The sequence below is a fragment of the Pseudoalteromonas sp. MMG005 genome, from assembly GCF_018101015.1.
GTDB lineage: Bacteria > Pseudomonadota > Gammaproteobacteria > Enterobacterales > Alteromonadaceae > Pseudoalteromonas > Pseudoalteromonas aurantia.
On the sequence record NZ_JAGJEK010000031.1, the window covers coordinates 1 to 57,671 of the forward strand.

General features: G+C 40.9%; 56 protein-coding genes (1 of these 56 running past the window's edge). 17 read left to right on the top strand and 39 right to left on the bottom strand.

The annotated features are described in order from the left end of the window. Positions 1–301: 301 nt before the first annotated feature. The 3 genes from trpS to rpe are packed head-to-tail and all read right to left on the bottom strand — an operon-like array spanning position 302 to position 2,677. Positions 302–1,306: a tryptophan--tRNA ligase gene (trpS, locus tag J8M01_RS21175; protein ID WP_211059248.1), complete on the bottom strand. Its 1,005-nt coding sequence runs from the start codon at positions 1,304–1,306 to the stop codon at positions 302–304. Positions 1,307–1,328: 22 nt separating this feature from the next. Beyond that, on the bottom strand, positions 1,329–1,997 hold the full coding sequence (locus J8M01_RS21180) for an HAD-IA family hydrolase (protein WP_211059249.1): 669 nt from the start codon (positions 1,995–1,997) through the stop codon (positions 1,329–1,331). Then, the gene (gene rpe, locus J8M01_RS21185) at positions 1,994–2,677 is read right to left on the bottom strand and encodes a ribulose-phosphate 3-epimerase (protein ID WP_211059250.1); all 684 of its coding nucleotides are present in this window, start codon (positions 2,675–2,677) and stop codon (positions 1,994–1,996) included. Before rpe ends, J8M01_RS21180 begins: the two co-directional genes overlap by 4 nt. Before the next feature lie 186 nt (positions 2,678–2,863). Here rpe and J8M01_RS21190 point away from each other — a divergent pair, with 186 nt between their 5' ends. Then, the gene (locus tag J8M01_RS21190) at positions 2,864–3,169 is read left to right on the top strand and encodes a hypothetical protein (protein ID WP_211059251.1); all 306 of its coding nucleotides are present in this window, start codon (positions 2,864–2,866) and stop codon (positions 3,167–3,169) included. 17 nt (positions 3,170–3,186) lie between these two features. Further along, a complete protein-coding gene (locus tag J8M01_RS21195) occupies positions 3,187–3,366 on the top strand; it encodes a DUF2970 domain-containing protein (protein ID WP_211059252.1) in 180 nt (59 codons plus the stop codon). Between the two features lie 21 nt (positions 3,367–3,387). Here the strand turns inward: J8M01_RS21195 and J8M01_RS21200 are convergent, their stop codons facing one another. The 9 genes from J8M01_RS21200 to J8M01_RS21240 all read right to left on the bottom strand — a co-directional run bounded on the left by J8M01_RS21200 (position 3,388) and on the right by J8M01_RS21240 (position 12,325). After that, positions 3,388–4,221, bottom strand: coding sequence for a Dam family site-specific DNA-(adenine-N6)-methyltransferase (locus J8M01_RS21200; RefSeq protein ID WP_192506088.1), 834 nt, complete (start codon positions 4,219–4,221; stop codon positions 3,388–3,390). Between the two features lie 51 nt (positions 4,222–4,272). Then, entirely contained in the window at positions 4,273–5,676 is a 1,404-nt protein-coding gene (locus tag J8M01_RS21205; protein ID WP_211059253.1) for an AAA family ATPase, read from the bottom strand. Next, positions 5,676–6,746, bottom strand: a complete 1,071-nt coding sequence (aroB, locus tag J8M01_RS21210; RefSeq protein WP_211059254.1) for a 3-dehydroquinate synthase — start codon at positions 6,744–6,746, stop codon at positions 5,676–5,678. Before aroB ends, J8M01_RS21205 begins: the two co-directional genes overlap by 1 nt. A 26-nt stretch (positions 6,747–6,772) precedes the next feature. After that, a complete protein-coding gene (gene aroK, locus J8M01_RS21215; protein ID WP_192506091.1) occupies positions 6,773–7,291 on the bottom strand; it encodes a shikimate kinase AroK in 519 nt (172 codons plus the stop codon). Between the two features lie 162 nt (positions 7,292–7,453). After that, entirely contained in the window at positions 7,454–9,499 is a 2,046-nt protein-coding gene (locus J8M01_RS21220; protein WP_211059282.1) for a type IV pilus secretin PilQ family protein, read from the bottom strand. A 19-nt stretch (positions 9,500–9,518) separates the two neighbouring features. After that, entirely contained in the window at positions 9,519–10,058 is a 540-nt protein-coding gene (locus J8M01_RS21225; RefSeq protein WP_192506092.1) for a pilus assembly protein PilP, read from the bottom strand. After that, positions 10,058–10,663: a type 4a pilus biogenesis protein PilO gene (locus J8M01_RS21230; protein WP_192506093.1), complete on the bottom strand. Its 606-nt coding sequence runs from the start codon at positions 10,661–10,663 to the stop codon at positions 10,058–10,060. Before J8M01_RS21230 ends, J8M01_RS21225 begins: the two co-directional genes overlap by 1 nt. A gap of 22 nt (positions 10,664–10,685) precedes the next feature. Then, positions 10,686–11,258, bottom strand: coding sequence for a PilN domain-containing protein (locus J8M01_RS21235; RefSeq protein ID WP_192506094.1), 573 nt, complete (start codon positions 11,256–11,258; stop codon positions 10,686–10,688). Next, positions 11,246–12,325 carry a pilus assembly protein PilM gene (locus tag J8M01_RS21240; RefSeq protein ID WP_210997792.1) on the bottom strand — a complete coding sequence of 360 codons (1,080 nt, stop codon included), beginning with the start codon at positions 12,323–12,325 and terminating at the stop codon, positions 11,246–11,248. Before J8M01_RS21240 ends, J8M01_RS21235 begins: the two co-directional genes overlap by 13 nt. Positions 12,326–12,458: 133 nt before the next feature. On the opposite strand from J8M01_RS21240, the gene J8M01_RS21245 reads away from it, so the two are divergent. Continuing rightward, complete coding sequence (locus J8M01_RS21245) at positions 12,459–14,909, top strand: PBP1A family penicillin-binding protein (protein WP_211059255.1); 2,451 nt, start codon at positions 12,459–12,461, stop codon at positions 14,907–14,909. 85 nt (positions 14,910–14,994) lie between these two features. Here J8M01_RS21245 and J8M01_RS21250 read toward each other — a convergent pair whose 3' ends face one another. Further along, positions 14,995–16,248: a malic enzyme-like NAD(P)-binding protein gene (locus J8M01_RS21250; protein WP_192506097.1), complete on the bottom strand. Its 1,254-nt coding sequence runs from the start codon at positions 16,246–16,248 to the stop codon at positions 14,995–14,997. Positions 16,249–16,808: 560 nt separating this feature from the next. Further along, positions 16,809–17,021 carry a 50S ribosomal protein L31 gene (gene rpmE, locus J8M01_RS21255; protein ID WP_010366427.1) on the bottom strand — a complete coding sequence of 71 codons (213 nt, stop codon included), beginning with the start codon at positions 17,019–17,021 and terminating at the stop codon, positions 16,809–16,811. A gap of 227 nt (positions 17,022–17,248) precedes the next feature. Between rpmE and priA the strand changes: the two genes are divergently transcribed. The 5 genes from priA (at position 17,249) to J8M01_RS21280 (ending at position 22,349) form a co-directional block, all read left to right on the top strand. Then, positions 17,249–19,420 (top strand): primosomal protein N', encoded by a 2,172-nt coding sequence (gene priA, locus J8M01_RS21260; protein WP_211059256.1) that lies wholly within the window; start codon positions 17,249–17,251, stop codon positions 19,418–19,420. A gap of 6 nt (positions 19,421–19,426) precedes the next feature. Beyond that, on the top strand, positions 19,427–19,978 hold the full coding sequence (locus J8M01_RS21265) for an SPOR domain-containing protein (RefSeq protein ID WP_210997789.1): 552 nt from the start codon (positions 19,427–19,429) through the stop codon (positions 19,976–19,978). A gap of 78 nt (positions 19,979–20,056) precedes the next feature. After that, complete coding sequence (gene hslV / locus J8M01_RS21270; RefSeq protein WP_119861768.1) at positions 20,057–20,575, top strand: ATP-dependent protease subunit HslV; 519 nt, start codon at positions 20,057–20,059, stop codon at positions 20,573–20,575. An 11-nt stretch (positions 20,576–20,586) separates the two neighbouring features. Further along, positions 20,587–21,915, top strand: coding sequence for an HslU--HslV peptidase ATPase subunit (hslU, locus tag J8M01_RS21275; RefSeq protein WP_211059257.1), 1,329 nt, complete (start codon positions 20,587–20,589; stop codon positions 21,913–21,915). Between the two features lie 59 nt (positions 21,916–21,974). Continuing rightward, a complete protein-coding gene (locus tag J8M01_RS21280) occupies positions 21,975–22,349 on the top strand; it encodes a gamma-butyrobetaine hydroxylase-like domain-containing protein (RefSeq protein ID WP_192506101.1) in 375 nt (124 codons plus the stop codon). A gap of 81 nt (positions 22,350–22,430) precedes the next feature. On the opposite strand, the gene J8M01_RS21285 is transcribed toward J8M01_RS21280, so the two are convergent. The 3 genes from J8M01_RS21285 to J8M01_RS21295 all read right to left on the bottom strand — a co-directional run bounded on the left by J8M01_RS21285 (position 22,431) and on the right by J8M01_RS21295 (position 26,013). Beyond that, positions 22,431–24,311, bottom strand: coding sequence for a methyl-accepting chemotaxis protein (locus J8M01_RS21285; RefSeq protein WP_211059258.1), 1,881 nt, complete (start codon positions 24,309–24,311; stop codon positions 22,431–22,433). Between the two features lie 131 nt (positions 24,312–24,442). Beyond that, the gene (locus J8M01_RS21290) at positions 24,443–25,495 is read right to left on the bottom strand and encodes an MJ1255/VC2487 family glycosyltransferase (protein ID WP_192506103.1); all 1,053 of its coding nucleotides are present in this window, start codon (positions 25,493–25,495) and stop codon (positions 24,443–24,445) included. Next, a complete protein-coding gene (locus tag J8M01_RS21295) occupies positions 25,492–26,013 on the bottom strand; it encodes a phosphatase PAP2 family protein (protein WP_192506104.1) in 522 nt (173 codons plus the stop codon). Before J8M01_RS21295 ends, J8M01_RS21290 begins: the two co-directional genes overlap by 4 nt. 167 nt (positions 26,014–26,180) lie before the next feature. Here J8M01_RS21295 and rraA point away from each other — a divergent pair, with 167 nt between their 5' ends. Both rraA and J8M01_RS21305 read left to right on the top strand, forming a co-directional pair. Further along, positions 26,181–26,684 (top strand): ribonuclease E activity regulator RraA, encoded by a 504-nt coding sequence (rraA, locus tag J8M01_RS21300; protein WP_192506105.1) that lies wholly within the window; start codon positions 26,181–26,183, stop codon positions 26,682–26,684. A 6-nt stretch (positions 26,685–26,690) separates the two neighbouring features. After that, positions 26,691–27,749 (top strand): formimidoylglutamase, encoded by a 1,059-nt coding sequence (locus tag J8M01_RS21305; protein WP_211059259.1) that lies wholly within the window; start codon positions 26,691–26,693, stop codon positions 27,747–27,749. A 15-nt stretch (positions 27,750–27,764) separates the two neighbouring features. On the opposite strand, the gene J8M01_RS21310 is transcribed toward J8M01_RS21305, so the two are convergent. Both J8M01_RS21310 and hutI read right to left on the bottom strand, forming a co-directional pair. Then, entirely contained in the window at positions 27,765–29,423 is a 1,659-nt protein-coding gene (locus J8M01_RS21310) for a GGDEF domain-containing phosphodiesterase (protein ID WP_211059283.1), read from the bottom strand. A gap of 128 nt (positions 29,424–29,551) precedes the next feature. Beyond that, positions 29,552–30,778 carry an imidazolonepropionase gene (hutI, locus tag J8M01_RS21315; protein ID WP_211059284.1) on the bottom strand — a complete coding sequence of 409 codons (1,227 nt, stop codon included), beginning with the start codon at positions 30,776–30,778 and terminating at the stop codon, positions 29,552–29,554. Positions 30,779–30,889: 111 nt separating this feature from the next. On the opposite strand from hutI, the gene hutC reads away from it, so the two are divergent. Next, a complete protein-coding gene (gene hutC, locus J8M01_RS21320; protein WP_210997783.1) occupies positions 30,890–31,609 on the top strand; it encodes a histidine utilization repressor in 720 nt (239 codons plus the stop codon). Between the two features lie 17 nt (positions 31,610–31,626). On the opposite strand, the gene J8M01_RS21325 is transcribed toward hutC, so the two are convergent. From J8M01_RS21325 to ompR, 3 genes are read right to left on the bottom strand one after another with little or no spacing between them, the layout of a single operon-like run. Then, positions 31,627–32,385: an NADP-binding protein gene (locus tag J8M01_RS21325; protein ID WP_211059260.1), complete on the bottom strand. Its 759-nt coding sequence runs from the start codon at positions 32,383–32,385 to the stop codon at positions 31,627–31,629. A gap of 14 nt (positions 32,386–32,399) precedes the next feature. Further along, positions 32,400–33,719, bottom strand: coding sequence for a two-component system sensor histidine kinase EnvZ (gene envZ / locus J8M01_RS21330; protein ID WP_211059261.1), 1,320 nt, complete (start codon positions 33,717–33,719; stop codon positions 32,400–32,402). 8 nt (positions 33,720–33,727) lie between these two features. Further along, entirely contained in the window at positions 33,728–34,447 is a 720-nt protein-coding gene (gene ompR, locus J8M01_RS21335) for a two-component system response regulator OmpR (protein ID WP_192506111.1), read from the bottom strand. A gap of 194 nt (positions 34,448–34,641) precedes the next feature. Between ompR and greB the strand changes: the two genes are divergently transcribed. Both greB and J8M01_RS21345 read left to right on the top strand, forming a co-directional pair. After that, positions 34,642–35,118: a transcription elongation factor GreB gene (gene greB / locus J8M01_RS21340; protein ID WP_211059262.1), complete on the top strand. Its 477-nt coding sequence runs from the start codon at positions 34,642–34,644 to the stop codon at positions 35,116–35,118. A gap of 90 nt (positions 35,119–35,208) precedes the next feature. Next, positions 35,209–37,530, top strand: coding sequence for a Tex family protein (locus J8M01_RS21345; RefSeq protein WP_211059263.1), 2,322 nt, complete (start codon positions 35,209–35,211; stop codon positions 37,528–37,530). A 104-nt stretch (positions 37,531–37,634) separates the two neighbouring features. Here J8M01_RS21345 and J8M01_RS21350 read toward each other — a convergent pair whose 3' ends face one another. The 3 genes from J8M01_RS21350 to bioH form a co-directional block, all read right to left on the bottom strand. Beyond that, a complete protein-coding gene (locus J8M01_RS21350) occupies positions 37,635–38,603 on the bottom strand; it encodes a putative metalloprotease CJM1_0395 family protein (RefSeq protein WP_211059264.1) in 969 nt (322 codons plus the stop codon). Positions 38,604–38,620: 17 nt separating this feature from the next. Continuing rightward, positions 38,621–38,929 carry a hypothetical protein gene (locus J8M01_RS21355; RefSeq protein WP_192506115.1) on the bottom strand — a complete coding sequence of 103 codons (309 nt, stop codon included), beginning with the start codon at positions 38,927–38,929 and terminating at the stop codon, positions 38,621–38,623. A gap of 101 nt (positions 38,930–39,030) precedes the next feature. Then, on the bottom strand, positions 39,031–39,768 hold the full coding sequence (bioH, locus tag J8M01_RS21360; RefSeq protein ID WP_211059265.1) for a pimeloyl-ACP methyl ester esterase BioH: 738 nt from the start codon (positions 39,766–39,768) through the stop codon (positions 39,031–39,033). Between the two features lie 60 nt (positions 39,769–39,828). Here bioH and J8M01_RS21365 point away from each other — a divergent pair, with 60 nt between their 5' ends. Next, the gene (locus J8M01_RS21365) at positions 39,829–40,512 is read left to right on the top strand and encodes a ComF family protein (protein ID WP_211059266.1); all 684 of its coding nucleotides are present in this window, start codon (positions 39,829–39,831) and stop codon (positions 40,510–40,512) included. Here the strand turns inward: J8M01_RS21365 and J8M01_RS21370 are convergent. After that, on the bottom strand, positions 40,492–43,044 hold the full coding sequence (locus tag J8M01_RS21370) for a M14 metallopeptidase family protein (RefSeq protein WP_211059267.1): 2,553 nt from the start codon (positions 43,042–43,044) through the stop codon (positions 40,492–40,494). The genes J8M01_RS21365 and J8M01_RS21370 overlap by 21 nt on opposite strands. Before the next feature lie 146 nt (positions 43,045–43,190). Here J8M01_RS21370 and nfuA point away from each other — a divergent pair, with 146 nt between their 5' ends. Continuing rightward, a complete protein-coding gene (gene nfuA / locus J8M01_RS21375; RefSeq protein ID WP_192506118.1) occupies positions 43,191–43,766 on the top strand; it encodes a Fe-S biogenesis protein NfuA in 576 nt (191 codons plus the stop codon). 6 nt (positions 43,767–43,772) lie between these two features. Then, complete coding sequence (locus tag J8M01_RS24035) at positions 43,773–44,048, top strand: hypothetical protein (RefSeq protein ID WP_225738258.1); 276 nt, start codon at positions 43,773–43,775, stop codon at positions 44,046–44,048. On the opposite strand, the gene dinF is transcribed toward J8M01_RS24035, so the two are convergent. Then, the gene (gene dinF / locus J8M01_RS21380) at positions 43,993–45,324 is read right to left on the bottom strand and encodes an MATE family efflux transporter DinF (RefSeq protein ID WP_211059268.1); all 1,332 of its coding nucleotides are present in this window, start codon (positions 45,322–45,324) and stop codon (positions 43,993–43,995) included. The two genes, J8M01_RS24035 and dinF, sit on opposite strands and share 56 nt — an antisense overlap. On the opposite strand from dinF, the gene J8M01_RS21385 reads away from it, so the two are divergent. Continuing rightward, the gene (locus J8M01_RS21385; RefSeq protein WP_211059269.1) at positions 45,301–46,347 is read left to right on the top strand and encodes a polysaccharide deacetylase family protein; all 1,047 of its coding nucleotides are present in this window, start codon (positions 45,301–45,303) and stop codon (positions 46,345–46,347) included. The two genes, dinF and J8M01_RS21385, sit on opposite strands and share 24 nt — an antisense overlap. Before the next feature lie 17 nt (positions 46,348–46,364). Here J8M01_RS21385 and J8M01_RS21390 read toward each other — a convergent pair whose 3' ends face one another. From J8M01_RS21390 to J8M01_RS21445, 12 genes are all read right to left on the bottom strand, one after another. Further along, a complete protein-coding gene (locus tag J8M01_RS21390; protein ID WP_211059270.1) occupies positions 46,365–47,393 on the bottom strand; it encodes a chemotaxis response regulator protein-glutamate methylesterase in 1,029 nt (342 codons plus the stop codon). 8 nt (positions 47,394–47,401) lie between these two features. Further along, positions 47,402–48,019 carry a chemoreceptor glutamine deamidase CheD gene (gene cheD / locus J8M01_RS21395; protein ID WP_192506122.1) on the bottom strand — a complete coding sequence of 206 codons (618 nt, stop codon included), beginning with the start codon at positions 48,017–48,019 and terminating at the stop codon, positions 47,402–47,404. Next, positions 48,012–48,833 (bottom strand): protein-glutamate O-methyltransferase, encoded by an 822-nt coding sequence (locus tag J8M01_RS21400; protein ID WP_211059271.1) that lies wholly within the window; start codon positions 48,831–48,833, stop codon positions 48,012–48,014. The genes cheD and J8M01_RS21400 overlap by 8 nt, the downstream gene beginning before the upstream one ends. 45 nt (positions 48,834–48,878) lie before the next feature. Then, positions 48,879–51,587 carry a methyl-accepting chemotaxis protein gene (locus tag J8M01_RS21405; protein WP_211059272.1) on the bottom strand — a complete coding sequence of 903 codons (2,709 nt, stop codon included), beginning with the start codon at positions 51,585–51,587 and terminating at the stop codon, positions 48,879–48,881. 12 nt (positions 51,588–51,599) lie between these two features. After that, a complete protein-coding gene (locus tag J8M01_RS21410) occupies positions 51,600–52,109 on the bottom strand; it encodes a chemotaxis protein CheW (protein ID WP_192506125.1) in 510 nt (169 codons plus the stop codon). Continuing rightward, positions 52,106–54,199 (bottom strand): chemotaxis protein CheA, encoded by a 2,094-nt coding sequence (locus J8M01_RS21415; RefSeq protein WP_211059273.1) that lies wholly within the window; start codon positions 54,197–54,199, stop codon positions 52,106–52,108. Before J8M01_RS21415 ends, J8M01_RS21410 begins: the two co-directional genes overlap by 4 nt. A 14-nt stretch (positions 54,200–54,213) precedes the next feature. After that, entirely contained in the window at positions 54,214–54,576 is a 363-nt protein-coding gene (locus J8M01_RS21420; protein WP_192506127.1) for a response regulator, read from the bottom strand. A 9-nt stretch (positions 54,577–54,585) separates the two neighbouring features. Then, positions 54,586–54,858 carry an STAS domain-containing protein gene (locus tag J8M01_RS21425; RefSeq protein ID WP_192506128.1) on the bottom strand — a complete coding sequence of 91 codons (273 nt, stop codon included), beginning with the start codon at positions 54,856–54,858 and terminating at the stop codon, positions 54,586–54,588. 169 nt (positions 54,859–55,027) lie between these two features. Further along, a complete protein-coding gene (locus J8M01_RS21430; RefSeq protein ID WP_211059274.1) occupies positions 55,028–55,621 on the bottom strand; it encodes an SCO family protein in 594 nt (197 codons plus the stop codon). After that, a complete protein-coding gene (cyoE, locus tag J8M01_RS21435; protein ID WP_211059275.1) occupies positions 55,621–56,523 on the bottom strand; it encodes a heme o synthase in 903 nt (300 codons plus the stop codon). The genes J8M01_RS21430 and cyoE overlap by 1 nt, the downstream gene beginning before the upstream one ends. Then, positions 56,520–57,518: a COX15/CtaA family protein gene (locus J8M01_RS21440; RefSeq protein ID WP_211059276.1), complete on the bottom strand. Its 999-nt coding sequence runs from the start codon at positions 57,516–57,518 to the stop codon at positions 56,520–56,522. The genes cyoE and J8M01_RS21440 overlap by 4 nt, the downstream gene beginning before the upstream one ends. Positions 57,519–57,526: 8 nt before the next feature. Continuing rightward, positions 57,527–57,671: the 3' portion of a transmembrane cytochrome oxidase associated protein gene (locus J8M01_RS21445; RefSeq protein ID WP_211059277.1), read on the bottom strand. 347 nt of this gene lie beyond the right edge of the window; the window shows 145 of its 492 coding nt (coding positions 348–492); the start codon falls outside the window, past its right edge; its stop codon occupies positions 57,527–57,529.

A 57,671-nucleotide genomic window follows, 5' to 3' on the forward strand; every position in this document is an offset into this window, starting at 1 on the left:
GAATTAAGTTTCACTTGACGCTGACCTGGTTTCATTTTGCTTTTCAGCGTGTTGCTCCGTGTCAGTGGGGTCGCATTATAGGGAGATCCTTTTTTTGATCAAGCATTATTTTTAATAAAAACAAAAAAACAGTGAGTTCGGGCAAATAACAAGCAAAATGGGCCTAACATCATCATTATGTATGAAAAACAGCCTCAAATTTCAGTTTGTTTCTACTTCATTTATTTAATAGATAAATATAAAACAAAAAGCCGGATCACTTTGCAGTTTTCCGGCTTACATTAAAATATATTAAATGACATCATGGACGAGGAATAAAGCCCACAGCATCATATACTGCATTTAATGTTATTTGAGCTCGCGTACTTGCTTTTTCAGCCCCACTTCTCATGATCTCATCAAGACGACTTTGATCTTCACGGATCTCTTTGAATCGAGATTGGATCGGCTCAATCATTGCGACAACAGCATCTGCGGTATCTTTCTTCAAATGGCCATACATCTTGTCTTCATACTCAGGGACTAAATCGACAATAGCGCGCTTAGTTGCTACCGAAAGTAACGTCAGTAAATTAGATACACCTGGCTTCTCTGCTCTATCAAAGTAAATACGTGCTTGCTCATCGGAATCCGTTACTGCTTTTTTAAGCTTTTTCTCTATTTTTTTCGGCTCATCTAACATCATAATAAACGCATTAGGATTATCATCTGATTTAGACATCTTCTTTAATGGATCCTGCAAACTCATCACACGTGCTCCCAGCTCCGGTATATATGGTTCTGGTAATTTAAACACATCACCATATAAGTTATTAAACCGCGTAGCGATATCTCTTGTGAGTTCTAAATGTTGCTTTTGGTCTTCACCGACTGGCACTTGAGCCGCTTGATATAATAATATATCAGCAGCCTGCAATGCAGGATACGAAAATAGTCCAACATTAATATTATTTGCATGTTTTGCCGACTTGTCTTTGAACTGTGTCATGCGATTCAATTCACCCATTTGGGCGTAACAATTCAGTACCCAACCTAACTGGGCATGCTCTGGCACTTGTGATTGCACAAAAAGCGCTGCTTTTTCAGGATCAATACCGCAAGCAACATATAGTGCGATTCCATTTAGTACACGGTCACGAAGTTCTTCTGGTTTTTGACGCACTGTAATGGCATGAAGGTCAGCAAGCATAAAGTAACTTTCATGATTTTCTTGCAAGTTAAGCCACTGGTTAATAGCACCAACATAATTGCCTATCGTCATACCACCTGTTGGCTGCATGCCACTCAACACTACTGGTTTGCTCATGATGTTCCTTTATATCTAAATATTAAATTCGCTTGGTTAAAATAGGGATTATATCTAAGAATCCCTCACAGAGGTACTCTGGATTAAAATCTTCTAAATTGCAGCCTTGGTTATAACCGTATTTTAAGGCGATAACGTCTACTTCTGCATTTTTGGCCGCCAATATATCGCTTTTCGAATCGCCAATCATTATCGCATCGCTCGGTTTAATACCCAACGCTTTGCATGCCATTAAAACCGGTTCAGGATTTGGCTTTTTCGCCGTATCATCACCACAAACAAGCACTTCAAAATGGTGATTAAGTGATAGTTTATCTAAAAGCTGCTCGGTAAAAGCCCTGTCTTTATTGGTCACCACAGCCTTAGGTAAATGCGCCAGCGCAGACAAACCTGTCTCTACATGTGCATACAAAGCGGCGTAATTACCCACAATATCATGATAGTGCACCTTGAACCGGACAATTGCGTTATCTACAAGCGATTGGCTCAACTCAGGGTTAACTAGCATGTCTCCTGTTAAACCACGCTTCACCAACATTGTAATGCCATTACCCACCCATGTTTTAACTTGCGCGTAGCTGACGATCGGATAGGCTACCTCAGTCAATGTCAGGTTTAAAGCCATATACATATCTTCGACGCTATCAACTAACGTTCCATCTAGATCGAACAACACACCTTGATAACTCATGATCCAACCTTTGCAAGTTCATCACGCATTTGCTCTATAACCGTTTTATAATCTGGTTGGCTAAATATGGCTGACCCCGCCACAAACATATCTGCACCTGCAGCGGCTACTTCTGCGATATTGTCTACTTTGATACCACCATCAACTTCTAGACGAATGTCTCTCCCTGAGTTTCTGATAAGTGTCTTAACTCTTTTTAACTTACTTATCGTTTCTGGGATAAAGCTTTGACCACCAAAACCTGGGTTTACTGACATTAATAAAATGACATCAAGCTTATGTATAACATGGTCAAGATAATGTAACGGCGTCGCAGGATTGAACACTAACCCTGCTTGGCAGCCATGTTCTTTAATCAAGCTAATTGTGCGATCAATATGCTCACTTGCTTCTGGATGAAATGTAATAATACTCGCACCAGCATTCGCAAAGTCGGGAATTAGTCTATCAACAGGCTTAACCATTAAATGCACATCGATTGGTGCGGTAATACCATAATTCCGAAGCGCTTTGCAGACCATTGGTCCTATTGTTAAGTTAGGCACATAATGGTTATCCATGACATCAAAATGTACAACATCCGCACCAGATTTAAGAACGCGCTCTACATCTTCGCCTAACCTTGCAAAGTCTGCTGATAGAATAGACGGAGCAATAAGGTATTTTGCTTTTTCAGACACTATAATACTTCCTGATATATCGAGTTATCAGGCTCACTTTACCGCAATTTTTACTCCGACCCCAGTGAAAATGAGCGTAATCGACCTCATTGAATTTGATATCGACTAAGCTATAATAATTGTGTTTGTTTTATGAGCATCTATTGTGTATTATCTAATGATAACTTGTAAGTGAGGGTAGTTATTATGTTGAGTCGGCTAAAAACACGGATGCTTGGGCTTTCAGCGATTGCGATTGTTTCTTTAGGTGCAATTTCATATGATAATGCTCAATTAGTACTTGCAGAACACAATAATTGTGGCTGTAATACAACACTTCAGACCACAAATCAAAATACTTTAATCTGTAAACGTGAAGCCCACACAAGCTGGTACGCATGGTTAACAGGTGAGAGTAGCAGTGCCCAGTTCCATTACTTGGATTTACTCGAATTACTTTTAGGCTCTAAACAATCGAGTGATAACAGCAATAGGTTAACGTCACACCTGTAAAAAAGGACTGCTACGACATGAAGTTACTCAGCATTTTCCAAAGTGTATTAGCGGCTCTATTTGGCGTACAAAGTCACGGCAAATATGAGTTTGATTTCAATTCTGGCTCTTTTTTACCTTATGCTGCCGTTGGTATAGCACTTGTTACGGGGTTCGTTGTCGCACTTGTTATCTTGGTTAATTACATTCTCAACTAATTTCTTTAAAAGGAAGAATGGTTAACTTTTACAATAAAGCGCCATTAATTCATTCACCTTATTTCGGCTCCCTCCTTTTGGACTGATCGTTCTTTTTACTTGAATAACATCTAACGATGCTTGACTGTAGATTTTACGTGTCCAAGCCGTATCGTGATTGGATATCAAAACAGGTGTCGACTGCTCAAATGCTGAAACTTCCGCTAAATTGGCTAAAATAGCTTGATCATTCAAATCAAAACCACCTTTCGCATAAGAGGTAAATGAAGCCGTCTTACTTAACGGGACGTATGGTGGATCACAATATACGACGGCATTATTCGGCAAACTCTTAAATACCTGAGCGTAACCTTTACACGTAAAAGTCGCTTTTTGTGCCTTTTGTGCAAATGTGTATAGTTCTTTCTCTGGGAAATATGGTTTCTTATACTTGCCAAACGGTACGTTAAAAATGCCTTTTAAATTATATCTGCATAAACCATTGTAGCCATGTCTATTCATATATAAAAAAAGAATTGCGCGCTCATAAATATCAACGCTTGCGTTAAACTGCTTTCGGTAGTCATAATAAGCATCAGCATGATTATTGAGATCAACAAAGAGTTTACGAGCATCGCTTACAAACTCATCAGGTTGGAGCTTCAATTCATTATACAAATTGATCAAATCGGCATTAATATCGTTTAAGACATAGCGCTTAAAGTCCGTATTCAAAAACACTGAACCAGCACCAACAAAAGGCTCAACTAGAGTATCGGCACTTTGACTTGCTAACGATAAACGTTGCGCTATGCCATCTACCAGACTATATTTTCCGCCTGCCCATTTTAAAAAGGCTCGGGTCTTTTGTTGCATACTGACTCTATTTATTTTGAAGTTGCGCGATTTTACACTAAAATCTACCAATTACCGAATGAACAAAGCAATTTCCTGCTTGATTTTAGTCTGCTTTTTAAAGAATGGTTGTCCCGTGAGCAAATCTTTTGGCAATTTCGCTTTTCCTATTTTTGCCGCATCGATTGTAGAGTAACCACTTTGGATAACTATCCACCATACAACCTCGGCTCGGTTTGTGCCGTAAATTTTTAAATCACTAACGCGTTGCTCATGAGCAGAAACAAAAGCTTCTGCAATTGTTTTATCTTTTACCGCTAATAATTGAATAACCCAGTTAGAATCAGGCTCAGATAACAGATTCAAGTGATCATCAACAACGCTAACACTTTCCACATCCGCAACCACCTCATTTAATTCTAAAAACTCGGCACTTTCTTCTTTTCTAAGTTCAGACGTAACGGTTACCGAAAGTTGCTTCGGTTTATTGTTCGTCACAATCTTATCCACTTCGGTTTTTTGAGGAGTGTGGGTAAGCGCAGAAAAAATTGCACTCGTCTCTGTCTTATTTTGTACTTCTAGTGGATCACCAATTGACACAACAGCTGTTCCATTCAAAACATCATCTGAGACTTCAGTCTTACTGCCATCACCTATGATTAACTCATTACTATGCAATGGTGTTTTTAAAATCCGAGTGCTTGGCAGTACGGTGTTAACAACTGCTTTTTCCTCACTCATCTCGGGTATCAAGCTCGTAATTTCTTTTTGATACACAAAAGCAACCATCAAAAGTGCCAATAAAACAGTCAGCAATGTCAAATGCCACTGCATCTTTATAAATTTACTGGATGCTGGTTTTTCTAACTGTTGCGTTTCAGGCTGCCAATCTAACAAGATTGCAGGGTTACCATGAGATGCACTCAAAAAGGTTTGAAAAATTGGATCTTCATCAACAGGCAACTGCTTAAAAAACATTTTCATTAGCGTCTTGGACTCAGACAATGAGAGTGGCTCTAAATGTAAATCCAATGCTTGCGGGACCATCATCGGTGATTGTGCAGTGACAAGAATATATATTTTTTCAATGCCCTGTTTTGCTATGTTTTGTAGCTCCGCGATCATTTCATCAGATAAATGTCGCGCGCCATCCAAAACCCATAAGCAAGGGCCTGATGGAGAATGATTGTGTAAATTTACGAAATTCTCACTTAAGGTGAGAGTTTGATCAATTAATGGGGAGCGAAAACTGTGCTGTAATAATTGAACTGTTAGATCTATATCTTTTGAGTTTGCTGATAATTTAATAAATGCTTTATTAAATTCAGCATATTTATCTGTAATGAATGACTCTGCTAAATAGCTTTTTCCTAATCCAGAAGCCCCTATTAAGCAAATCAAATTCTGCCCATATTCAAACTGTAATTCAATTCGATTAACTAAAGCAGCTCTACTGGGCAATATTTGAGATTGCATTAGCGCCCTATTAGCGTACTCACAGCGTCATCAGAAACATCGTCTACCAATGCGCAATTACCCAACTTCGTTGGTACGATAAAGCGAATGCGGCCTTGCTTATTCTTTTTATCTTTACGCATATGAAATAAGAATTCAGCACTAGTCATATTATCAGGAATATCAATAGGTAAGTCATACAAAGATAACAAACCTTCAATTCTTTCAACTTCTTTAGCAGTTAATGCACCACGTTGATATGCTAACTTAATAGCCAACATCATACCTGAAGATACCGCTTCACCATGCAGCCATTTTCCATAGCCCATCTGTGCTTCAATAGCATGACCAAAAGTGTGACCTAGATTTAGCAATGCACGCAAGCCAGCCTCCTTCTCATCATGTGCAACTATTTCAGCTTTAATTTGGCAGCAACGATGGATAACTTGCATCAGTGAGTCGACGTTTAACGCTTTTAACTTTGCATGGTTATCTTCAAGGAAGGCTAGAAAGTCAACATCATAAATTAAGCCATACTTAACCACTTCAGCCATACCTGCCGAAAACTCTCGAGGTGGTAATGTCAGAAGTGTATCAGTATCAATAAAAACGGCAATTGGTTGATAAAAAGCCCCTATCATGTTTTTACCAAGAGGATGATTTACAGCGGTTTTGCCACCGACAGATGAGTCGACTTGTGATAATAAGGTTGTTGGTATTTGTATAAAAGGAATACCACGCTGATAACATGCTGCAACGAACCCTGTCAGATCTCCTATTACTCCCCCGCCTAAAGCAATTAAACAAGTGTCTCGCCCACAATTGTTTTCCAACAAAAAGGCTGATACCTGTTCAAAATACTCTAATGTTTTATATTGCTCTCCATCCGGTAGAACAATATGTAAGGGGGCGTGCTCATCTAAACTACGTAATAAACCATTCAAATACAATGGTGCTATAGTTTGGTTAGTCACGATAACAGGTCGGCATGTACCAACATAGTGTTTTAATTTCTGCCCATCAGACAATAGATTCTGACCAATATAAATTGGATAACTACGCTCGTTCAAATCCACTTTTAATTCAAGCATGCATCCCTCTCATATTGGTCATTTCACTAGAAGTCTAGTTTATCTATTATTTGATTCGCAACTACTTTTGCGCTTTGCTCATCTGTTCGAACAATGTGATCTGCCACTTCTTTATAAAGTGGTTCGCGCTCTTCAGCCAAACGCTCAAGAACATCTCTTGGCGCTTCTTCTGTTTGCAATAGTGGACGGCGCTTGTCACGCTGTGTACGAGCAACTTGTTTTTCAATTGGTGTTTCTAGGTAAACAACAATACCGCGCGCAGATAACTTGTTACGCACTTCTTTGCTGACTACCGAACCTCCACCAGTTGCTAAAACAATCCCTTGTAGCTCGGTTAGATCTGAAATCACGCCTTCTTCGCGTGTTCTAAATCCATCCTCACCTTCAAGATCAAACACCCACGCAATATCTGCGCCAGTACGGCGTTCAATTTCTTGATCCGAGTCTACAAATTCAAGGTGTAATTGATCAGCAAGGTGCCGACCAATCGTGCTCTTACCAGCCCCCATCGGGCCCACTAGAAATATATTACGTTTCTCAGCCATATCTTTTTAGTACTAACGAACTCTAAAATTTGAAATAAAACCCCGCCTAACGACCTGGCCCCAAAATTAAGGGGGGGATTATCTCAGTAATTCGTGAACGATTTCAAGTCAAATAGTATAAAAAGCATCTACTGAACCTAAAATCAACCTATTATTAGTCAATTACTGACCATCTAACATTATTTTTGGGGTTACAAATATCAATAATTCTTTCTTTTCATTAATCTCACGGGTATTTCTAAACAACATCCCTAAATACGGAAGGTCACCTAACAACGGAATCTTGCTTACTGCGCTGGTAATTTCCTGTTGATAAATACCGCCTAACACCACAGTCTGACCATTTTCTACCAAAACTTGGGTCTGAATCTGCTGTGTATTGATTGCAACAGCGGGTCCACTTGGCGTTTGTACATTATCACCGCGTGTGTCCTGCGTAATCACCAAGTCTAGTATAATTTTGTTATCTGGTGTGATTTGTGGTGTAACTTCTAAACTTAACACTGCCTTTTTAAAACTGACAGAAGCCGCACCACTAGAAGAAGCCTCAACATAAGGAATTTCTGTACCTTGTTCTATGCGCGCTTTCTTCTGGTTTGCTGTTGTAATACTCGGAGTTGCAATTATCTCTCCCTTATTTTCTTGCTCTAATGCAGACAATTCCAAGTCTATTAACGTTCCATCTGCCAATTTTGCAATATGAACACCAATTCTACCTGCCGAAGTACCCGCTACTGGTAAGTTTACATTTAATCGATCTGTAAATGCAGGGATAGTACCATTGGATAACTCATTTGCGCCTTGTAACGAGCCTGAAATCGCATCAGAGCCTTGTTGGTCACTAAACCCCCATCGAATTCCTATATCCTCTTGTACGTTGTCCTTAACCGTTACCATACGAGATTCTATACGTACCTGCTTTACTGGTACGTCTAATGTCTCAACCATGCGTCGAATACTTTCAATACTTCTTGCGCTATCTTTAATCAACAACGTATTTGTACGATTATCGACAGATACACTCCCTCGTTCACTAATGATACTGTTGATATCCGTTTTTAACAAATCCGCAAATTCTTCTGCCTTCGCATAATTTAATTGGATATACTCGCTGTACAAAGGCTCTAACTCTTCGACTTGTTTACGTGCTTGTAATTCTTTCGCTTCTCGTGCAGCTAACTCTTCTGAAGGCGCAACCATTAAAATTGACCCCTCCATCCGCTTGTCTAGTCCTTTTACTCGCAAAACCACATCAAGTGCCTGATCCCAAGGTACCCCATCTAAACGCAGAGTAATATTGCCGCTGACCGAATCACTCGTTACTAGATTGAAGTTATTTGTGTCTGCAATAATCTGTAGCACTGAACGAACAGGGATATCCTGAAAATTAAGTGTAATTGGCTGCCCTTGATAATTTTTCTTTTCTCCAAACACCTGCTGTTCATTATCTTTTTCTACCGTTAAAGTAAAAATACTATCTAATTGCTGGTAGGTATATTTAAATGCTGTGTTTGGCTCAATCACTAAACGCGTTTTATTTTCTTCTTTAAATGTTTCAACCTTACTAACAACAGTACCAAAATCTAATACATCCAGTTCATATAAATGCTCATCAAGGATCGCTGTATGGTGGAAATCAGCTATGATCTTCCCGCCTCGTTCTTGCACATCAATTGCAGCATGCCCACTTTCTAAAAAAGCAAACACTTTAGCTTCACCTCTTTCTCCGCGACGAAAGTCAATCGACTGGATTGTATTAATGTGTGTTGCAACAGTGTCACTTGCAGGGTCTAACGTCTCGAGTGCAATCGGGTTTTCTGAAACCTGTAAATAAACTAAATTGTTTTTTACTCGGGTCTTATAAAGCTTTAACTTGTCCATAACAACCGTCACGGAGAAGCCCTGTTTACCCATATTGCTTTCAATGCGTTTTATGCCCGCTTTATTTACCTCAAGTAATTTTAAACTTTCTTCAAATTCTGCATCAGGAAAAAACAACTCTAATCTAGCCGGTGAATTTAATACTTTAACTACTGGCTCTATATCTAATTGCTCATCAAAAACAAATTGTAATTCCGTTTCATCATTTGGCACTGGATTATAGCGAACGTCATAAAGCATAGGGACAGCTTGAACCAACCCAGAAAAAGTAAACAGGACCACAGAAAACGTTGCGTTTAACCAAAAATTCAAACCCTTGCGAGCCATAATAGTGCTACCTTTATTGTTATTCACTTGTACCGGTTTCTTCTGATTCATGTATTTCTACTTTTGTTAACCGTTCTTTCCAACAACCAGTACCGTCGGGTATTAATTCTAATAACTCGATATGATCAGGATTCACACTAACCACTTCACCATGATACAACCCCATATATTGGCCTTGCTTAATCCTATATAGTCCTTGATCTGATGCTTTAATTAAGGCCCATGTGGCATTAGTTGTGGCAATTGTGCCTTTCATTTCTAAGTTATCCAATGGATATTTTTCCAATGGATCTCTGGCTCGATTCGGATCTGGATGCAGGCAATTTCGTATCTGCACCATTTTACTTTCTATTACTTCTGGCTCTGGTGCCACAAAAGGGCTGCGCAAATTTTCCGCATCATAAGCAAAATGTATAAACTCTCGCATTTCTGGAATAGGCTCAACTTTGGGCGTTGCACTCGCCTGTATTTGATCAATATATTCTTTTTGTTCAGCAGTATCATCATTACATGCACATAATAGTAGCGTACTAAAAAATAAGCATGGTAAACGATACATCACTTACGCTCCCCCTGTTCATAACGATACGTTTTGGCTATCACACTAAATACCAAATCATTATTACCCGCATTTTCGATCTGAAAATCGTGCAAACTCACTATTCTAGGTAACTGAGCCACCTTCCCAACAAACTTACCAAATTCATGGTAAGTTCCTACTATTTCAAGTTTAATCGGTAATTCAGTGTAGAACTCTTTCTTGACTTCAGGCAGCCACCCTATTTTCAAAAATGTTAAGCCGCTTGAAGTACCCACATATGTTAAATCATCTAATAACCCTGGTGTTTCATTCGACGTTGGTAGCCGGCGTAATAGTTGGGAAAATTGTGCTTCCATATCTAACATTTGCTGACGATATAAATCTAAGTTATTTGCGCGAGCATATTTTATGCGATAACTCGTTCTAAACTCTTCTTCCGCATTAACCGCGCTTTCATACCGGCTAATTGAGGTAGACACAAGTAAACTATATCCGACCACAAAAGTAATTACGACGACTATGACACAGCATAAAACTTTAACGACAAAAGGCCATTCACCGATATTGTCTAGCTCAATTTCATTCCAATCAATATCTTGTAGAGATTTCAAGTCAAAATTCACAGTTTATATTGCCACCCTAAAGTTACTTTCCACGCTGAGAATCTTCAATTTGTTGAAATGACTTTACATAAAAATGCATGCTAAAATCACTCAATAAACGCGACCGTTGCTCACCAGCGACAATACCTTGAATGATAGGTCGTTCCAATAAATATGATGCTTCAACTTGTCTCAGCATTTGTGATAGTCGATTATTTGACTCACTTCTACCCACAACTTTCAATAAGTTACCTTTTCGCTCTAAGCTTGTAAGGTACACACCTGCAGGTACTACTCGCGTAATTTCATCTATTATTTGAGTACCCAAATTTCGATTACTTTGTAATTCTTCAATCAAACGAATGCGTCTTTGCAAATTGTTTTTCTGCTTATTTAAATCATTGATCGCAATAATTCGCGTATCTAACTTAGAGATCTCCGCTTTTAAATAATTATTTTTAATATTTTGCCCTGTGGTTAGACTATCGTAAAACGCACCGATGAAATACATCACTAAACAAACCACACCGATAATTAAGCCTATTATTGTCAAAAACTTCTGCTGTGATGCTTGTCGTTCTTGTTCTCTCCACGGAAGTAGATTTATATGTGGCATGATGTAAAACTCCTAAGTGCCAAACCCGTCGCTATAGCAAACTGCGCTCGGTGCCGTTGCAATACATTACGGTCTACCTTTGGCGATACTTCCATATCCGCAAATGGATCAGCCACTATGGTATGAATACCTAGTTCATCCACTAACAATCTATCCAACCCCTCAACCAGCGAAGTTCCTCCTGTTAGTACTACATAATCTACGTGATCTTTACCGCTAGTCGTCATGAACATTTGTACAGCTCTTCTTACTTGCTGCAATAACGCTGTCTGAAAAGGGGCAAGTACTTCAAAAGTATAGTTAGGGGGTAAATCTCCGGTCGTTTTAGCAATTTCAGCTTCATCAAAACTTTTATTGTAATAGGCAACAATACTATTTGTGTACTGCTCTCCACCAAACACTTGATCTCTTGTATAAATCGCTTTTCCAGATTGAATCACACTCACTAACGTAATCACAGCGCCAATATCAATCACCGCAACCACTTTATCAAATGCATCGGAAGGCAATTGCCCATACAAAACATCTAAAGAACGTCCAAGCGCATAACTTTCTACATCGACAACTTTTGTTTTATAACCGGCATCATCTAACGCGTTAACACGTGCTTGCACACTTTCAGTACGCGCTGCTGACAACAGTACATTTACTCTAGACGGATCGGCTTCATTAACAGAGATCTTTTCAAAATCTAGGCTAACCTCATCCAACGGATAAGGTATCAAACTATCGGCTTCTATCGCAATTTGCGACTCTAATTCAGCATCAGTTAATGAAACATCCATGAAAATTACTTTAGTAATGACGCTTTGACCTGATACTGCGACTGCTGCATACGGTGTATGTTTGGGTAAACGCTTTTTAAGTTTACTAATAACACGGCCTATCGCTTCAATATCTTGGATCGCACGTTCAGACATTGCACCTTTTGGGACAGGCTCTATTGCAACCGCTTCAACCCTAAAACCAGTATTAGATTGTGATAACAGTACCGCTTTGGCGCAATGTGAGCCAATATCGATACCGAACATCATCGGCGCTTGTTTTTTGAATAATTTGCTAAGCATGCCTGTCGCCTAATATCCTTTGTTTTATGTATGAACGAGTTATAATTATACGTACAATAGTTATTAATCATTTTTTATTCAGATATACTAGCAGTGTCTACCTATAATTGGGAGCCTAACTAGGGAATATTCCGTGACAATATTGAAGAGAGCTATACAGTTTTTCATCGCGTGTACCATTTTAGGTCTATTAACATTAATCAGTCTTTATTACTATGTCAAATCAGATATCCCCAGTGTCGCAGTGCTTAAAGAGGTACAATTACAAACACCGATGCAAGTATTTACCAAAGACGGTAAGTTAATAAATCAATTCGGTGAAAAAAGGCGTATTCCTGTGCGCATCGAGGATATTCCCCAACCGCTTATTGATGCCATACTCGCAACTGAGGATAATCGCTTTTACGAGCACTTCGGCATCGATCCCATAGGGATTGTGCGCTCATTTCTTGTTTTAGTAAGTACTGGTGAAAAGAAGCAAGGCGCGAGTACGATTACCATGCAGCTAGCAAGAAATTTCTTCTTAACAAGGGAGAAAGCGTACATTCGTAAAGTTAAAGAAATTTTCATCGCGTTGCATATTGAACAATTACTAAGTAAAGATGAGATATTGGCTTTATACCTTAATAAAATAGAACTCGGTCATAGAGCCTTTGGTATTGGTGCTGCAGCACAAGTATATTATGGTAAAGAGTTGGGTGAACTCACGCTTGCTCAAATGGCTATGATAGCAGGGCTTCCAAAAGCACCTTCAGCCCTCAACCCTATTAGCAACCCAACTCGTGCAAAACAGCGTAGAAATGTCGTGCTTGGTCGTATGTTTAAAGAGCACTACATTGATCAAGCTACTTATCATAAAGCGAAAGAAGCACCAATTACTGCGCGCCGTCATGGCGCTGAAATAGAACTATATGCGCCTTATATTTCTGAAATGGTACGCGCATATATGGTAGAACGCTACGGTACAGATAAAGCCTATAATAGTGGATTTAGAGTCTTTACCAGTGTCGAGTCTGATATTCAAGCTGCAGCCCAACGTGCTCTCGTTAACAACCTGCATAAATATGATATGCGCCATGGTTACCGAGGACCAGAAAAAACGCTATGGCAGCCAACAATTGATATTCCCTGGAACGAACAAGCCATAATATCTTACTTAAAAACAGTAAAGGAGATTGCGCCACTGAAGGCGGCTGTTGTGACCCATATTTCTGAAAAATCAGCAACAGTTTTGAGCAAAGCTGGCGCTTATCATACGATTGAATGGAGTGGACTAAATTGGGCTCGTAGTTTCATTTCTCAGACGCGACAAGGATTACCACCTAAGACCGTTGACGACATTTTATCTCCGGGTATGCAAATATGGATAAGAAACCATAATCAGCAATGGCAACTCAGTCAGTACCCTACACCTTCCAGCGCACTCGTATCACTCGATCCACAAGATGGGCGTATCAAAGCATTGGTCGGTGGCTATAGCTTTGCACAAAGTCAGTACAATCGTGCAACACAAGCAAAAAGACAGGTCGGTTCAAACATCAAGCCTTTTATTTATTCGGCAGCCCTTGAAAGTGACTACTCTCTTGCTACGATTATTAATGATGCCCCTATAAATCACTGGGATAAAACCCAAGGATACTCATGGAGACCTAGGAACAGCCCAGATGTTTACAGTGGTCCAATTCGTATTCGCCGTGCATTAGCACAATCCAAAAATGTTGTGTCAGTTCGCCTTTTGCGTGGCGTAGGGTTACAAGAAAGTGCCGACCATTTATTAAAATTTGGATTCCAAGATGAAGATATTAATCGGAGCGAGTCCTTGGCGCTGGGTAGCGCAGCCATGACTCCGCTTGAAATGGCCAGAGGTATGAGCACTTTTGCCAACAGAGGTCATTTAATTGATCCTTATTTCATTAGTGAAATTCAAGATGCCTACGGAAATACACTTGGCACTGCCCAGCCCTTAATCGCATGTGATGAAGAACAACAAGATATGCAGACACACCTTTGTGCACCGCAAGTTATTACTGAACAAAATGCTTTTCTAGTCTCTAGTGCCATGCATAGTGCTATTTGGGGTGGAGGTAGCTGGCGACATAAAACAGGATGGACAGGTACCGGTTGGCGCGCTCAAAATCTAAAACGCCGTGATTTATCTGGTAAAACAGGCACAACCAACGAAGCAATCGACACATGGTTTAGTGGATTTAACCAAAATGTGCTTACCACTGTATGGGTGGGATTCGATGATGCTAGCAAACCATTAGGTCGAGCGGCCTACAATAATAGTTTAGGTAAAAACCAACTTGTAGGCGCTGAGTCCGGCGCTATTTCAGCGCAGCCTGCTTGGATTGAATTCATGCGCTCTGCACTGGTGGATGAACCCCTCGCACCGATAGACCCTCCGCCTGGGTTAATTTCGGTACGTATAGATTTAAAAACCGGCTTGCTCAGCCACAAAAATGATTTCACCAGTCGTTTTGAATATTTTGAATCAGGCACTGCCCCCACAAAATATGTATTAGATACTGGATCTAGTACGCCATTTGATGAGCCTCTACCTGTACAAGATGAGTTATTTTAGTTCACTCATTGAAAAATAGAGCTGCATAAACATAAAAAGCCAATCAAAATAAGATTGGCTTTTTACATACAACATCAATCATTTACTACGCTTCAAGATCTGCCATATAATTTTCTGGCAAAGCTATTTGGGCAACGCCTGAGTCAATCGCAGCATGAGCAACTGCTTTCGCTATACGTGGCAATAAACGCGGATCCATCGGTTTAGGAATAATATACTGTGCTCCAAACTCTAAGCTTTCTACATCAGCCGCTTTTAATACTTGTTCAGGAACAGCTTCTTTGGCAATACTTCGGATAGCTTCAACGGCTGCTATCTTCATCTCGTCATTAATCGCTGTTGCACGCACATCCAATGCTCCACGGAAAATAAACGGGAAACATAGCACGTTATTCACTTGATTTGGATAATCTGAACGACCGGTTGCCATAATCAAATCTTTGCGAGCACTATGTGCCAATTCAGGATTAATTTCTGGATCAGGATTTGAGCAGGCAAATACAACAGGCTTTTCATTCATCAACTTCAAATCATCAGCTGAGAGTAAATCTGGTCCAGATACGCCAACAAACACATCAGCATCAGCGATTACATCTTGTAACGTACGCTTATCTGTGTTGTTTGCAAATAATTGCTTGTATTCATTTAAATCATCACGACGCGTATGAATAACACCTTTACGGTCTAACATATATATATGTTCACGTTGAGCACCGCACTTAATTAACAGCTCCATACAGGCAATAGCCGCAGCTCCTGCACCAAGACACACAATAATAGCATCTTGAATGTTTTTTCCTTGGATCTCTAATGCATTAAGCATACCGGCTGCAGTTACAATTGCTGTACCGTGTTGGTCATCGTGAAACACTGGAATATCACAACGTTCTATCAGTGCTTTCTCAATTTCAAAGCACTCAGGCGCTTTAATATCTTCGAGATTAATACCACCAAAAGTATCTGCTATGTTTGCAACCGTATTAATAAAGTCTTCAGTTGTTCGATGCTTTACTTCAATATCTATGGAGTCAAGCCCCGCAAAACGCTTAAAAAGTAAAGATTTACCTTCCATTACAGGTTTAGAGGCAAGCGGCCCCAAATTTCCTAGTCCTAAAATAGCCGTACCGTTACTGATCACGGCCACCATATTGCCTTTACCAGTATATTTATACGCGTTTGCTGGATCTGCCGCGATTTCGCGCACGGGTTCGGCCACACCGGGGCTATACGCCAATGCGAGGTCTTTTACGGTTTCCGCTGGTTTGGTCAGTTCAACACTGATTTTACCTGGAACGGGATGAGCATGATAATGTAAAGCTTGTTCACGAAAGTCTGACATGACGCGATATATTCCTGCAAGAAGTTAAAAGTGAGAGTGAAGTTCCGCAATTAAGTAAACAATACCTTGTTTGCAAATATATTCAAGCAATATCAGGTCTATCCTGTGATGACACTTTACAAGCATTTTCTCTGACTTTTACTGGTATTTAACTTACTTTATCTACATTTATTCGTTCTTACTCGCTTAAAAATAAGTAAACTATCACTCATATCGAATGAAAAACAACCCAAAAAAGAGACGAATAACAAAATAAGCTAATAAAATCCAAAAAATAGCATTTTTACATCTTTTAGAAGATCTTAATGAATTTTAACAACAAAATAACCATTAAAAACGTCGCTACTCTTCGAATTATTATGCAAAAAAAACACCAAGGTACGCAAAATACTTTACGGCACTATTTAGGAATATAGAAGCAACTGATAAAAAATGAAATGTCGTGAATTCAATAGTGAATATAGACAATAAAAATTCGAGCTTAAACTTTATCGAAAAGAGATATAAATAAAAGATATAAAAAAAGCACCCGTAGGTGCTTTTTTTTCAAACGTCTTTGCTTACTTACTGCTAAGTGAACCGAAACGCTTGTTAAAGCGGTCAACACGACCACCTGTGTCTAAGATTTTTTGCTTACCAGTATAGAACGGGTGACACTCAGAACAAACGTCTAAGTGAATGTCTTTACATAGAGTTGAACGAGTTGCGAACTTGTTACCACATGAACAAGATGCATTGATCGTTTCATACTTAGGGTGAATACCTTCTTTCATAGCAACCTCTGGTTAGGCCGTATCGCTCTCCAAACCCGAAGTTTGGCACCATACGTAGTTATACAAATAATTGGACGCGTATTTTAAGTAACTAAAGCACGATCCACAAGCAATAAATACACTATTTTACTAAATTTTGTACACTCACCTGCTTTTCCCCAGTTTAAACTGGGTTTTTAGGTCCCTCTCTAGTAAATTAGCATCACCCATTTAGATACGAGCTTGCAATGTCCTTTGTCGAAGTTGTCATTAAAGTCCCGCTCCCACGTACCTTTGATTACTTACTAATCGAAGCCCAAACTGTAACTGTCGGCTGCCGTGTAGAAGTTTCCTTTGCTAATCGAACTTTAGTAGCGTTGGTTGTGGCACTCAAAAACCATTCCAACGTCCCAGCCAATAAAATTAAACCGATTACGCGTATTATCGATTGCTACCCCATCTTATCAGCTCAGCATATCGAGCTTTTGCGTTTCACCGCACAGTACTACTGTCACCCTTTAGGTGAGACATTGTTTACCGCTTTACCAGCCTCATTACGCAGTGGTGAACACCCTGACAAAACCACCGTAGCCACTGTAACATTAACGGCTAAAGGTGCTGAGTTACCCAAGCTCCGTTCAAAAAAACAACAAGCACTACTCTCTCAACTAGCGGGTTCTGGTGCATCAAGTGTCACAGAGCTCAAAGCCTTGGGATTTACAAAACAACAAATTGACGCTTTACAAGAGAAAGCACTCGTCGAAAAATCTTTAGAACATGATACGAAATGGACGCAAGCGTCTAGAACAATAAACTCAAAACCCCGACTGAATGAAGAACAAGCAGCCGCCTTTAGTGTTATTAACCAGCAACAAGGTTATCGTACATTTTTACTCGAAGGCATTACCGGCAGTGGTAAGACTGAAGTGTACCTACAATGTTTAGAGAAAATAGTTAACTCAGGCCGTCAAGCACTTGTGTTAGTACCTGAGATTGGCCTAACACCGCAAACAGTGAATCGATTTCGACGACGCTTTCCTGATACACCCATTGATTTATGGCATTCAAACTTAACAGATAATGAGCGCTTACACGTATGGCGTAGAACGGAGCAAGGCAGTTGTGCACTCGTTATCGGCACTCGTTCAAGTATTTTCTTACCCTTTAAAAATTTGGGTATGATGGTCGTCGATGAAGAACATGATAGTTCTTTTAAACAACAAGATGGTTTGCGCTATCACGCAAGGGACTTAGCGGTATATCGCAGTGCCCACGCAAATATTCCCCTAATTCTCGGCACCGCAACTCCGGCACTTGAGACCTTGCATAAAGCAATTAATAGTAAATTTCAACTGCTCACATTATCAAAAAGAGCAGAAACAAAAGTAGCAAACCAATTTTTACTAATTGATATGAAAGGCCAAATTGAACAAGGAGGGTTTGCACCATCCACGCTTCAGCACATTGAACGCACGTTAGCGTGTGCGAAACAAGTGATGGTCTTTCTAAATCGCAGAGGTTATGCCCCCACCTTGCTATGCCACGAGTGTGGCTGGTTAAGTCAATGCACTCATTGCAGTGCTAACACAACATTTCACAAAGCGATGGCAAGATTAGTATGCCACCACTGCTCACAGCAAAGCTATGTTCCTGCACAATGCCCAGATTGTGGTAGCACCCAAATTATGCCTGTAGGCTTAGGTACTGAGCAACTTGAAGATTTTTTAAAGGGTCACTTCCCTGATACGCCGATAAGTAGAATAGACAGAGATTCAACTAGAAGAAAAGGCGCTTTAGAAACTGCCTTAGCTGATATTAATGCCGGTGGAAGTCGCATTTTGGTAGGTACACAAATGCTCGCAAAAGGTCATCATTTTGCCGATGTTAATCTAGTTGTCATGTTGGATGTCGATGGAGGGTTATACTCAAGTGACTTTCGCGCCACAGAGCATATGGCACAATTAATTACACAAGTGGCGGGCCGGGCTGGCAGAAGCGGAGAACCCGGCACTGTGTTATTACAAACCCACTTTCCTGATCACCCTTTGCTCCAAGATTTAGTGAATAATGGCTACCAAGATTTTGCACGTTATGCGCTAAAAGAACGACAAGAAGTAGAGCTTCCTCCCTACACTCATTTAGCATTAGTACGGGTAGAGGGTACTAATGCTAAATTGGTAATAGACTTTTTAACTGATTTAGTTCCTGCAACCCCATACTCTGGTATACAATTACTCGGGCCGATTCCAGCTCCGATGGAGCGTGTTGCCGGTAAGTATAGATACCAATTACACATACAAGCCCCCGAACGACCTGTTTTGCATCGCTATCTTGCACAGCTTTTGAGCTATATTAGTGAACATAAGCTTGCAAATAGAGTTCGGTGGAGCATTGACATCGATCCTATGGATACCTATTAGTAATTTATGGCACAGCACGACTATATAAATAGACAACCAAAAACTCGTCAGAGCGCTAAAAACAAGAAGAATGCGCAAGTATCACAGCGTAAACCTTTTCCTGTTTTTTTAAGTATCGCCGCAGTGATTTTAATTACTGGGTTCACATATGGCTTGTGGTATATCAAAACCAATGCTGACCCAGGACAAGTCAATCAAGCACAAATGCCAAAAACGGTCGCTAAGAAGATAGACACAGCCCCAGAAAAGCCAAGGGATCCTGAGTTTCTAGAAGAGATAAGAAATCATGAAGTCAAAGTCGACGTCAAAGAAATTAAGCGTAACGGTCCTTATCAAATGCAGTGTGCCTCGCTGAGAACATATCCAGAAGCCGAAGCGCTGAAAGCCAAAATGGCCTTCGCAGGCTTAATTGCGGAAATAAAACGAACAGAAGGCAGTAACGGCGTATGGTACCGCGTACGTCTGGGGCCATACGATAGCAAACGTAAAGCCGAAAGTGACAAGAATAAACTAAAGCGTATCCATATTATTGGCTGCGCTATATGGGGCTGGACTTGATTTTAGTCCAATCGCCCTCATCTATGTTGTAATTAAATTTAATGCGAGGCACACACAGCCTCTCAATTAAGGAATACTATGACTACCATCGTAAGCGTCCGTCGTGACAATAAAGTGGTTATTGGCGGAGATGGCCAAGTATCACTTGGTAATACCGTAATGAAAGGCAACGCCCGCAAAGTACGCCGTTTATATAACGGCAAAGTACTTGCTGGATTTGCCGGCGGTACTGCAGACGCTTTTACTCTATTTGAACGCTTTGAAAGTAAACTTGAAATGCATCAAGGACACCTCACCAAAGCGGCTGTAGAAATGGCTAAAGATTGGCGTAGTGACCGAGCTCTGCGTAAGTTAGAAGCATTGCTTGCTGTGGCTGATGAAACCGCCTCCTTGATCATCACAGGTAACGGTGATGTTGTTCAGCCCGAAAACGACTTAATCGCAATTGGTAGTGGCGGTAACTTTGCCCAATCGGCAGCCACTGCATTATTAGAAAATACTGATTTAAGCGCCGTTGAAATTGTTGAGAAAAGCCTTACGATTGCAGGCGATATTTGCGTATTTACCAACAATTTCCAAACCATCGAAGAATTGTAAGAGGAATTGCCATGACCGCAATGACCCCAAGAGAAATAGTCCACGAACTAGATCAACATATTATTGGTCAAAATAAAGCGAAGAAAGCGGTTGCTATTGCACTGCGTAACCGCTGGCGTCGCATGCAGTTGAATGATGACTTGCGCGCTGAAGTAACACCAAAAAACATTTTAATGATCGGCCCAACAGGGGTTGGTAAAACTGAAATTGCACGCCGCCTAGCCAAACTAGCAAACGCACCTTTTTTAAAAGTAGAAGCCACAAAGTTCACCGAAGTGGGCTATGTAGGTAAAGAAGTTGAGACTATTATCCGTGACTTAGTCGATATCTCAATCAAAATGACGCGTGAACAGCAGTCTAAGAAACACCAACACCGTGCAGAAGAAGCAGCAGAAGAACGTATTCTTGATGCCTTATTACCACCCGCTAAAGACGCCTGGGGTGAGTCACAGCCCGCAGATAACAATTCGACTCGTCAGGTGTTCCGTAAAAAGCTGCGTGAAGGACAGCTAGACGATAAAGAAATAGATATTGATATTGCTGAGTCTCAGCCTCAAGTTGAGATCATGGCACCTCCAGGTATGGAGGAAATGACAAATCAACTACAGGGCATGTTCCAAAACATGACCGGCGAGAAAAAGAAAAGTCGTAAGCTTAAAATCAAAGATGCTTTTAAACTGCTCATCGAAGAAGAAGCCGCTAAAATGGTAAACCCTGAAGAGCTTAAAGAGCAGGCTATTTTTTCAGTTGAACAAAACGGTATCGTCTTTATTGATGAAATTGATAAGATTTGTAAGCGCGGAGAAGCCCAAGGCCCAGATGTAAGCCGTGAAGGCGTGCAGCGCGACCTTTTGCCTCTAATTGAAGGGTCTACAGTCAGTACTAAACATGGAATGGTTAAGACAGATCATATCTTGTTTATTGCCTCTGGTGCATTTCAAATGTCCAAACCGTCTGATTTGATCCCTGAGCTGCAAGGGCGCTTGCCCATTCGTGTTGAACTTGAAGCACTGACCGCCAAAGATTTTGAGCGTATCCTCACAGAGCCTCATGCATCTTTAACTGAGCAACAACAAGCTTTATTGAAAACCGAGTTGGTTGATATTAACTTCACTGAAGATGCACTCACTCGTATTGCAGAAGCTGCATGGCGAGTAAACGAAAAAACTGAAAATATTGGCGCACGCCGCCTTCATACTGTGATGGAAAAATTGATGGAAGAAATTTCATTTGATGCATCAGAGAAGAATGGTGAAGCCATCGAAATAAATGCACAATACGTTGAAAAGCATTTGGACATTTTAGTGCAAGATGAAGACTTAAGCCGCTTTATTTTATAACGAGCAAAACTATGATAAAACGGAGCATATGCTCCGTTTTTTTATGGACCGACATTTCTATGTATGTAGTAACTAAATTACACTATCACCGTAAAAGTAAGATGCTCGACATCTACTTTGATGATGCACAAATGCACACGTTAAGTTGCGAGTATCTTCGTACTCATTCCCCATCGGCGGAAGTTCAAGGGCATGGTACGACACCCAGCAAGTTAGTGCTCAATAAACACGCTGTCAAAATTGAACGGCTCGAGCCAGTTGGTCATTACGCAGTTAAGCTGCATTTTAATGATGGTCACAACTCAGGGCTCTTCAGCTGGCAATATCTCAGAGAACTATGCGTTAATTATCAATTATATTGGCAAACCTATCTCGAACGAACGGAGCAATATCACGCTCAATTAGATAGTGTACCAATTAAGTTTATCCCATAACCCTTCTTATAAAACCCATTTAGCCACACACAAAAAAACGCAGCAAAAGCCGCGTTTATTTGCGCTATTTTTAGATGTGTATTACACCTTATATTTTGCAACGGCTTGATGCAGCACACTGGCTTGCTCAGACACTTCCTCGCTACTTTGAGCATTTGATTGCGCATGTTCAGATGCCACTTGGGCAATATCCCTAATACGCACTACATTTTTATTTACCTCTGAGGCAACTTGATTTTGCTCATCAATTGCCGTGGCGATATGTGTGCTCATATCCATAATTGTTTGCACATCTGTAGTAATTAAAGTTAGAAACTCACCTGCTTTCTCCGCTTGAGAAACACTTTCACTGCCTTGCACACGACATTGCTCCATGATATTAACCACTTCACGCGTACGCTGTTGTAACGTCGAAATAATACTTTCTATCTCTTGTGTCGAGTCTTGCGTGCGCTGTGCCAATGACCGTACTTCATCTGCAACCACAGCAAAACCTCGGCCTTGCTCGCCAGCTCGCGCTGCTTCTATGGCCGCATTTAATGCCAACAAATTGGTCTGTTCGGCAATACCCCGTATAACATCCAACACAGAACCAATCGTCTCGCCATCTTTCTCTAATTGAGATACCACATCCGACGCACCTGCTAAAGACTCCGACAACACCATAATATGTTTAATGGTCGCATCAACTTCACTCCGACCTTGCTGCGCATTATTGTTAGTTGACTCTGCTTTTTGTGCTGCGGCTTCCGTATTATGTGAAATATCTTGAATGGTCGCTTGCATTTCTGTTGCAGCAGTGGCTACCATATCTGCTTCGTGTAATTGCTCGTGCATTCCAGAGCTGGTTTGCGCCGTTGTTTCTGTTAAATGTAACGTGGCATCGTTAATTGTACCTAGCGCTGAATTAACCTCTGAAATTAATATCCCAAAATCATTGACTAAACTATTAAAATCTCGGGTCATAATTGTTATCTCATCGTTACCCGTTTGCTCTATCGTTAGCCCTAGATTATTCTCTCGACGGATCCGTTCAATGGTTTGATAAACTCGCTCCACAGGATTAATAATAGAACTGCTTGTTAACAACACTAAAATCATCACTATCACAGCAGCTATAACAAAAATAGCAATGCCCACAAATTGCGTTTCATCTGCGTTAAGTTTAATTTCCAATTTTGTTTGTTCGACAATCTCAGCAACAACCTTATCACTTTTTTGCACATTGATTTTCATTTTACCCAATGCACCATCATCTAAGCTTAATCCCAGTGTTTGTTGTGCACTGACTAAGGCCTCAAATTTATTCTGATATTCATCAACGAGCGAAAGTAAGTTGTTCTGATAGTTATTATCAAAACCAGCTTGAGAAATCTGCGTGCTAAAAGTTGAGATGAGTTTATCGAATTTAGTTAAATACTTTAAATCCAATCGTAACATGAAGTCTTTTTCAGCTCGACGCAACTGCAACATAGTGGTTAATAATTCAAAGTTTTGCCGTTCTTTAAGTAACGTTTCTACCTCATGCACAGCCCCTCTTAATTCACCATAAAGGGCATCTTTTGGATGTAATCCAATGGTTTTTTGCAGCTCCACAACACTATGAAAGTCTTGGTTGTAAGAAGCCGCTAGCCGTTTAAACTCATTCAATTGAGCCGCATCAATACCGAATTCATCGAATATCACTGACAAAGATTCAATTTTTTGTTGAAGCTCTGCATATTCCGCTTCAAATTGCTTTAACGCATCCGTGTCCTTATAGAATAGGAAATTTTTCTCATACTTGCGCATAGCTAACTCATGAATATCTAATTCTTCAGCATATTCAATCGTTTCATTGAGCCTAAGCATCGTTTTTGCTTCGAGAATAATCACAAACAACATCACTAACATTGCGATGCCCACAACAAGGGCATTGAGTTGCAAACGCCGTTTAATGGTTAAATTTTCCAATAAGGCCATACTGTTACCTATATTTTTTGCTACTTAGCAGACAGTATAGCTGAGAATATGCGCCAATGCGTATTAGAACCCCTTTGAAATTAATAAAAATCACTGCCAACTATTGCAAAAATACTGAACAAAGCAAATAGTTATGCCGCTTTATCCGTTGGTAATGACAAGCCTTGCCACAGCGTTTTATGGAGCGAGTCTAAATCATGCCATTGCTTTGACATAAGCCAATCAACCAATGCATATGGGTTAGTTGGAAAATCGATACTCTTTCCGCTGGGCAATTCAAGAAATTCTTCTAACGCGTCAGAACTTAAATAGTGCATAACCCGAGCAAACCCCATCTCCTCTAACGTATGTGCGTTTGCCAATTGCTCAAATTGACCAGCCAATGGCTTCAATAAAAGTTTTTTGCCAAATTTTAAAGCTTCACTTGATAGTTCAAAACCGGCATTACCTATCACTCCGCTCGTGTTTACAAGGTCTTTTAAAAAACCCTGCCTATTTGGCTTTCGAAGATGAATATGCGCTTGTGACTGATTATTAGCATCTGGGTGATAGCAGTAAAACTCTTTATCAGGAAAATCTTGTAGCAACTCTAAAACACGGTTGAGGTTTTCAAATGGCAAATATACCAACACTTTATTCGCGATTGAGCTGCAATGATTAACTGGCTTATCATAAGGTATAAAAGGCGGAATAATATTTTTTGCAAATGGCTGCCAATGCACACCTAAATAAACATCCGCGGGCGCAAACTGCTTTAAAAGTGTACGTTTAAGAAAACTGTGACTATATATAGGCACTTCGGGACATAAAAATGCAGCTTGATGACTCATCGCTATAACCGGTATTTTGGCGCGTTTAGCAGCCCATGCGGTGATCGGTTCAAAGTCGTTAAAGACAACATCATACTGAGTTACATCAAGGTTTCGAACATCTTTAATAAATTGGCCGATCTTTAAGTTTTTTAATGTCTCGATTTGATCAACTTGACCATTACGTGTGGAAAAGCTTAGCCCTGCTCTTGTTTGATAATGGCCAAAAGGCTGCATATCAAAATATTCACTGTCTTTGCGACCAGAAAATATATAGTCAACATCGATATTTTTTTCTGTAAAACACTCTGCCATTACTCGCGCCCGCGTAATATGGCCATTACCTGTTCCCTGTACGCCGTATAATATTTTCATAATATCCCTACTAAAAAAATCGCTAGACTGGCACACCCAATCCCCATCATCGCACCAACCACAACATCTAAGGGGTAATGGACGCCTACCACAACTCGTGATAACGACACACCTGATGCCCAAATTATTAATGGCCACAGCGGAACACTCAAATGCTCTATGACACAAATTGCATATAACCATGCTCCCGCACTGTGACCAGAAGGAAGGCTAAATTTGTCTGCCGGCGTTAACAGCGCTTTAAGAGCAAAACAATCACATGGCCGTACACGAGCAATCCGTTTTTTTAAAAAGAAATACAGAGGTCTTTCAATCGCAAATGCTAATACTGCAGTCAGTGCAAATTTTTGCCCTAAAGGCTCCAAAAATACAGCACAAATTAAAGCCAGTAGAATATAAAGCCCACCATTGCCACTTTTCGAAAATGCTAACGCAACAACCCGCCACCAGTTTTTTGGGCTAGGTGTAAACACTGCAAAATACAATACGGTGTCTAACTGCGCTAATTTACCTTTCATAATGCTCACCTATTACTTTGCTCACATTTTCAGCATAGAAGAGCTAAATAACAAAGCCGTGACAGTTTTGCGACACTAATATGTAAGTTACTGTTTACCCATTGCTATGACCATTTATGGGAGTATACTAAAATGGACTTTCGTTATTTTTTCAGAGGATTTAAAGTATGGACTACAGCACTTCAGACTTGTGCGATCATTTCGCTGACGTCGTTGATGTACTCGAACCTATGTTTATTAACTTTGGTGGGCAAACAGCTTTCTGTGGGCGCATTAAAACGATTAAATGTTTTGAGAATAACGAATTGATCCGCTCAACGTTAGAGCAAGATGGCAGTGACACTATTTTATTAATTGATGGTGGCGGCTCAACTCGACGCGCGTTAATTGATATAGATTTAGCTGAATTGGCTGTCGAAAACAATTGGCAAGGTATTATCGTATATGGTGCTATACGCCATGTCGATGAACTTGAAGAGTGCAATATAGGCATTCAAGCTATTTCATCTACCCCCGTATCTGCCGATAGTGAAGGGGCTGGCGAACACGGTGTCCCTGTTAATTTTGCTGGCGTATCATTTTTTGATGATGATTACCTATATGCAGATAGCACCGGCATCATTATTTCCGCTGAAGAACTTATCTTAGAAACCGACGATACGCAAGACTAGAGCACCATGACTGAACACCTACATATTTATCGCGAAGCTGATATTGCCAGCCTTGTAACGACTCGTGAGAATGAGCAAAAATTCTGGCAGTCTTTAACTTTTCTTGATACACAGTTAGAGACTCTGCAAGCACTTAAAGATGCAGCCGCTTTTGGTATCAAGTATGTACTCGTTGGTATTAATGAGGATATTGGTCCTCGTGCAAATTGTGGTCAAGGTGGTGCGACATTAGGGTGGCAAGCATTTTTACAACGATTTTTGAATTTACCCTGTAACCAATTTTTAGACCCTAAAAATGTACTGCTCTTAGGGGAGGTCATATGTGATGATCTTCAAAAGACGAGTAAAAACTTATGCAATAAGCAACCTGAACAATTGGCTGAATTACGTCATCTATGTGCCGATATAGATCAACGTGTCAGTAATGTCCTCAAAATGGTATTTGCAGCTGGTTTAGAGCCTATCATTATTGGTGGGGGTCATAATAACTGCTTGGGTATTATACAAGCACTTCACTCAGTAACAGGGCAAGCATGCCATGCGATTAACTTTGACCCACACGCAGACTTTAGAGCGATAGAAGGGCGTCACAGTGGCAATGGATTTCATTATGCCTACCAACAAAACATGTTAAGTGATTATCATGTCGTAGGTTTACATGCTCAAAAAAATAATCAAGCAATTTTAGAAGCCTTAGATACAGCGAATTTTAGCTATACCACTTATCAAGATATCCTTGTGACGCGAAGATGCACGTTAACTCAAGCGATTAAAACGGGTTTAGATCGCTTTGACAATACTGCCCCTATGGGAGTTGAAGTGGACGTAGATAGTATTAGTGGCATGCCTGTAAGTGCCTATACAAACTGTGGCTTTACAACCAACGATGCTGAACACTTTGTATCATTATCTGCCGAGCAAAGTAATACCGCTTATTTACATTTGTGTGAAGCGGCCCCCGCTAATCACCCCCAGGGGTTGGCGCAAGGGTTGGTTGAGGCAGGTCAAGTACTTAGCGGTTTAGTGTGTAGCTACCTTACGAGTCGCCAACGCGTCGAGAATTAATTCAAAATCACGCCATTAATGCTCTAGTTTCCATTGTTTCAGCCAGCTTATCATACCTACGCTGCTTAACGGTCTAGCAAAAAAATAGCCTTGAGCAGCAAATGTTTCTAAGCTTTGTACAAAGTTAAGCTGCTCTTGAGTTTCAACTCCTTCGCAAATTACTTTACTATTAAGCTGCTGCTGCATTTCTACCATGCCCCGGACTACACTTTTAAACTGTCCTTGCTGCTGATGTTCAGCAGTTAGAGACCGCCCAACTTTCACGTAATCTACAGAAAGCTTTGGTAACTTCGCTAGAATTAATGGCGCTTCTCCAAATCCATCTACACACAATCGAACGCCAATACTTCTTAAACGTGCCACCATAGCAACACCTTGTGCATCCAATGACATAAACAGAGCTGATGGACACTCAATAATTAAGTCCCCAGGTAATAAATGATGTTCCAGTAGAATCCTATCCAGAAATTCAATAAATTCTTCATGCAGCATTTCAGGGCCAAATACGTTTACGCTCAACGGCATATGAATATTGTCCATTCTCAACGCCATGGCAATTTCAGCTGCCCGCTCGATGACATAATGTGCAACTGGCACAGCTAATCCAGCCAAACGAATATCATCAATAAATCTACCCGCAGCCAAAATTCCCTGCTTAGGATGTTGCCAACGTAACAATAACTCTAAAAACTCTATCTCGTTATCTTGATGACGGATCACGGGTTGAAAGTACAGCTCGAATTCACTGCGAAAATCAATATGGGCAAGTTCAGCCAAACGCGCCTGTTGTTCTAATTTAGTAATTTGCATTTGTTGTTGATATGCACAGACAGCGCGATTTGGTTGACTATCTAATGCCAAAAACCCACATGTAAGTAAATTATCAAATTGACCAAGCTCTTCATCACAGTTGACATAACTCGCCCGCGCACTCACTTCTAAGGTACAATTTCCAACATTAAAGGGTTTTAGCGTACTACGTAAAATATCATCAATGAGTTGTTCATGGAGGTGTTTTTGGTTACTCAGTCCACATACGAAAACAAAATGGAGTCCACCTAAATGAGCAACCCTTGCCATATCGTTACCATTTGCAATCGCAATAACATCATGGCTGTGTAATTGTTGTTTAATTCTATTTGCTGATTGCGCAAGCAGTAAATCTCCAAATTCCCGACCTAAATGTAGATTAACTTGCTCAAAACCTTCAAGGCGGATCATCACCAACATTGCAGGTCCTGGGTCTAAAGTTCTAAACTCATTAAAAGCAGCTCTTAAACTTGCCCGATCAGGCAAACCTAACACATCATGAGCTTGGTCACTTGCGGCTTCACTTTGAACCGTCTCAACCTCTTCATCATTACCAAGAAGGCAAAGCTGCCCAATATACAGCAGGCCTAGCACTGCAACACTCAGTACGTGTGACCAAGACCATACGATATGCCCTCCCAACAACATAATAAATATCAGTGCATATACACAGCTCAATACAAGATGAGCACCTTCACTATATCGTAAGTTATACATAATATGCAGGATTAGGGTCAGTCCAAAAACATACTGAACCCAATCAGTATTCATGGCGAGTGCTGCCAGCCCTATTCCCGCCGTCACTGCATGTAAAATACGCAGTCGCGGTTTTTTACTCAACACGATTACAGCCATGCTGCCCATCAATATGACACCCGCTAGCAAAGCCGCTAGAAGAGGAATGACCCCCTGTTGCAATCCATTGAGTACGGGGATCGCGGTGACGGACCACATATGTGTGAAAGCCGACATCAATACCCCATTGCAAAAAATTAATACTGAATAAGTTTACCTAAGATCCAGAGATTTAACAGATCATTCACGCCAAATTGGTAACTTAATTGCGCAGGATGACTAATATCCCATAACGCAATGTCTGCTCGCATCCCTTCTTTTAAAACACCTCGGTCCGATAAACCAAGCGCCTTAGCAGCTTCACAAGTTACCCCTTTGAGGGTTTCTTCTGGTGTCATTCTAAACAATGTACAACCCATGTTTAACATTAACCGCAACGAACATAGTGGCGCCGTCCCTGGATTAAAATCACTCGCAATGGCCATAGATACATGATGTTTTCGCAGTAATTCAATAGGTGGTAGCTGCGTTTCTCTCAGAAAATAAAATGCTCCGGGAAGTAGTACGGCAGTCGTGCCGGCATTAGCCATAGCAATCACACCAGTTTCATCTAAATACTCAATATGATCTGCCGATAAACCTTTAAACTCAGCAACTAATTCAGTGCCTTTTTGATTAGATAATTGCTCTGCGTGACACTTCACTTTTAGCCCGAGTTTAGTAGCTGCCTCAAACACTCGACGTGTTTGTTCATAACTAAACCCAACATTTTCGCAAAAAACATCAACCGCGGTGGCCAAGTTCAGTTCAGCTACACGAGGCAGCATGTCATTACATACAATATCAATATACTCATCAGCACGCCCGGCATACTCGGGGGGTAATGCATGAGCCCCTAAAAACGTACTATGAATATCTATCGGGTGATGCGCAGATAAAAGCGTGTTTACTTCGAGTAATTTAAGTTCATTTTCTGTATCTAAACCATAACCTGTTTTACTCTCAACCGTTGTAACACCTTCTCTTAATAAGCTATTTAAACGTGTCTTTGCATTAACAAATAATGTTTCGTGATCTGCCTCACGTGTCGCACGAACTGTACTAGCAATCCCGCCACCTTGCTGAGCAATCTGTTGGTAGGATACACCTTGCAAACGTTGTTCAAATTCTGTAGCACGATTACCTGCAAATAGAATATGTGTGTGGCAATCAATTAGGCTCGGTGTTAGCCATGCGCCTTTTCCAGAATGTACAGGAGTCACTAAAGCATCAAATTTAGGCATATCGGCTTGCTTACCTAACCAAGCTATAGTGCCATCTTTAATCATTACAGCTCCCTGCTCAATCATGCCATAAGCATCAGAACGGTCAACGTCCATCGTTGCAAGGTTCACATCACAAATTACTAAATCAGGCTCAATCATCGCCACAGCTCCGAAAATAAATATCTGATATGAGTGTAACAAGGTTACTTGTATATACAAGAAAGTTGTGCCATCTTTTGCATACATGACTCTTAATTCGGCATGCTTGGTATGACCCAACAACCTAAATTTGCACTTATAAAACAACATATTATCGACAATATTAGAACCGCAAACTGGGTTGAGGATCAACGCGTTCCATCAGAAAATGAATTAGCAGAACAATTTTCGGTAAGTCGCATGACAGCACGTAGAGCGCTCAGTGAGTTAACAAATGCGGGAATTTTGACACGGAGTCAAGGTTTAGGCACATTTGTAGCAAGCCTTAAATCACAGTCTTCCTTATTAGAAATTAAGAATATTTCTGATGAAGTTCAAGCCCGTAACGGTGCATATTCTTGCAGCGTCTTATCGCTAGAGTCCATATCTGCCATTGCACCCATAGCCATAGCTTTAGGTGTCGATATAGACAGTCAAGTCTACCGAAGTGTCTTAGTCCACAATGAAAATGAGCAACCACTACAAGTGGAGGAACGATTTGTTAACCCTACACTTGCCAGCAATTATTTGCAGCAAGACTTCAACTTAACTACACCACACGAATATTTATCGCAAGTGGCACCTTTGACGGAAGCCCGCCACACTGTTGAGGCGATTATGCCGTCCATTGAAGTTTGCCAATGGTTAAGCTTATTTAATGAAGAGCCTTGCTTACAAGTTATTCGCCGTACTTGGTCGTATGAAGGCATCGTCAGTTTTGCTCGTTTAATTTCTCCTGGCAGCAAATACCGTTTAGGCGGACACTTAACATTCAAACGCAACAGCGAATAGAGGTTTCTCCATATTCGTTAGATAGCATGTAAATATTCAAAACCAAGTTGCTCTATAGCCGAACCATCAATAATACGTTCGCTTTCTGTGTCACACGAAAATGTGGGGGGCTGGGTTTCCAATAATTGACATTTTTGTTGATAATACTGCGCACGCGTCGGGTGCCATGGATGACATAAATTATATATTGCTTGGTTATGGTGCCAGTTAGATAGAACAGTAAATATACCATTTAAAACATCTTGCTGATGTACCATATTAACATGCCCATGCGATGAACTTTTCAGTGCCTTTGCTGCAATAAATTGACCTGGCTCTCTATTTGGCCCAACCAAACCAGCTAATCTCAAAACTTTGCCACCCTGATTCAATACCATGCGCTCCGCATTAACCAACATTTGCTGCCGGTCTGTTGAAGTCTCAATAGAGCTGTGTTCATTGTATAACCCGTCGGCACGGCTATACACCCCGGTACTTGAGCACAGTAAAAAGCCTTTAGCGGACATATCTTTACTCAATGTTAAAGCATGCTCTAAAGTATGTAGGTACTGACTATCTTTATTTCTTGCTCTTGGTGGTATAGCGCATACCCACCAAGCATTGTGCAATGATAAGGTATGGGTAATCCGCTCTTCTAACAAACTGAACTGTCGTTCAAATGGTACTGTAGGGTCAGGATTTCGCCGTGTTCCCTGTACTTGCCAGCCTCGTTCGTTCGCCTGCCGACACAAAGGTTGGCCAAGCCAACCTGCCCCCAATACAATTAACTGCGTCATACTTTTATCCAATATTAAATTTTATCTGACGCCTTACCTGCGCTAGGAAGCTGCACTTGGGCACTTAAACCGCCATCAGGGCGGTTTTGCAATCTTACTTCTCCTCCATGAGTGGTCACTATCCGTTTAATAATTGCTAAGCCAAGTCCACTTCCTTCACTACCTCGAGCTTGATCGCCCTGTTTAAATGGCTCAAAGACACTTTCCAGTTCTTCTTCCGGTATCCCTGGCCCTCTATCTTGTACCTTAATTAGTACGGATTTATCAAGTACATTATATTCAGTGGACACTTCAATCGCGGCATCTGAATACCGAATCGCATTCTCAATCATGTTTGTCAGTACCCGCTTGAGTGCAACTGAATTCATCAATACTGGTGTTAATTCTTCTTGTGTTGACAAATGAATAGTACGTTGATGCTGCTGCTCGGCATGTACAACTTCCTCAACAACAGTGTTCACGTCCTCTAAGACCATTTCACCAGAATTATGATGCCGTAAGTATTCAATAAATTGATCAATTATGGCATTCATATCTTCAATATCATCAATGATGCCTTCCTTCAAATAATCTTCCTCATCAGCCATCATTTCCGTGGCTAAACGAATGCGCGTTAACGGCGTTCTTAAATCATGAGACACTCCAGCCATTAGCAACCGGCGATCACTTTCAAGTTCAGCAATCCCTTTTGACATTTGATTAAATGCTTTTGTTACTTCAATCACCTCTGTTGAACCACGTTCAACTAATCGTGTAGAAAAATCGCCTACTCCGACTCGTCCTGCCGCTGTCTGCAATGCTTTTAAGGGTCGGTTTAAATGTCGAGCAAACCACCAGCCACCGAGCACACTTAAAAAACCGATACTCGATAAATAAAAAATTAAAAACTCCAGCTTGGTTTCACTAAAACCTGTCAAAGGTACACGAACCCAATAACCAGGCGCTTGAGGGGCTTCAACCCAATACACGACAGGATCACCTTGGCTGATCCGTACACGTGCTGAGCCATTCAATTGCTCTGACATACTTTTCGACAATAAAGTATATTCTTTTGCTTCTCCTAACCCATTAATATACGCCTCTCTCTGTGTCATTACTTCTATACCAGTGATTTCAAAAAATCGCTCTGATAATTCAGATGTCACTTCAACGCCATCTTCCCAATCAATAAAGACCGTTTTAACTTGCTTCGCTAACATCAAGTTGACTTGCTCGAATGTTGGTTTAAATACATACAAAGTCACAGTGATATAAGACATAATTTGATTGACAAGTAATAATGCCCCAACAAAAAACACGGTTTGCCCAAATGCACTTTTTGGAAGTAAACTCATACGCCTAACTAACTTTGGCCATCAGGAACAAATACATACCCTAAACCCCAAACGGTTTGAATATAACGTGGATTAGTTGCATCTTCTTCAATCATTCTGCGTAGCCGTGAAACTTGTACATCAATGCTTCTTTCCAACGCACTGTAATCTCTGCCTCGAGCTAAATTCATTAATTTATCTCGACTTAAAGGCTCTCTAGGATGATTAACAAGTGCTTTTAATACCGCAAACTCTCCACTTGTTAGGGCGATGACCTCATCACCTTTATGCATTTCACGTGTTGCCAAGTTTAGTTTGAATATACCAAAAGCCACTTCATTTTCTTCTGCTGCTGGCGCACCTGGAACTTCTTTTGCCCTGCGTCGTAAAATGGCTTTAATTCTGGCAAGCAGTTCTCGTGGATTAAACGGTTTTGGAATATAGTCATCAGCTCCCAATTCCAAACCTATAATTCTATCCACTTCATCCCCTTTTGCAGTTAACATCACAATCGGGATTTCATTTTCTTTTTGTCTAAGCCGGCGGCAGATTGATAACCCATCCTCTCCAGGCAGCATCAAGTCCAAGACCATTAGATGAAAGTTTTCTCGCTCTAATAAACGATCCATTTGCTCACCGTTGGCAGCAGTGCGAACAATGAACCCTTGCTCAACTAAATACCTTTCCAATAAACTGCGTAGACGCATATCATCATCTACGACTAAAACCTTAGTGGTTTCACTTCCCATTACTCATTCTTCTTTTTATTAATACCTTAGCTTAATATAATTGAAAAATAGATAACTAGACACCATACCTTAAAAGAAGATTTGTTACCGAACGTTACAGAGTAAAAAAATAAGGTCCGCGAACGTAGAAAGCTCGACATCCAAATCTTTTTTATTTAAGTTGTCACAGCATCAACACAGAGCCGATTTATGACATGAAGACAAACCTGATCACCCCTGAAGGGTACCGAAAATTGCAGCAAGAACATGATCACCTTTGGCATGAAAAACGCCCAGAGATCACAAAAATCGTGTCATGGGCTGCAAGCTTAGGTGATCGCTCTGAGAATGCAGATTACACATTCAATAAACGTGTATTAAGGCAAATAGATAGGCGAGTTAGATATTTAAGAAAGCGTTTACCCGATTTGAAAATTATTGAATATTCGTCTCAACAGACTGGCAAAGTCTTTTTTGGTGCTTGGGTTGAAATTGAGAATGACGAACAACAATGTAAAAAGTTTCGCATTGTTGGCCCTGACGAAATTTATGAGCGACATGATTATATTTCTATTGATTCACCGATGGCCCGTGCTCTATTAGGCAAACAAGTCGACGATGACTTTGTAGTACAAACTCCGCAAGGAGAAAAAGTATGGTTCGTAAACAAAATAGATTACCCTTCCAGCTAAGCTTCTTATTCATTTATGCTGTGATATAGTTAGTATTATTAATATATGCCGAATTAGCGCGTATAGTATTGAACTTTATAAGGATTTTGCATGAGCAACATCTCTGGACGTTTAGCACAAGAGTTAAACGCACAAGAACAGCAAGTCATTGCTGCTACTGCTTTATTAGATGAAGGTGCAACTGTACCTTTTATTGCCCGTTACCGTAAAGAAATCACTGGCGGACTAGACGATACTCAACTGCGCCTATTAGAACAAAGATTGAGTTATTTGCGAGAATTAGAAGAGCGCCGAAGTTTTATTCTCAATACAATCACAGAGCAGGAGAAATTGTCTGATGCACTAGCCACAGACATTGCGAATGCACAAAGCAAAACCGAGTTAGAAGATTTATATTTGCCGTACAAGCCAAAACGGCGTACCAAAGGGCAAATCGCAATAGAAGCTGGGCTTGAGCCTCTCGCTGATGCGCTTTTCATGGACGCTAACCAATCTCCTGAAATACTTGCTGAAAAATATCTAAATGACCAAGCTGGAATGAGCGACATCAAGGCCGTGTTAGATGGAGCCAAATTCATTTTAATGGAGCGTTTCGCCGAAGACGCCAAACTACTCGCTAAATTTCGTCGTCACATTCAACAGAATGGTCAACTTGAAGCGATTGTTATAAAAGGAAAAGAAGACAGCGGCAGCAAGTACCGAGATTACTTCGAACACAGTGAAAAGCTCACTAAAGTCCCATCTCACAGAGCTTTGGCCATGCTAAGGGCACGTAATGAGGGCATCTTACAATTAGCCATTAATCCAGAACCTGGGGTAGACAATCCACAACAGTATTGCGCACAGATGATAGCCGATCATTATCGGCTCAATGTGGCGTCTGCCAATGCCAGTCAATGGTTGATGATTGTTGTACAGTGGACGTGGAAAATTAAATTATCATTACATCTAGAAAATGAATTTCTAGGATCACTACGTGAAAATGCTGAAACAGGTGCAATTGATGTTTTTGCGAAAAACCTAAAAGACTTACTAATGGCAGCACCTGCTGGACCGCGTATTACCTTAGGGATCGACCCTGGTTTACGTACAGGCTGTAAAATTGCAGTGGTCGATAGTACTGGAAAATTATTGGCAACTAACACCATTTTTCCACATGCACCGCAAAATCATTGGGATAAATCATTACGGACACTTGAACAGCTTTGTCGCCAACATAAAGTGCAATTGATTGCCATTGGCAACGGAACTGCCTCTCGAGAATCAGACAAACTGGCTTCCGAATTACTCAAAGCTGCTGAGGAACTAAAGCTCAGCAAAATTATGGTCAGCGAAGCAGGAGCTTCCGTTTATTCTGCATCTGAATTCGCTGCGAATGAATTTCCTGATTTAGACGTATCACTACGAGGCGCTGTTTCTATCGCTCGCAGATTACAGGACCCGTTAGCCGAATTGGTCAAAATCGAGCCAAAATCTATCGGTGTTGGTCAATATCAGCACGATGTGTCACAAAGTCAACTAGGCCAAACATTAACCTCAGTAGTAGAAGACTGTGTTAACTCCGTTGGCGTTGATGTAAATATGGCTTCAGCGCCTCTTTTGACACGAGTATCAGGTCTCAGTAAAACACTGGCTAATAATATCGTTAAATATCGAGATGAGCATGGTTCGTTTACGGCACGTAATCAACTGAAAAAAGTTGAACGACTCGGTCCAAAAGCATTTGAACAAGCAGCTGGTTTCTTGCGCATCATCGATGGTAAAGATCCTCTTGACGCCTCATCTGTTCACCCTGAAGCTTACCCCGTCGTCAAACAAATTGCACAAGTAAAAGAAATTCCAATATCCGATTTAATTGGTAACAGTACAGTGCTTAATACACTCGTCGCAAACGACTTTACGAGTGATAAATTTGGCTTGCCAACCGTATCTGATATTATAAAAGAGCTAGATAAGCCCGGCCGAGATCCTCGACCTGAATTTAAAACAGCCGAGTTTAAAGCCGGGATCGAAAAGATATCAGACCTGGAAGTTGGGATGATTTTAGAGGGGGTTGTGTCAAATGTCGCGAATTTTGGTGCCTTCATCGATGTAGGTGTACATCAGGATGGTTTGGTCCATATTTCCGCAATCACAAATAAATTTATCTCAGATCCCCGTGAGGTGGTTAAGGCGGGTGATATTGTTAAGGTCAAAGTAATTGAAGTGGATGTAGCTCGTAAACGTATCAGCTTTACTATGCGTTTGAACGATGAAATACACCCAAGTGAAAATATCAAGAAGAGCAAGCCTCACGTTCAGAAGTCAACACCAAGCAAACAGCAAAACCGTACAGCTAAGCCAAAAAAAGATAATGGTAATGCTGCGATGGGCAATGCATTTGCGGAAGCTTTTGCCAAGATGAAAAAATAAACGAGTACCTTATCTATATAAAAACCCGTCATTGAACGGGTTTTTTATACGTAAATCCATCTGCTATTAGTCTGATATGGAGTATTAAATGAGCCTAATTTCTACTAGACTTGAAGTGATAGAGATGCAGATAATTCAGGCCGAACAGACTGTTGATAAAAATCATTAATACGCAGCGAACGCGCCTGAATTTGCGGATCTCTTTCAATTGGCAAAGCCACCGAAAATGGTCCACCTTCTGATTTTAGCGCAAAAGCTTCTGGTTCAATTGGTAATGCAACTGAAAATGGCCCACTCTCTGATTCTAACACTGCAGAATCACTTAGAGCTAATCCTTCACCGTCAGCAGCAAGCCGACGAGTTTCATAATTTCCAATCCGAGTCGTATCTTGCTGTTGATTCTCCTCTTCTGCTCCTCGACTGATCACTTGCTTCGCTAACTCAGCTTGAGCTGCAGCTTGTTTTTGTGTTGCATCAGCTGCAATTGCCCGGTCAGCCCCCGAAGGCTCAGCAGGTGCTAACGCTGCCGCTCGAACTGTTTGCATTTTTTCGATCGTACCAGAAGGGTCACCTGGGATCTCTGCCACATCAATCATTACTTGCCCGCCAACAGCATAATTGTTGCCGTCAGGACCTCGTTGATATTCATAACTAGGAGAGCCTGCATACTGCCCACCAACCCGAGCATGCGCTTGTTCGTGCAACCTCACTTCCGTATCACGGGATTTTAATTCTTGGATCTGCTGTTGCTCAGCCTTTTCTTCATTTTGTTCTTGCTCGCTTGCAGTGTCATCACCGTCTGATTTGGCTTGACGATCATCACTTTGCGCCCCTTTTTCATCAATGACTTTGTTTTTCTCTAGCTTACCTGAGCTATCATATAATGCGTTATCATCGGGAGAATTGGCTTTCGCTTTATCGCCATCATTTACCGCTTTATTTTCAGTAAATGTGGCCGAGGTAGGTGCTGCTTTAGGGATCACCTCACGCAGCTGATTATCACGTCTTGCTGTTTCAGTGTAGACGTTGGCAGTATTTAAATTCATCGCCGGTGGTGGCGTTACAATACTCATACCATTTTACTTCAATCTCAAACCTTAATATCAATCAAAGTGCCCAATGCTTCATCTGCAGTACGAATTGATTGCACATTCGCCTTCGCATTAAACTCTTCAACTTTCAAATTCACTAATGCTTCATCAATCTTAGCTGGTTGAGCAACAGGTGCTGTTACTGACTCTTCTGGACGGGCCCCTTGCAATTGACGTTGCTGTGCCAATTGATTCTCATCTTGCGAACTCTGAGTCGCACGATTGATTTCAGCACTAGCACGCTCAATACCTTGGCTGGCTCTATTAAACCCCTCAATCCCATTATTTAATACGTCACCAATTGGCATAGCCTGCTCCAGAAACATTTATATATGGTTAATTATTGCGCAAAAAGTCATGGAAATAAAGCACGATTTCGCTATTTTAATACCATTTTTATATTCAATTTTTAAAGTACTGATTTTAGGAAAGTTATAAATTCCTGCCGATGTGAAATAAATGGTGCGTGTGATGCTTTAGGCAATACTTCATAGTTAAATTGTGGGTTAAGCTCGCAAATTTGTGTAATGACACCTTTGGGTACTAGTGAATCTAAGCGACCAAATAAACCAAAAATAGGTTGTGGTAATACACTCATTTCAGCCCGTAAATCTTCCCGTTTTAATATTTCTAGGCCCGCTTTAAGTGCTCGACTATCCGGTGCAGGAGATCCTGCGAGCAAAGCCCGTAAATGCTTAATATCTTCCCGTGCGTTTTCACTTCCCATCGCTTGAATTGCTAAAAATCGCTCAATGGTTTTAGCTGCACTATTTTGTAATTGAACCTGGAAGGTATTCAACACATCAGGTTTGATCCCTAACCAGTGTTGTTGCTCACAAAAATAAGGCGTTGATGCAATTAAAATGACTTTACTCACTTTCTCTGGAAAATGCTTTGCCAGATAAAGGGCAAATAATCCACCCAATGACCAACCAATTAAAACACTGTTTGCATGCAGCTGCTTGGCTAGTAATTCTGCGGCACTTGCAAGTGAATAATCACCAGCAGGTGAACATGCGCCACCGAAGCCCGGTAAGTTAATACTGCGCACATTCCCTTTATATACCGCCTGTATATCTGGTTCTACATAATGCCATACTTGTGCATTCATACCCCAGCCATGTAACAGAACCGCTTCATTTTGCATTTTCAAAAACTCTCAACCAAACTTGTTGTAATAATACCGCTAACACAATGGAAAGTAACGATGGCACTCAGGAAAATCATCGATTGGCTTATGCCCAATATCTGTATTTGTTGTCATGCCCCTCTAGCAACACATGATGTCATATGCCCGTATTGTCTCGAAGATATGCCGCTATTTGCTCATAGTGAGGGTAACTTATTATTACGTCCTGATATTCAAAGAGACTTCGCGCTGCCAAATTGTAGTGGTTTGATTGCATGTGGATGGTATGAGAGCCAATTAAAAGTATGGTTAAAGGGTTATAAATTTCAACACAAAGCCTATTATAAAAAAGCGCTACAACAAGTTATTACACAACAGTTTAGTGGATGTTTGTCGCACGCAGCTTTTACGCCTGATTTAACCATCGTCATCCCCCTACATCCAATTCGATTAGCCACCCGAGGTTTTAATCAAGTCAGTCAAACATGGCAACCCTGTTTACTCAATACAGTCACGCCTATTCCTACATTAGTCAGGTCACACAACACGCAAGCTCAAAGTAATTTATCACGGCATAAACGACAGCATAATATTAAAGGGGCATTTTACGTTGAAGGCTCAATGGAGGGACTTAATGTAGCACTTGTTGATGATATTATAACCTCCGGTGCAACAATGAATGCAGCTGCACGCGCGTGTCTAGAAGCGGGTGCAGCGCAAGTTTGGGCATTTACTACCGCATTAACGCCCTTGAACCGATAGTGTGTGACCAAAAAATATAGCATTTGTCAGTAAGCGACTACTTCCGTACCAATACCCTCTAAAAACAGGGTTATCTGTACTGGCTATCACGCTACCTTCCCCATACCGGTGGGCAATGACTGCTGCACCTTCGCTTATTTTCGAAACATTCTCTGCTGCGGCGTAGCCCGACAATAAAGGTTTTTCTACATATTTGCTGACCGATAAGAACGGCTTTTCAGGCGCTTTAAGCAACCAGGTGCTGTTTTTAAACACAGGTAATGTCGCACGTTCAAAGCCGAAGGAAAGCGGATGTGAAAGATCGAGCTCAGTAGAAAAAATAGCGCCAGCGATACGCTGCTTACCGCCCAGTGCATCTTGATCACCATAAGTCAGATCCTTGGTATTAAACTGCTCAGCCATTTCTTTTTTACTCACACTTTTCGCATTTAGCATTTGACTATCAAGCAGCCATTTTGCGCCTCTTTTATGACCCCAAATTACACCTCCCTTATTAACCCAGCCAGTGATCAACACTTTAGCCCGATCTGACAAACGATTAAAACGACCATCTGTTAAAATGATATGGCTATATTTTGAGAGGTTTACTTGCGCGATTCTATCTTGCTCAACAAGTGTTGGCGCGATACCTAAATGTTTATCCAAATGATACCAAACTTCACCAACTTCATATTGACTAGTCCCTTCACCTCCCACAAGCAATACCTTTGGCCGTGTGAGTGCACTCATATTGCGAGACCCTAGATCAATGCCTTTACTCGTTAAACCTGTAGTGATGGGGTGAATTTTTACCGAAAACTTAGTTTGTGCCATATTCAACAGTGCAAGCCAACGCTTATTCTGCTGAAGCCCTGATGGAATAACGATACTACCTGAAGCAAAAGCGTGTTCTCCTGAGGTGGTTATAGCATTAAATGCTTTCATGGCCACGCGAGCTTCAATTTTATTCTTCAATAAAAAGTTCAGCATTTTTGGAGCCTGCCATTGTTGCCATGAAAAGCTATAAGCATACGCATCTGGAAGCACTTCATATTGCTGCTTTGCAGGCAACTTCCAAGGTTGCTCGCTCACTTTTAACCCCCATGTACTATCTGCTTTAGCAAAATTCAAATTAAATGCATGTGCTAATGTCCACCCTGAAACATCATAGAAAGTATTATCTTGAAACGTTTTTTGTTCCGAAAATACCGCTTTAACTAATCGATATTGTGGCTGTGCTAATGGCACATAAATATCACCTATTTGGTACTGGTAGCCAGCCACTTTAAAGGGTTTTTGTAATGTAAACCCTTCGATTTGATGCTGTGACAGCAACGATAAAAACGTTTCAAATTTTTGTTGATCTTGCCCAGCAGATACCACATAACCTGCAAACTTCTCTTTGTTTGCCAAAGCGACTGCCTGTTGATAAAACTGCTGTTGATAGGAAAGTAGTTGTTTTTTATTCGCCATTACCCCTGTAAATGTCGACAGACTGGTTGTTAACTGGTTTTTTATGGTTTGCGCAAAACTGAGCTGTCCATTGATTGTGTCTTGTACATGACCTCGGCTGCTTGCTTGCTCAAATAAAATACCTATAGCGCCATTTGCATCCGGATAAGTAGATCCCTTTCCGTAATAAAAATCATCAAAGCTTTCTTGTGTAAAATAGAGCTGCTTATCATCATCTAAAGACTTAGCATGAAACTGTGCTAATACCTCAGTTAAAGTCACATTCATTTTAGGAGTTAGAGGGTGTGTCCGAGATGCAATACCGGGTTGGAAAAAGTAACTGCTATTCGATCCCATTTCATGGAAGTCAGTTAAAACATTTGGTTTCCATCGATGAAATTCAGACACCCGAGCTTGAGACTCCGGATGTTGCAGCAACAGCCAATCTCTATTTAAGTCAAACATATAATGGTTTGTGCGTCCTGAAGGCCAAGCCTCCACATGCTCTCGATGTTGTGGATCCGCTGATAAATTCATACCTCGATTACTATTTGCCCATTGAGCAAAACGCGCTAAACCATCTGGATTTAGAGAGGGATCCAATAAAATAACCGTGTTGTTCAATAATTCTGTTACCGCATCGTTTTGCGCCGCTGCAAGATAATACGCCACCAGCAATGCCGCATTACTACCAGATGGCTCATTACCGTGCACACTATATCCCATCCAAGCAACCGCAGGTGTTCCCACACTGGTCTCTTCTGAAGATAATCGAGCTAAATGTTGGGTACGAATTTTTTCAATGTGTTGTAATTTGTCAGGTGCCGTTATAGTCAATAACAGCAATGGCCGTTGTTCGTGAGTGTAACCGATTGTTTTTATTTGCACGCGATCACTCTTCTTGGCTAACACTTTCATATACTGTACTAATTGATCATGTCGCACATGCCATTGCCCAACCTCATACCCAAGTACTTCACTAGGCTTAGGAATGTTTGGGTTAAATTGAATATCTTCTGGAAAATAGTAATGAAGTGGCTTAGCCACCACCGAAAGAGGCAAACATATCGCTATTGCCAAACAAAAAAATACAAACCGCATATCAAGACCTTAAAACTGATGATTGTTTAAACGCTAACAGCCTAATTAGAAGTTGCCAAATTTTTACGTCCAACACTAGCGACAACACGATGAGGGGAGTATCATACAAAGTATCCGAGTAATTTAGTCAAGTAATAGTCACAGTTATGATAACCATTTCAGAAACAGCTCAATCACATTTCGCTAAACTGCTATCCGATCAAGCAGAAGCAACTAACATTCGTGTGTTCGTCGTAAACCCAGGTACTTCTCAAGCCGAATGTGGTGTATCTTATTGTCCTGCTGATGCCGTCGAGGAAAGTGATATTCGCCTTAACTTTAACGGCTTCGATGCCGTGGTTGATGCTGAAAGTGCACCATTTTTAGATGAAGCTGAAATTGACTTTGTCACAGACAAAATGGGCACACAACTTACCTTGAAGGCCCCCAATGCCAAAGCTAAAAAGCTGAGTGAAAATGCGGACCTAAATGAACGCGTTGAGTATATGCTAACCTCAGAAGTCAACCCGCAGCTAGCGAATCATGGTGGTCAGGTCAGCCTAGTTGAGATCACAGCAGAAGGGATTGCCATATTACAATTTGGGGGCGGGTGTAATGGCTGCTCAATGATTGATGTGACCCTTAAAGAAGGAATTGAAAAAGAAATGATAGCCAAGTTTGATGAAATCACCGGGGTACGTGATATCACAGAGCATCAAGCTGGTGAGCACTCTTATTATTAAGGCACCATGTTAAAAGCCATCATTTATAAACTTGGGCAGCACCCTAAGCTGAGTCTCAGGCGCTTTTTTATTGGCTTGGGACTGTTTGCACTTAGCTGTATAGCCATTGCATATGGCTATTATGAGCAAGCATGGGTGCAGCTAATTGGGCTAGGATTACTAATCCCGGCATTGTTTTTTGCTGCATGGGGTTATCTTGGTATATTTGCTAATCGCTTTTCACAAGTCATTGCAACAATGCACCCTGATCAAATATCTTCTTATAACGATAAACCAAAGTGAGGCCTCTCGTTGCCATAAAGCAGCTCATCGCAAACCATAAGCCATGATTCCCCCACTCCATCGTTAAATAAAAAGGTACAAAAAATCCAACCATCAGTGCAATAAACATCGAGTTACGCATTTCCTTTGCTCGTGTTAGGCCGACAAATACGCCGTCGAACAAAAAACATGCCATAGCAATAATTGGTAATACAATAAGCCATGGTAAATAAAGCTTAGCAGCCTTAATTACATCTGGAATATTCGTCAGCAATCCGATGATAGCTGAGCCAAATATCGCAAAAAAGACACTATATCCAATAGCAAAAATACTTCCCCACCATACGCTTACCTTAACCCACAAATGCAACTGTTGAACATCCCCTTCCCCTTTCGCTGCACCCACTTTCGCTTCGGCAGCATAAGCAATACCGTCTAATGCAAAGCTTACTAGCATGAGAAAGTTCAACAACACAGCATTGGCAGCAAGTATCGTTTCGCCTAATCGCGCACCATAAAAAGTCATGAAGCTAAAGCATAGCTGCAACAGCAAAGAGCGGATAAATATATCACGATTTAGGGTCAACAAACCTGCAATACTTTCCTTTGAAGGCAAGGATCCCCCCCAAGAAACACCGTGACGAGCGAATAGTTTTTTAACTAAACATACTGCTAACACCAATGCACTATAATCCGCGATTACAGACGCCCAAGCCGCACCAGCGACCCCAAAATCTAGTACGAGTACAAACACCACATCTAAAACAATATTCACAATATTGGTAAACAACACCAAATAAAATGGGCCTTTCCCATAATGCATGCCAAGCATGAGCCCGAGTAATACTAAATTACTTAGTGCCGCAGGAGCACTCATAATTCGAATAGAAAAGTAACTGTTCGCCTGTGACATCACTTGTGGTGACGCCCCCGACAATGCCTCTATCAAATACATTAATACTGGACTTAAAGCGATAAGCGTAACCGAAAAAATAAGAGACAAAAATAAGCTGCTTAACAGGAGTTGCTTAACTCTTACGAAGTCTTTAGCACCAAATGCCTGTGCGATAACGCCTGTTGTACTCATCCTTAAAAAACTCGCCAACCAAAATAGAATCGCAATGCTTCCTGATCCTAAAGCAATACCGGCTAAATAATGGGCACTTGAGAGATGCCCAATCACAGCCGTATCAACTAAACCTAGCAAGGGTACCGAGATATTTGATAAAATCATCGGTCCCGCAAGTAAAAGTAAAGCGAAGTGGTAGGACTTATGTTTGCTAAGAAAATGACCCATATTGTATTTTTGGCCTCAATGTTGATGACTCGCAGCGTGTTTGCCGCAGTAATATTACAGTATCATCACGTCAGCGAAAAGCTGCCCGCTGTAACCTCAGTAAGTAGTGATACATTTACAGCACATCTTCAATATCTTAAAGAAAATAATTTTAAAGTTGTGCCATTAAACACACTCTTACAGAAACTAAAGCATGGCCTAGCGGTAGGACCTAACACGGTCGCCATTACCTTTGATGATGGTTACGACAACAACATCACAGATGCCGCCCCCTTACTTGAAAAATTTAACTATCCGTATACTATTTTCGTCAACCCCAAGCTCATTGACGAACAACAAAGTTACGTCATGACTTGGGATGAATTAAGAACGCTTGCCAAACGAGGAGCATTGATCGCGAATCACAGTGCACAACATGATTATCTCCATAAAAAGTTAATGAGAGAAACCCATGATGTATGGTACACACGAATTAAGCAAGATATCACCTGGTCAGAACAGCGCATTAAAGAAGAAGTGGGGCATAATGCAAAGCTATTAGCTTACCCTTATGGCGAGTTTAACACTGCACTACAACAACTTGTTGCGGAGTTAGGCTATATTGGCATAGGACAGCATTCTGGGGCTGTGGGCATTTACTCTGACTTCACTCGTATCCCACGTTTTCCGGCATCTGGAATTTATGCTGATTTAAACACGCTCAAGACAAAATTACATTCAAATGCTTTTTCAATCGCAGCTGCGCAATATGATAATTCAGTGACATCACAATCAAAGCCAATAATCACACTCACCTTCCACAACAAGCCCTTCCATACTGGCCAATTAGCTTGCTTCATATCTGGGGGAGGCACTGCTGAGCTAACATGGTTAAATGACAAAAGTGTCTCCATCACTTCTTCACACGCTCTGACATTAGGTCGCTCAAGGTATAACTGTACCGCCCCGATTAAAGGGAAACCGGGTCAATACTATTGGTACTCGCAGCCATGGGTAATTATTAAGTCTCATCACGACAATTAGATTCCAACATGCCACCTCTACTTAGTGACTGATGACAACAATGTCTGAGCTACTCGACTAAGTGGTATAACAGTCTGTGCAGCCTCAAGCTGCACAGCCGCCCGAGGCATACCCCACACCACACAACTCGCTTCATCTTGTGCTGCAGTCTTTGCTCCGTTCTGTCGCAACTTTAACATCCCTTTTGCACCATCACTTCCCATGCCAGTTAAAAGCACGGCACTCACTTGTTTTGCCAATGGGATCAGTGAATCAAACAAAACATCTACAGCAGGTTTATGCCGATTCACAGGATCACCATCATACAGCTCACAGACCGTCACCGAGCCGCGTTTCACTATTTTTAAATGTTTATCCCCTGGCGCAATAAACACTTTACCTGGTCCTAACACATCTCCATGTTCCGCCTCTTTAACAAGCACACTCGTGCAACGATCCATACGTTGTGCAAAAGACGCACTAAATACAGGGGGAATATGTTGTGTTATCACAGTAGCAGGGGCATGCTTTGGCAGCTTCATCAATACTTCTTTAATTGCTTCTGTTCCCCCCGTCGAAGCCCCAATCGCCAAAATCGCGTTGACTTTGTACTGTTGTGACTCGCCTATGATGGTTGGAGGAATGTGATCTGACGCCTTAAATGGCCTGATCCGTGCTTGAGCAGCAACTCTGACCTTTTCTTGTAATGTATCAGCATACGCCTGTAACTGTTCTGACACATTCACCTTTGGTTTAGCAATAAAATCAACAGCACCAATTTCTAAAGCCTCAAGCGTGGCTGGTGATCCTTGCTGAGTCAATGTCGAAATCATGACTACTGGCATAGGTCGCAAACGCATTAAATTTCTTAAAAAGCTTAAGCCATCCATTTTAGGCATTTCTATATCAAGTGTTAGTACATCAGGGTGAAGTGTTTTAATCAATTCCCTTGCTTGATATGGATCTTCTGCGCATCCAACGACTTCAATGTCTGCGGCTTGTTGCAATACCTCTGTTAGTATCCCTCTTATTAAGGGAGAATCATCAATTACGAGTACTTTAATCATGCTCCCTCCTAAAACAACTCTATATCAGTTTTTGCGTCTTGCGTTTCAATGTCATGTAGATACCTAACTTCTCTCTTTTCTATCGTATCATTATGCATTTCACGCAACTTTTTCACCTGTGCTTTTCCCGTTTGAGGATGAAACACCACCTTTCTAGGCCATGGCCCTCCAACATCGTGTGATACCAGATCTAACGCTTCATCTTTAATATAAGCATTCGCAAACCGTATATTACCAACACCAATATCAGTCATTGAGCGGATTATTTTCCCTCCACCAAACAACTTTATTTTTAAATTCTCTCTTGCAGCACCATTTTTAAGCACTTCATTTATAAGATATTCCATTGCCCAGTGACCATATCGACAATTTAAATCATCAGCATGAATTTCTTCCATGCCTTTCACTCCTGGCAACATAAAATGATTCATACCACCAATGCCTAATCTATCATCATACACACACGCCGCAATACACGAACCTAATACTGTCGATATTAATTCATCATTTTTAGACACATAAAATTCACCTGGGAGCACTTTTGCTACCACCATCGAACGACCGGAATCCCAAAAGCGCTTAACATGTTCAAAACCACTTATGACTGACTTGAACTGCTTATCCATTGCATATCTTCTTATACGTGGTTTTACCTAAATTCTTAAATTCATCATGCTCTTTACCCATCGTTTCTGAATGGCCAATAAACAAATGCCCATCACGTGATAACATCTCATGATATCGCCTAAATAACGTATCTTTAGTTTCCTTATCAAAATAAATCAGTACATTACGGCAAAAAATCACATCAAATGGGCCTTTCATAGGCCAGTTTTCAAGTAAATTTAATCGCTTAAATGAAATCTGTTGTTGTAACTGTGGTTTAACTCTATATGCCTTTTCATCGGCGCTTTTTAGAAAAAATAATTTCAACTGGTTTGCTGCCAAACCCGTAATAGTATCCGGTTCATACACTCCTTGTTGCGCTTTGCTAAGTACATTTGAATCTAAATCAGTCGCTAAAATTTTCACGTCCCATGATGATGGAAATTTATCCATAATAGTCATTGCAATGCTATATGGCTCTTCACCCGTAGAACAACCAGCAGACCAAATTCGTACTCGCCGAGACTCCCTATTCGTCTCTAAAAGTGAGGGAATAATTTGCTCCGATAAATACTCGAAATGATGATTTTCTCTGAAAAAAGACGTTAAGTTTGTTGTAATTGCATTAATAAAGTGGCTAAATTCAGCATCACTATGCGTTTCTAAATACCGCAAATAATCAGTAAATGAAGTTAGGCCATTCGCCCTTATTCGCCGTGCAATTCGAGAATAAACCATTTCTCTTTTATGCGGGCCAAGCACAATACCACATGCTTGATACACCCGCTCAGAAATCACTTTAAAATCCATATCAGTAAACGTAAATTCCCGCATCCCACAGGCTCCTTTTTTATTGAATAGAAAGCGCTATGTCATGTATTAAAACTCTTCCCACTCTTCCGAATTGTCTGCAAATTGATTGCCTGTTGCGGGTGCATTAGCGCCCTCATTTGCAGTGGAATGCTCAATACGTGCAGATGCTTGAGGTGGGCGATTAGCTAATGCCTCAGGCACCGAATGCGTTTGTGACGATAACCCCATCGTTGTGGCCTCTGATTCCTCATTCAAAGAGAAGTAATTAAGCAATTTTTTCATATTGTTAGCTTGTTCTGCCATCGACTCACCTGCGGCAGATGCCTCTTCAACAAGAGCCGCATTTTGTTGAGTCATTTCATCCATCTGCGTGACCGCTTTATTCACTTGCTCAATACCTGAGCTTTGTTCCACCGAGGCTTCAGCTATATCAGAAATCATCTGCGTAACACGTTTTACTGAGGCAACAATATCCTTAAGTGTTTCTCCTGATTCGTTAACCAGAATTGTACCGTCTTCAACCTTACCCACACTATCACGGATCAGATCTTTGATTTCTTTTGCCGCACCAGCCGAGCGCTGTGCTAAATTACGCACTTCACCTGCAACTACAGCAAACCCGCGGCCCTGTTCACCCGCTCGAGCGGCTTCAACGGCCGCATTAAGCGCCAGCAAATTCGTCTGGAAAGCAATTTCATCGATCACGCCAATAATATCTGCTATTTTTTTACTCGACTCATTTATTGCAGACATACTCGAGACTGCACGATTAACAACCTCACCACCGAGCATTGCTTTATCGCATGTCTCCTCAGCTAAGCTATTTGCAATTTTTGCATTATCTGCATTTTGTCTAACCGTACTGGTCATTTCTTCCATACTAGACGCTGTTTCTTCTAATGACGAAGCTTGTTCTTCTGTTCTTTGACTTAGATCAGTATTTCCCTGTGAAATCTCTTCTGCACCACTGGCCACCAGTGTCGCGGAAGAATTAATTCGATTGAGCACCTCGGTTAATTTATCAGCGGTGGCATTCGCATCTTGCTTTAACTTGTCAAAAGCACCATGGTAATTTGCATTAACACGGCGTGTTAAATCACCATTGGCCAGCGCATCTAACATTTGTGCCGTATCTGACACAGCCCCATCAACAATACCGACAAGCTCGTTTAAACCTTGGGTTAAACGTAAATAAAAACCTTGTTTATTCGCTTCTTCCAATCTAGTGCTTAAATCACCTTTACCTGCTGCAACAACAAGCCCATTAACTTCCGCTTCAATCGCTACCTCCGCTGTTCTATCGCTCCACTCAACCACTGTACCAATTCTTTCTCCATCAGCACCTATAATTGGATTAGCGACCAACCCAAATGTCCGGCCACCAACTAAGATTTCCGTTTTATAAACTGATGTCAAACGCTCTAACATACTTCGTTGATGTGATGGATCCTTGTGGAAAATGTCAATATTTGAGCCAAGTAAAGTACGACTATCAAAATGTGGTAAATCTTTCTTAATATCACTTTCTGCATTGCCCATCATATGAACAACGGCTTTGTTCATATAGACGATATTGTGTTCGTCATTTGCAATCATGGTATTCGTTGCCACATTATCAAGTGCCCGCTTCACCCGTAAATTTTCATTTGCGCGTTCTTGCTCTTCTTTCTCTTTAGCCAAACGTTTGGTTTTGTCTTCCCATTCAACCACTGTACCCAGTCTTTCATTATTATCATCGTATACCGGTGTGGCTATCAGTCCAAATATAAAGCCAGCCACCTCAATGTCTGTCTTGTAGGTTTGTGTTAGTTTCGCCAATAAGTGTCGTTGATGGCTGGGGTTTACATGAAATACATCGATACATTCACCAATTAACTTACTTGCATCAAAATTAGGTAGCGCACTTCTAAGCTGTGCTTGATTAGCAGTTAACATTTGTAATACTGAGTGATTGGCATAAACAATATTCAAATCGGGATCGGCTAACATTACATTCGCTTGGCACACATCTAATGCGCTCGATATACGAGCTGTGTGTGCGGACAGCACTCGCTGCTTCTCCTCAAACTCTAATTTTTCCGTTATATCTTTCCATTCAACCAATGTTGCGATACGCTCATGCTGATCATTGAATACTGGTGTTGCTATTAACTCAAACGTCAAGCCTGCAACTTTAATCTTTGTCGTATATACCTGAGACAGAGTCCCTAATAAACTCCTTTGATGTGCGGGGTTTACATGGAATGCATCAATATTCCTGCCAACTAAGCCATCTACACGAAAACTTGGCAAACTCTCTTGTAACTTAGCTTCGTTATCTTTTAACATTTGGGTTACTGAATCATTCAGATACGTAATATTAAGATCTGTATCAGCGACCATGATATTTGCTTGGCACACTCGCAAGGCTCTAACTAAACTATCTATATGACTTTTATCAGATTTAAGGGACTGCTCTGATTGCGCAGTCAAAGCACGGTGTAATTGCGAGTAATGACTAAAATCAATCGTGGCTATTGTTTCTATCTCTTCAACTTGTAAAAACGGCAAAACGCGCTCAACGCACTCAAGTTGAGCGAGATAATGACTAAAGCAATGCTTCAAGTACAAGACGCAAGCTAATACAGCAATAATAGGCACCAACATCATTGCACTATTTATCAGTGTCAGATCAATACCTATAAGCTTAAATGCCAAAGCAATACAGGCAATTTGAACGATGCCAACATACATCAATTTATTATTAATTGGCCCCTGTAAATTATGATTACTCATGTTCTCTCCACTTTACCCATGCTGCATATAATTTGCGCTCAAATCTAACACTCTCGCTAAATTAAGTAACACAACCATTTTCTCGCCGACATTTACTAAGCCATGCACATATTGTGCATTATCAGAATCCTGAAAATCAGGAACATCTTTGGCCTTTTCCTCAGAAATACTATAAACATCCGAGACCGCATCTACGACTAAGCCCATTACTTTGAGCTGATCTTTTATCTCAACTGACACAACAATTACAACAGTTAGAGGGCTATACGCCACACTTTCAATCCCAAAGCGTAACCGTAAATCAATAATGGGGACTATCGTCCCTCGTAAGTTAATCGCCCCTTTAACAAACGCTGGGGCATTAGGAATAACGGTGGCATCCTCCCAACCTCTAATCTCTTGAACTGCTAAGATATCCATTCCATATTCTTCACCAGCCATCATAAATGTAAGATACTGATCTTCATCTTGTTGACCACCTAGAATTAATTGTTGGTTTAAATCAGCTTGTTCATTCATCATGCAACCTCAACAGCTTTCGCTTCTACTAGAAGCTCTTGTGATCCAGGCCGCTTTAAACCACTTAGTTTTATCAAACCGCTAATATCAATAATCAATGATACTCGACCATCACCAAGTATTGTTGCACCCGATACTCCATCCACCTTTTGATAGTTAGCTTCAAGGCTCTTAATTACGACTTGTTGCTGGGCTAATAAATCATCAACAAGTAAGCCAACTTTATGGTTGTCACTTTCCACAACAACTAAGAGTGTTTTATCAAGCTCTTCAATTGCCCCTTGATGGCTAAAAATGTCGTAGAGTCTCAAAATCGGGATATATTCATCTCTTAGCCTCAATACATCCAAATCTTTGCCAACGCGACTGACTTTTGAAATATCAATTTGTAACGATTCAACGATTGAAATGAGTGGAATAATGTAAGTGTGCTGAGCAACCTTGACCAATTGACCATCAAGAATCGCTAATGTTAACGGTAAACGTATTGTAAATGTTGAACCAACACCTGGTGCAGACGACACCTCAACAGAGCCATTTAATGCTTGAATATTTCGTCGCACAACATCCATACCCACTCCCCTGCCAGAAATATCACTCACTGCGTCTGCAGTAGAAAAACCTGGCATGAAAATAAGTTCATTTATTTCATCTGCACTGAGCTCATCGGATTCTTGCACCAGACCATTTGCAATGGCTTTTTCTTTAATTTTCTCTGTATTTAAACCTTGCCCATCATCCATAATTTCGATCACAATGTTTCCTCCTTGATGAAATGCATTTAAGGTAACAGTGCCTACTGGATCTTTACCCGCAGCAACTCGCTGCTCAGGAGTCTCTAATCCATGATCCAAAGAGTTTCTCACTAAATGCACCATCGGATCGGAGATTTTCTCCATAACCGTTTTATCCAGTTCGGTTTGTTCCCCTAACAGTTTCAACTCAACTTGCTTATTAAGTTTCTGTGATATATCTCGGACTAAGCGAGGGAAGCGACTGAATACAAAACTAATAGGCAACATTCTAATGCGCATAACATTTTCTTGCAGATCTCGAGTATTGTGAGCAAGCTGCGCCAAACCTTCCTGTAATGAAGTAATGGTTGTCTCTGTTATATCCTGCTCTCCGATTTGACTCAGCATGGCTTGTGTAATAACAAGCTCTCCAACCATATTTATCAGGGAATCGACCTTATCAATACCTACTCGAATAGACGTGGAGCTTTGTTCTGATGGTTTTTTTGGTTCAGCTTTTTTCCCGAGAGAATTGACTGACACTTCAGTTTTAACCGGTTTTGGTGATGGCGCTTCGAGGCCACTATTACTCTCAATATTGACATTTGCTGTTTCTACATCCGCGTTACTGGCGACCTTACCAAATAGCCCGCCGCACATTGTAATTTCAATATGTGCATCATCTTCAACCCATTCAAAAATCTCTTTAATTGCTGATTCAGGTTTGATGGTTGTCAAAAAAAATCGCCAACTTAAAAAGCACTCATCTGGACTTAAATTTTCGATACTTGGGATCCCATCATAGAAAGCTGTGGTTTCTAATTCTCCAAGTTCAGCTAATTCGCTAATCATGTAGAGGGGTTCATTACCGGTTTTAAACAAATGAGGCAAAGGCTTGAAATCAATTTGATAAGTGGATTCTCCTGAAGACTCTTGAAGTGACTCAACAGGCTCTTCAGCCACACCATCACTCATACCGAGAATCACTTCAAATTTTAACCTTAGCTCATTGGCTTCACTAAGGTCTGGTGCTTGTTCTGCTTGAAGTGCCCCCAATAAAGCCCGCAAACAATCAACTGATTTGAGTAACAAGTTTACATGCTCAGCAGTTAATTGACGTTGCCCATCACGGATCTGATCTAAAAGTGTTTCTAAAACATGGGTAAAATCGGACACTGACGTAAAGCCAAAAGTGCCACTGCCACCTTTAATAGAATGTGCGGCTCTGAAAATTGTATTGATCGTTTCGGAGTCTTCAGCGCCTGGTTCTAAATTAAGTAACTCGGCTTCCATTGCATCTAACCCTTCAAAGCTTTCCTCAAAAAAAACTTCAAAGAATTGACTTAAATCAATACTCATAAGGCACTCCTAGATCAACGAATAACCTTTTTTAATACCGCTAATAACTGCTCCGGGTTAAACGGTTTAACAATCCACCCTGTAGCCCCTGCTGCTTTACCTTCGGTTTTCTTATCTAAACCCGATTCAGTAGTCAACATTAACAACGGGGTGAATTTATAATTAGGTAGCGAGCGCAGTTCACGAATTAAGGTAATACCATCCATCACAGGCATATTCACATCAGATATAACGGCGTCAAACCCCTGCTGCTTTGCAATACTAAGCGCCTCACTGCCATCTTTAGCCTCAGTTACATCAAAACCCGCTTTTTTTAATGTGAATCCGACCATTTGTCGCATTGATGCAGAATCGTCTACAGCCAAAATCTTTTTCATACTGACCTCTTAATTAACACTATCTAGGGCTAAATATTGTACTAGTCCTAACTCATCGACTGCATTAGTAAACGCAGTACTTTGCCCGTGCCAGACTATTTGATGATTGATGTTCTGGAGATGTTTTTGTAACGCACAAAGCAATTGAATTGACGCCGTATCAGCTCTACAGACTTCAGAAATATCAATACAAACGTCATGCTCTACATGCAGTTCTTGCTGCAACTGCTGATGTAAATCTTCAACTTGACTTATCGTCAACTCAGGTGAAAGTTTTAACATATGCAGGGCACTGTCCTTGTAAATTTATATTTATAAACTCAGCTTAGACGCAGATGTAAAAAATGCCATAAAAGTTAATACAAAAAAGGTAAAAATAATTAGCGTGTTAGCTATAAATACCGGAAAAACGCACACTATAATTCAAGCACATTATCCCGTATTTCTGTTCTTACATTGCAATAAGGTTAAAATCAGAGATCAGCGTAGCAACATCAATCAATGGAATTTCATTTGCCGTGTATTTGGCCTTGAAAATAGCCGCTAATTCACCATTTGGATTAATCAATGCCACCGACGCGCTATGATCAACATAATACTCTGAGTCTTCACTGTTATTAATCGCATAAATTAACCCAATATCACGTACAAACGGAAATAATGTCGCGTGAGGCCCACTCATCGCTTTAAACTCGTGATTGAAATAGTCTATATATGCTTGACGCTTTTCAACAGTGTCCCTTTGCGGGTCTACCGATATAAACCAAATAGACAATGGAACACTATTTTGTAATCGTTGATGTACTTGAGCAAGTTTCGCCAATGTCATCGGACAAATATCAGGGCAACTCGTATACCCTAGAAACAACAATGTCCATTGTCCTGGTAAATCTTGCTCAGTCAATATTTCGCCATGTTGGTCTGTTAACGCAAATGGTTTGATAAGTTTTGGCTGTTGATAATGAACCGTCAAATCAGATACCACCGGTTTTTCTGAACACCCAAGTAATAAAACCGAAACGATCCCAAGTAAGATATAACGCATTACATAATCCATTTATCTGCAAAAAGAGCGACAAATAGTAGCAGTAAATGACTTATTGAAAAACGAAAAAGCGCCATCGCTTTCTCATCTGAGGGCCAATAATACAGACTCACACTTTTAACTATAAACCAACCATTTAACAGACTTGAACACACTAAATAAAACCATCCAGACATCGAAATTAGATAAGGTACAATGCAGATCAGTGCGAGTAATATGGTATAGACAATCATGCATAGTTGTGTGAACTGTGTACCATGAGTTACAGGCAACATCGGAATATTAGCACGCTGATAGTCATTTCTTCGGGCTATCGCCAATGCCCAAAAGTGTGGAGGGGTCCAAGCAAAAATAATCATGACTAAGAGTAAAGGCTCTGCATCTAACTGCCCAGTTTCACTTACCCAGCCAAGAAGTGGCGGCATCGCACCAGCTAACCCACCAATCACGATATTTTGGGGGGTTGCTCGCTTTAAGAATAGGGTATAAACAACGGCATAGCCTAAAAGAGCTAGCAGCGTTAATACTGTACACAGTAGGTTGCTCCACAGTAAAAGAACAACAACTCCTATCACGGTCAACCCTGAGGAAAATAACAATGCATCACGCACCGTTAATCGGTCCGTCGCGACAGGTCTGTGTCGCGTTCGCGCCATCTTTTGATCTATTTCTCTGTCGACAACATGGTTAACGGCCGCTGCCGCTGCCGCTAAAGCACCAATACCCAATAAACTCATTATTTGGGATACCCAACTGCGATCCATCTCTGGCGCCAAAGCAATACCAACCCAAGCAGTGATTACCAACATGGCCACTACTTTCGCTTTACAAATGGCAATGTAGTTACCCACTGAGTGCCACCAAGAAGCATACACACTTTGATTCATAACCGCTGTTTTCATACTACGTCTCCACATCGGTACTTGATTAAAAAACACAACCTAACCATGCTAGTCAATAACATAGCTGCCATAAAATTATGAAAGAGGGTTAAAAGTAGCGGAAATTGTAAATATACAATCGCCGCTCCCACACTCAACTGAATAATCAATAATGCCACGACCCAGAGAATGGCATATTTGAAAGTTGTTGATGTTGCGAGTGCATACAGCTTGATAGCCATTACAAATATCGCAATTGACGTGACCAGCGCCCAAAATCGATGAACAAAATGGATAGACAGCCTCGTTTCAAATGGCAATACGCCATACTCATAATTTTCTTGGCCAATTGGTAAATGAAATAAGCTATTAATTGAAAACAACTCCATATTGTTACATGCAGGAAGGCCCGTACAATGAGGTGCAGCATAATTCGCGGCCACCCAACCACCTAGAGCAATTTGAATAACCAATATCCCCAAGACAAACAGTACCATTTTAAACCGGTGAGATACCTTGTCAGCCAATGGACTCAAACTAGTTGCAACGCGAAAGTAGAGTAATGACAACAACGATAAAATACTAAAGCCCCCTAATAAATGCCCCATCACTATAAAAGGTTGCAAATTCATAGTTACCGTCCACATTCCCAACGCGCCTTGGAATAAAATGAGTAAGGTTAATAAACAAACAAGCTTTGTAGGTAAAGGACTTGCCCGCTTATACTTAATCGCTATTACACACAAAAACAGAACAAGTAACCCTAAAATCGCCGCAAAATATCTATGGATCATTTCAATCCAAGCCTTTTCATGTTCAATCTTGCTTTCAGGGAATTGAGACTGCGCAACAAGCACATCTTCAGCTAATGTAGGTACTGACATAAAGCCATAACACCCTGGCCAATCTGGGCAGCCAAGGCCTGAGTTACTTAAACGCGTATATGCACCTAACGTGACAACTACAGCAGCCAATAAGCAACCGAAGAGTGCTATTTTTCGATAATTATATTGCATACTCCCCCCTAACTACTTCTTGCATAATTCAACAACTTCTTCAGATCTTTCAACATTCCTTTATGATTCATACGATTTTCTTGAGCATCAAAGCTATGATCATATGCCAACACTACAAGCCCTCGATGGTCTATCAAATACAACTTACCGACC

What these genes read in the sequence shown, in the direction of transcription:
- trpS (WP_211059248.1), bottom strand. Translation starts at nt 1,306, where the DNA reads ATGAGCAAACCAGTAGTGTTGAGTGGCATGCAGCCAACAGGTGGTATG.
- J8M01_RS21180 (WP_211059249.1), bottom strand. Translation starts at nt 1,997, where the DNA reads ATGAGTTATCAAGGTGTGTTGTTCGATCTAGATGGAACGTTAGTTGAT.
- J8M01_RS21190 (WP_211059251.1), top strand. Translation starts at nt 2,864, where the DNA reads ATGTTGAGTCGGCTAAAAACACGGATGCTTGGGCTTTCAGCGATTGCG.
- J8M01_RS21195 (WP_211059252.1), top strand. Translation starts at nt 3,187, where the DNA reads ATGAAGTTACTCAGCATTTTCCAAAGTGTATTAGCGGCTCTATTTGGC.
- J8M01_RS21200 (WP_192506088.1), bottom strand. Translation starts at nt 4,221, where the DNA reads ATGCAACAAAAGACCCGAGCCTTTTTAAAATGGGCAGGCGGAAAATAT.
- J8M01_RS21205 (WP_211059253.1), bottom strand. Translation starts at nt 5,676, where the DNA reads ATGCAATCTCAAATATTGCCCAGTAGAGCTGCTTTAGTTAATCGAATT.
- aroB (WP_211059254.1), bottom strand. Translation starts at nt 6,746, where the DNA reads ATGCTTGAATTAAAAGTGGATTTGAACGAGCGTAGTTATCCAATTTAT.
- aroK (WP_192506091.1), bottom strand. Translation starts at nt 7,291, where the DNA reads ATGGCTGAGAAACGTAATATATTTCTAGTGGGCCCGATGGGGGCTGGT.
- J8M01_RS21220 (WP_211059282.1), bottom strand. Translation starts at nt 9,499, where the DNA reads ATGGCTCGCAAGGGTTTGAATTTTTGGTTAAACGCAACGTTTTCTGTG.
- J8M01_RS21225 (WP_192506092.1), bottom strand. Translation starts at nt 10,058, where the DNA reads ATGTATCGTTTACCATGCTTATTTTTTAGTACGCTACTATTATGTGCA.
- J8M01_RS21235 (WP_192506094.1), bottom strand. Translation starts at nt 11,258, where the DNA reads ATGCCACATATAAATCTACTTCCGTGGAGAGAACAAGAACGACAAGCA.
- J8M01_RS21240 (WP_210997792.1), bottom strand. Translation starts at nt 12,325, where the DNA reads ATGCTTAGCAAATTATTCAAAAAACAAGCGCCGATGATGTTCGGTATC.
- J8M01_RS21250 (WP_192506097.1), bottom strand. Translation starts at nt 16,248, where the DNA reads ATGTCAGACTTTCGTGAACAAGCTTTACATTATCATGCTCATCCCGTT.
- rpmE (WP_010366427.1), bottom strand. Translation starts at nt 17,021, where the DNA reads ATGAAAGAAGGTATTCACCCTAAGTATGAAACGATCAATGCATCTTGT.
- priA (WP_211059256.1), top strand. Translation starts at nt 17,249, where the DNA reads ATGTCCTTTGTCGAAGTTGTCATTAAAGTCCCGCTCCCACGTACCTTT.
- J8M01_RS21265 (WP_210997789.1), top strand. Translation starts at nt 19,427, where the DNA reads ATGGCACAGCACGACTATATAAATAGACAACCAAAAACTCGTCAGAGC.
- hslV (WP_119861768.1), top strand. Translation starts at nt 20,057, where the DNA reads ATGACTACCATCGTAAGCGTCCGTCGTGACAATAAAGTGGTTATTGGC.
- hslU (WP_211059257.1), top strand. Translation starts at nt 20,587, where the DNA reads ATGACCGCAATGACCCCAAGAGAAATAGTCCACGAACTAGATCAACAT.
- J8M01_RS21280 (WP_192506101.1), top strand. Translation starts at nt 21,975, where the DNA reads ATGTATGTAGTAACTAAATTACACTATCACCGTAAAAGTAAGATGCTC.
- J8M01_RS21285 (WP_211059258.1), bottom strand. Translation starts at nt 24,311, where the DNA reads ATGGCCTTATTGGAAAATTTAACCATTAAACGGCGTTTGCAACTCAAT.
- J8M01_RS21290 (WP_192506103.1), bottom strand. Translation starts at nt 25,495, where the DNA reads ATGAAAATATTATACGGCGTACAGGGAACAGGTAATGGCCATATTACG.
- J8M01_RS21295 (WP_192506104.1), bottom strand. Translation starts at nt 26,013, where the DNA reads ATGAAAGGTAAATTAGCGCAGTTAGACACCGTATTGTATTTTGCAGTG.
- rraA (WP_192506105.1), top strand. Translation starts at nt 26,181, where the DNA reads ATGGACTACAGCACTTCAGACTTGTGCGATCATTTCGCTGACGTCGTT.
- J8M01_RS21305 (WP_211059259.1), top strand. Translation starts at nt 26,691, where the DNA reads ATGACTGAACACCTACATATTTATCGCGAAGCTGATATTGCCAGCCTT.
- J8M01_RS21310 (WP_211059283.1), bottom strand. Translation starts at nt 29,423, where the DNA reads ATGGGCAGCATGGCTGTAATCGTGTTGAGTAAAAAACCGCGACTGCGT.
- hutI (WP_211059284.1), bottom strand. Translation starts at nt 30,778, where the DNA reads ATGATTGAGCCTGATTTAGTAATTTGTGATGTGAACCTTGCAACGATG.
- hutC (WP_210997783.1), top strand. Translation starts at nt 30,890, where the DNA reads ATGACCCAACAACCTAAATTTGCACTTATAAAACAACATATTATCGAC.
- J8M01_RS21325 (WP_211059260.1), bottom strand. Translation starts at nt 32,385, where the DNA reads ATGACGCAGTTAATTGTATTGGGGGCAGGTTGGCTTGGCCAACCTTTG.
- envZ (WP_211059261.1), bottom strand. Translation starts at nt 33,719, where the DNA reads ATGAGTTTACTTCCAAAAAGTGCATTTGGGCAAACCGTGTTTTTTGTT.
- ompR (WP_192506111.1), bottom strand. Translation starts at nt 34,447, where the DNA reads ATGGGAAGTGAAACCACTAAGGTTTTAGTCGTAGATGATGATATGCGT.
- greB (WP_211059262.1), top strand. Translation starts at nt 34,642, where the DNA reads ATGAAGACAAACCTGATCACCCCTGAAGGGTACCGAAAATTGCAGCAA.
- J8M01_RS21345 (WP_211059263.1), top strand. Translation starts at nt 35,209, where the DNA reads ATGAGCAACATCTCTGGACGTTTAGCACAAGAGTTAAACGCACAAGAA.
- J8M01_RS21350 (WP_211059264.1), bottom strand. Translation starts at nt 38,603, where the DNA reads ATGAGTATTGTAACGCCACCACCGGCGATGAATTTAAATACTGCCAAC.
- J8M01_RS21355 (WP_192506115.1), bottom strand. Translation starts at nt 38,929, where the DNA reads ATGCCAATTGGTGACGTATTAAATAATGGGATTGAGGGGTTTAATAGA.
- bioH (WP_211059265.1), bottom strand. Translation starts at nt 39,768, where the DNA reads ATGCAAAATGAAGCGGTTCTGTTACATGGCTGGGGTATGAATGCACAA.
- J8M01_RS21365 (WP_211059266.1), top strand. Translation starts at nt 39,829, where the DNA reads ATGGCACTCAGGAAAATCATCGATTGGCTTATGCCCAATATCTGTATT.
- J8M01_RS21370 (WP_211059267.1), bottom strand. Translation starts at nt 43,044, where the DNA reads ATGCGGTTTGTATTTTTTTGTTTGGCAATAGCGATATGTTTGCCTCTT.
- nfuA (WP_192506118.1), top strand. Translation starts at nt 43,191, where the DNA reads ATGATAACCATTTCAGAAACAGCTCAATCACATTTCGCTAAACTGCTA.
- J8M01_RS24035 (WP_225738258.1), top strand. Translation starts at nt 43,773, where the DNA reads ATGTTAAAAGCCATCATTTATAAACTTGGGCAGCACCCTAAGCTGAGT.
- J8M01_RS21385 (WP_211059269.1), top strand. Translation starts at nt 45,301, where the DNA reads ATGTTTGCTAAGAAAATGACCCATATTGTATTTTTGGCCTCAATGTTG.
- dinF (WP_211059268.1), bottom strand. Translation starts at nt 45,324, where the DNA reads ATGGGTCATTTTCTTAGCAAACATAAGTCCTACCACTTCGCTTTACTT.
- J8M01_RS21390 (WP_211059270.1), bottom strand. Translation starts at nt 47,393, where the DNA reads ATGATTAAAGTACTCGTAATTGATGATTCTCCCTTAATAAGAGGGATA.
- cheD (WP_192506122.1), bottom strand. Translation starts at nt 48,019, where the DNA reads ATGGATAAGCAGTTCAAGTCAGTCATAAGTGGTTTTGAACATGTTAAG.
- J8M01_RS21400 (WP_211059271.1), bottom strand. Translation starts at nt 48,833, where the DNA reads ATGCGGGAATTTACGTTTACTGATATGGATTTTAAAGTGATTTCTGAG.
- J8M01_RS21405 (WP_211059272.1), bottom strand. Translation starts at nt 51,587, where the DNA reads ATGAGTAATCATAATTTACAGGGGCCAATTAATAATAAATTGATGTAT.
- J8M01_RS21410 (WP_192506125.1), bottom strand. Translation starts at nt 52,109, where the DNA reads ATGATGAATGAACAAGCTGATTTAAACCAACAATTAATTCTAGGTGGT.
- J8M01_RS21415 (WP_211059273.1), bottom strand. Translation starts at nt 54,199, where the DNA reads ATGAGTATTGATTTAAGTCAATTCTTTGAAGTTTTTTTTGAGGAAAGC.
- J8M01_RS21420 (WP_192506127.1), bottom strand. Translation starts at nt 54,576, where the DNA reads ATGAAAAAGATTTTGGCTGTAGACGATTCTGCATCAATGCGACAAATG.
- J8M01_RS21425 (WP_192506128.1), bottom strand. Translation starts at nt 54,858, where the DNA reads ATGTTAAAACTTTCACCTGAGTTGACGATAAGTCAAGTTGAAGATTTA.
- J8M01_RS21430 (WP_211059274.1), bottom strand. Translation starts at nt 55,621, where the DNA reads ATGCGTTATATCTTACTTGGGATCGTTTCGGTTTTATTACTTGGGTGT.
- cyoE (WP_211059275.1), bottom strand. Translation starts at nt 56,523, where the DNA reads ATGAAAACAGCGGTTATGAATCAAAGTGTGTATGCTTCTTGGTGGCAC.
- J8M01_RS21440 (WP_211059276.1), bottom strand. Translation starts at nt 57,518, where the DNA reads ATGCAATATAATTATCGAAAAATAGCACTCTTCGGTTGCTTATTGGCT.